The organism is Clostridium carnis (assembly GCF_054657435.1).
Genome location: NZ_BAAHYS010000001.1, coordinates 2,236,374 through 2,294,044 on the forward strand (window position 1 = coordinate 2,236,374; position 57,671 = coordinate 2,294,044).

The window sequence follows — 57,671 nt, forward strand, 5'->3', positions numbered from 1 at the left end:
ATATAGGATTCTAACTCATTAATATCATCATCTGTAAAAACATATCTTTTCTTTAGTTCATTTTTCCAATGATTAATATTGTCATCTAAGTTAAACATTCACTATTTTCCACTTGGCCTCTATTAGACCATTTTCACAAAGTTTTTTTAATACTGGATATAACATACCTTCCAAATTATTTTTTCACCTGAAAGTATTTGTATATTTTTTATAATTTCATAACCATAGCTTTCTTTGGTAGCAAGTAATGAAAGTATTAATAGTTTTGAAGAAGCAGCAACTAAATCCTTTGATAACATATTTATACCTCCTTACATAGAACTTCTATGTATGAATATTACAATAATTTCCTATGTTGTATCAATAATAAATTTAATTACTATAAAATGAATAAAAAGTAAATAATATTTTTTGTTGGATTATATTTATGTATAATGAATATATAACTATAAAGTAGAATTGGATATATATTTAAAATATTAATATAAAAAAATAATTAAGGAGCGTAGAAAAATTGAGAAAACAAATTTTTGTTCTAGCCTTACTTTTAATATCAGTTTTAATTAGTTGCTCAAAAGAAGATACATTTGAAAAGTTTTTTCAAAAAACAATGGATAAAATGCATAAAGGGGAAAAAGATTTTGGTATACAGTTAGTGATATAGAAGATGTACAGGTTAAGATAGTAAAAACTGATGGTACCAAAGAAATAATTAAGTGAGTTTAGATGATATTTTATGTAAATTTAGGAAAATTAATTAGTTTTAAATTTTATTATATAAATATTGTTTTAAAGTTGTATAAGTCATGAAATAAGGAGATTGATTATGAAACCAGCAGATTTAACAGGGATTTTTATGCTTGCTTTTTTAGCAGGAGGAATATTAACATTTTTGGGAGCTATAATAAAGTATTTTAATGCAGGAGATATTATTAACTTCTTTGATGATAAAAAACATGATAAAGATAAGACATCAAAAATTGTTGGAAGAAATCTTTTAATTATGGGATTAACAATAATATCAATTGCTATTATTAGTATATTTGTTGATGAAAAATATTATAATTTCATCATGGGAACTCAAGGGTTTATAGCTGTAATTGGAGTACCAATAACCTATTACGAATTTTTTAGGTATTGTAAAATAAAGGAGAAGGAATAATGAATATTCGCAAAGTAAAATTTGAAGATGAAAATAAATTTTTAAATATGTTATTATCTTTAGATAAAGAAACAGAGTATATGATGTTTGAACCAAATGAGAGGCCTAATAATATAGATAGAATACATGAAATGATAAGACAATGTATTGATGGAGATAATTTACTTTTAGTTGCAACAGAAGATAATGATATTATTGGATTTCTTTCTGCACAGAGAGGCGTAGCAAATAGAATTAAACATACAGCATATATAGTTGTGGGCATTAGAGCCGTTTTTCGTGGTATGGGAATTGGAAAAGCTCTATTTTCTAAGCTTGATTTATGGGCAAGAGAAAATGGTGTTACAAGATTAGAGCTAACAGTAATGTGTCCTAATACTACCGCAAAGTATTTATATGAACAAAGTGGATTTGAAGTAGAGGGGATTAAGAAAAATTCAATGCTTGTTGATGGAAAATATGTTGATGAGTATTATATGGCAAAATTGTATTAAATAGTATTAATTAGATAACATTTATACATTTTTATTAAGTATATATAATTAAGATACATTAAATTATATATACTTAATTTGGAAAACAGCTATGTTTAAAAATGATATATAAATAAATTAGCTATATTAAAACGAATTTTAATATAGCTAATTTATTTAGCCAGAGATATAATTTTTAACAGCTTCTAAAACTGAATCTTCTCCAACATAAACTAAAATATCACCTTTTAATATTTTAAAGTAGGGACCAGGAGATAAGAAGTGATCACCATTTCTTTTAATAGCTATTATAGTTGCTTTTGTATTATGCCAAAAGTTTAATTCACCAATGCTTTTATTTACAGCTATACTTCCTTCTTCTACAATACTTTCAAAGGGGATTATTGAACCAACATTTCTAAGTTGAGTAGCAAATTCTATAATAGAGTTTAAATTCTTTTCAAGTTGAGCATCTATTGCTCGTCTCTCTTTTATTAAATTGAAAGTTTCATTATTTAAATGAGTAAAATCTGTTTGAGTTTTAAATTTATTTAAAAATTCCTTTGCAAGATTTTTATCGTTTATAATTATTCCACTTTTTTCATGTACAACAACTACATTCATATCTTTTAAAAGTGCAAGAGACCTTCTAATTGTTTCAGGAGATACGTTATATAGGCTAACTAATGTAGTTCTACCTGTAATTTTACTTCCTTCAACAAATTCATTATTTACTATTCTATGAGCAATATCAACTGCTATTTTTATGTAATTTGGTGTTTTAGTTTGTTTTGACACACTATTACCTCCTTTTAATGTACGTAAAAATTCTATCACCATAAGATTAAAAAGTAAAATAGTTTCTTGAATATTTATATAAAATATGGAAAAAAAGAATAAAGAATTCAAAAAAAGGATAAACAATTTATAAATAGGGAATAATTGGGATAATATGATATAATGAATAATGGGAATATTAGTATATTAAAATAGTTTTAAATATGTAAGGATTGAATTTGATATTATGTTAACCTATAATTAAAGCATTAACTAAGTCAGGGGTAAGTATATGGATAATAGATTAGAAGAAGAAATAATTATTTTAAATGATAAAAGAAAACATATTAATGAAGAATTAGAAGAAAAGAAAAAAAATCAAGACAATATTGGAAGTAAGCTTAGGGTATTAACTAAAGAAGCAAAGGGAAGCTATAGTGAAGAAAAAGAAATAACGGAGAGAATATATACAGTATTAAAAAAAGAAATAGAAAATTATGAAGAAGCTCTAAAGTCACCTTATTTTGGTAGAGTAGATTTTAGGGAATTAAGAGGAAAAGATGAAAGTATATATATAGGAAAACAGGCTATAAGCTCTAGTTTAGATGGAGAAGAAATAGTAGTTGATTGGAGAGCTCCAGTATCAGATCTTTATTATAGTGGGACAGGTGGATATGCTTACTATAAAGCTCCAGTTGGAGTAATAGAAGGAAATTTATCTTTAAAAAGAAAATTTTTATTTAAGGATAATGATTTAAAAGAAATATTTGATGAGGGTATAAATGAAATTATAGTAAGTCAAGCAGAAGGAAAAGATTTAGTAGATGAATTTTTAAAAATAAACCTAGAAGAAAGCAGAGGGAAAAAGCTAAAAGAAGTAGTTGCAACTATTCAAAAGGAACAAAACGATATAATAAGATGGCCTAAAAACTTACCTATAATAGTACAGGGGTCAGCAGGTTCTGGTAAAACTACAATAGCATTACATAGACTAGCCTATTTACTTTATAGATATGCAGATACTATTAAAGGAAAAGATATTTTAGTTTTAGCTCCTAATAAGTTATTTTTAGACTATATATCAGAAATACTACCTAATCTTGGAGTAGATGAAGTAAATCAAACAACATTCCAAGAGTTAGTTTTAAAGAAGCTAAAAATTAAAGGTAAAATAAAGACAAAAGATGAAAAAATAAAGGAACTAATAGAATGTGAAGATAATTCAAAGAAAAAATTTATTACTAATTCATCTAAAATAAAGGGAACTTTAAATTTTAAAACAATAATAGATAGATACATTGCTTTATTAGAAAGTGAATCTATTGAAATAGATGATATTAAAATAAAAGGGTATGTTATGTTTACTAAACGTGAAATAATGAGACTTTATTTAAAAGATTTAAAAACATTCCCTATAAATAAAAGAAAAGATGAAATAAAAAGATATCTAGGACTTAAAGTAAAAGAAAAAATAGAAATATTATGTATGCAAATAGATATAGATTGGGATGCGGAAATTAAAAAAATTAAATTAGAAATGGAAGATGGAGAGGAAAGAAGAAAGAAACTTATAAAAGTATATGGAGAAAGAGATGAAATTAAAAAATATATAAGAAGTAATACTAAAAAGGAAATTAATGAATACTTTAAGGCATGGAGAGGTATAACTTCAAAGGATATTTATTTAGATTTATTTAGAAATAGGGAACTATTTGAGATTGCAACATTAAACAAAATTCCAGAAAGCTTATCAGAGTTTATGAAAGAAGAAGTTCTTGAAAATTCTAAAAATGGAATTATTGATGAAGATGATTTAGGACCACTTATATATATAAACCTCCTATTAGAAGGTGTTGAAGAAAAAGAAAAATTTAAACATATAGTTGTTGATGAAGCTCAAGATTATAATCCACTTCAAATATATTTAATAAATAGCTTAGCAAAAGGAAATTCTCTTACATTAGTTGGTGATTTAGCACAAGGAATTTATTACTATAAAGGAGTAAAAACCTGGGAAGATATAACTGAGGGAGTTTTTGATGGTAAGGCTACATATATTCAACTAACTCAAAGCTATAGATCTACAGTAGAAATTATAGATTTTGCAAATGGAGCATTAGAAGCTCAAAATTTAGGATTAAAATCTGCTAAGCCAGTATTAAGGCATGGTGAAAAACCTCAAATTATAACTTGTAATAGTGTTAAAGAAAGTATAGAGGTTATAAATAATATTATTTTAGAAATAAAAAATAAAAATAAAAGTAGTGTTGCAATTATTACTAAAAGCTTAGAAGAAGCTAAAAATTTAGAAAAATTATTTAAAAAGAATAGCAAATATAAAATATCTTTAATAAAGGGAACAGAAAAAGAGTCACCTGGTGATATTTTTATTATTCCGTCATATTTAACAAAAGGTCTAGAATTTGATGGAACAATAATATATAACCCAAGTAATGATAATTATGGAGAAAATTTATTAGATCAACGATTGTTATATGTTTCATTAACAAGAGCGTTGCATTATGAGTATATTGTAGAAATTGAAGAAAAATCATATATGTTAAAATAGCAAAATAATGCAAAAGATTAGAGTAAATTAGGGTTTAATAAGGAATTTAACTAATAAATGAATAAATATAGATTTTGTGATAAAGGTTTATATATGTTAAAATATTACTTATTCAATAAATATGAATGTTAGATTATAGGAGGTACTGGTCTGTGAAGTCAGAAGTTTTAAAAGAAGATATTTTTTGGGTGGGAGTAAAAGATCCAGAACTTAGAGTTTTTGATATTATAATGGAAACTAAAAAAGGAACAACTTATAATTCTTATTTAATAAATGATGAAAAAGTTGCAGTTTTAGATACTGTTAAAGATGGATATTATGAAGAGTTTAAAAAGAATTTAGTAGAGGTTATTGGAGATAGAAAAGTAGACTATGTAGTAGTTCATCACACAGAGCTAGACCATAGTGGTTCTTTAATAAAGCTTATAGAAGATTATCCAGAGATAAAGGTTATAGGATCAAAGGCAACACTTAATTATCTTAAAAATATATTAAATAGAGAGTTTAATGCTTTAGAAGCAAAGGAAGAAATTTGTTTAGGAAAAAATACACTTAAGTTTATAATAGCTCCAAATTTACATTGGCCAGACACTATGTTTACATATGTAAAAGAGAAAAAAGTTCTATTTACATGTGATTTTACAGGATGTCACTATTGTCCAGAAGGTAAAATAACAGAAAGCTTATGTGATGAGTATTTTGTAGAAATGAAATACTATTTTGATTGTATTATGGGACCTTTTAAAAGATTTGTAAAAATGGGACTATGCAAAATTCAAGATTTAGAAATAGACCTTATAGCACCAAGCCATGGACCAGTGCATACATGCAATATAAAAAATATTTTAGATTTATATGATACTTGGGCAGAAGAAGTTAAGGTTGATAACAATAAGGTAGAAATATTTTATATTTCAGCTTATGGAAATACAGAAGCTATGGCAGAATTTATGAAGGAAAGATTAATCAGCAAAGGATATAGTGCTGATGTAACAGAAATAACTTCTATACCTCTAGAAGAAAGTATAGAAAAAATAGAAAAGGCAAAAGGATTAATGATAGGATCACCAACAATAAATCAAGATGCAGTAAAACCAGCTTGGGACTTATTATCACTTGTTAATCCAATTATAAATAGAGGAAAGGCAGCATTAGCCTTTGGATCATATGGATGGAGTGGAGAAGGTGTTAAGATGCTTACTTCAAGACTAAAGGATCTAAAACTTAAAGCTGTTGATCCAGGATTATCTTTCTGCTTCGTACCATCAGAAGAAGAGTATAAAAAAGCAGAAGAAGCTATAGATAACTTTATTGAATTAATGAAGTAATTTATTAAAATTAAAAATAGATAATTTAATTAGCCTCCGTAAATATAGGTTTATATAGCCTTATTTACGGAGGTATTTTATTTATACAAATAATATTATAAATTTATTTACAAATTAAAAGAAAAAACATTCCCTAAAAACAATAGTTAAGAATACTTATATATTAACTAACTAAAAAAGGGGGGAACTGCTTCTAATAAATTACAACAATTGTAATTTGAAAGTGGGATGAGTATGAAAAAAGAGTTAACTCCACAGGAAATTAAGTTTGAACTTAAAATAAAAGAGAAAGATTTTGAGGATAAAATTAAAGGGATTCCAGAAATAGAGGACGCATATAAAAAAGTTGGGAGAGCCTTAAACATAAATAAAGAAGGTTACAATCTCTATTTAATAGATTCATTTTCAAAAGATAAATTAAAAATATTAATAAACTATATTAAGGAGCAGTATAGTAAATTAAGTCCTCCTAAAGATATTTGTTATGTAACTTTAGAAGATGAAAAAAAACCAGAGGCTCTTTTTGTAGAAAATGGAACAGGAAAAAAATTAAAAGAAATTGTGGAAAATATAAGAAATTATTATATAGAAATTATAGAAGATTTTTATAATAATTCAACAAACGATGAAAAGGATGATATCATAGATGAAATTCAAAGTAAAAGAAATAATTATATAGGGGAACTTATGGAGCTAGCAAAAAATGAAGGCTTTGAAGTAAAAGTAACTAATAAGGGGTTTGCATTTATTCCATTAAGAGATGGTAAGATAATGACAGAAAAAGAGTATGATAACCTTGAAAGAGATACAAAAGAAATGATTGTAGGAAAAGCATCGTTACTAAAAAGAAAAGCGGAGGTTGTATTAGGTAAGCTAAAAGATATAGAAACAAAATCAATGAAAAAGCTTAAAGATATATATACAGATTTCCTAAATACAGAAATGGAAGAGTATAAAGATGATGCATTACTAGAGTTTATTAATGATGACGATGTATATGAATATTTAGAAAGACTTTTTATATCAATAGAAAAAGAAATAGTTAATTGTTATACAATGGAAATGGAAGATGATGAAGAAGAACTTTATCAAATAATTAATAAATATGAAGTCCAAGTACTTGTAGATAACAGCATGAACCAACATCCAAATGTTATTTATGAAGAAGATCCAAGTGTAAATAATTTAATGGGATTTATAGAATATGAAAACCATAATGGAGTTTATACAACAGATATATCTTTAATAAATTCAGGTTCTATATTAAAGGCTAACGGAGGATGTTTAATAATTAGAGTAAGCTCATTAGCTAGTAATGCATATAGCTATTACTATTTAAAAAAGACCCTTATTTCAAATAAGATAATTTATGATTCCTCTAAAGGATATGCAGAATTTATGTCTATAAATGGATTGAAACCAGAAGCAATACCTGTAAATTTAAAGGTTATTTTAATAGGTGATTATGAAACCTACGATACATTATATAATTTTGATGAAGATTTTAAGAAGCTATTTCCACTAAGGGCTGAGTTTGATACAATTGTTAATTCAAATGAAAATGTTAATTTTTATATTAAAAATTATATAATTGAAAAAGTAGAAGAAAATAAATTGATGAGTATAGAAGAGGATGGAATAAAAGAAATATTAAAATATCTTTCAAGAAAAGCTAGTAGTAAAAATAAAATAAATTTAGATGATTTTGATATAGATAAATTAATAACTTTATCAAATGATTATGCTATAAATAGAGGTGCTAGATCAATATCTAAAGAAGATATATTGGCAGTAGCATATGAAAGTGAAAGAGTAGAAGAAGAGTTTATTAAAATGTATAAAGAAAATAAGATATTAATATCTGTAAAAGGAGAAAAAATAGGTGTAATTAATGCCTTAGCAGTTTTAGATACTGGATATCATTCTTTTGGAAAACCTATGAGGGTTACTTGTGTTGCATATAAGGGCTCAGGAAGAATAATTGATATTCATAAAGAAAGTAGAATGAGTGGAAAAATCCATGAAAAATCAATAAATATATTAAAAGGATTAATTAACAACCTATTAAATCCATATGAAGATATTCCAGTTGATTTTCATTTAAGCTTTGAACAAATATATGGATTAATAGATGGTGATAGCGCTTCAGTTGCAGAAACTATATGTATGCTTTCAGCATTAAGTAAAAGACCTGTAAAACAAAATATAGCTATAACTGGATCTATAAATCAATTTGGAGAAGTTCAGCCTATAGGTGGTGTAAATGAAAAAATTGAAGGGTTCTTTAAAGTTTGCAATTTAATAGATACAACAAAAAATAAAGGAGTATTAATACCAGAAAGTAATAAGGATGAGGTTATTTTAGTCAAAGAAGTTGAAGAAGCAATAGATAATGGAGATTTTCATATTTATACAATGAATAGTTTAGAAGATGCTATAGAAACTATGATATTAAATGAAAATGAAACTGTAGAGGATTTCTTTAAAATTATTAATGATGAAATAAAAAAATATAAAAATAAAGAAGAAAAAAATGAAGAAGAAAAAAATGAAAAAGAATAGGTGAATCTTTAAAGGAGGCAAATTATTGCCTCCTTTAAAGATGTATAAATTGTAAAAAATAGAAATAAAAGAATAATTATATTTGACTAGGAATAAACTAATATGTTAAAATTATGGAAAAAGAAGGAAAAACTTTTTAATAACTTATAAGGAGGTGGATTGCTCTAAGGTAAAGAGACTTTGGAGTGATTATATGTATCTAAAATTCGACAAAAATGAAGAAAAGTTAATTATAAGCCTAATGGGAGAGTTAGATCATCATAGCGCAGAAGAGGTGCGAGTAAAGATAGATGATAGAATAGATAGAGATAACATAAGAAAAGTTATATTAAATTTTAATGGTGTAACATTTATGGATAGTTCAGGAATTGGAGTAGTTATAGGTAGATATAAAAAAATGAAAAATAGAGACGGAAAAATTTGTGTAGCTGAAATAAATAGAACCGTAAATAAAGTATTTGAAATTTCAGGTATGTATAAAATAATAACTATATATGACACTGTAGATGAAGCAGTAAGATGCATTTAATGGAGGGGTTTAAAGATGATGGATGTAGATAATAAAGTAAGTATAGAGTTAATGAGCAAATCCCAAAATGAAGGATTTGCAAGGGTTGCAGTGGCTGCATTTGTATCACAATTAGACCCTACAATAGAAGAAATTACAGATGTAAAGACAGCAGTATCAGAAGCTGTAACAAATTCTATAATTCATGGTTACGATAATAAAAAAGAGGGAATAATAAGAATAGAAGCAAGCATATTTGAAAGTGAAATAACAATTACAATTCAAGACTTTGGAAAAGGAATAAGAGATATTGAAATGGCAAGGGAACCTTTATACACTTCTAAACCAGAGCTTGAAAGATCAGGTATGGGTTTTACAGTTATGGAAACATTTATGGATAGCTTAGAAGTAGAAAGTAAAGAAGGACAGGGAACAAAGATTATAATGAAGAAGAAATTCAATGCAGTAAGTTAGGTGGAGTATATGGAAAATGGAAGTATAAGAAAAGAGGAGTATAATTATGATGATAACTCACAATTAATATCTCTAGCTAAAGCTGGTAGTCAAGAAGCTATGAATAGACTTATTGAAATGAACTTACCTCTTGTATCATCCATTAGTAAAAAGTTTTTAAATAGAGGATACGATTATGAGGATATATTTCAAATAGGGTCTATTGGACTAGTTAAAGCTATAAATAATTTTGATGAAAAATTTAACGTGAAATTTTCTACTTATGCAGTTCCTATGATAATTGGAGAAATAAAAAGATTTATTAGAGATGATGGAATAATTAAAGTAAGTAGAAATGTAAAAAGTTTAGCAAGAAAAATACATTTTGATAAAGAAGCGTTAACTAAAAAATTAGATAGAGATCCAACCATAGAAGAGCTATCAGAATTTTCAGGAGTAGATAAAGAAGAAATATTATTTGCAATAGAATCTTCAGTAGGTTTACAATATCTATATGATACTATTCATCAAGATGATGGAGCACCTGTTTTACTTATAGATAAATTAAGCGAAAAAGGCGAAGATGATAGTAGTATGATAGATAGAATAGCTTTAAAGGAAGCTTTAAGAAGCCTTGATAATAAAGCAAGGCAAATAATAATGCTTAGATACTTTAAAGATAAAACTCAAGTTCAAGTAGCAAAATTACTTGGGATAAGCCAGGTTCAAGTATCGAGAATAGAAAAGAAAGTGCTTGTACAAATGCGGCAAAAACTTGAAGAATAACATACAAAGGATAATTAGAAGGATTGATAAAAATGAATATAAAGATTTAAAAAAAATCTTTTGATTGTAAAGGTCAAAGGATTTTTTTATTTATAAATTTATATAAATATCCAAATAATAGCTAAATAAGTTATAATTCTTTTGGTATTTAACAATATATCCCAGTGTTTTATCTGGTTTTTTTGGGATAATAAATTATATCGAAAGGAGAGATTATTGTGTCTAAAAAAAGAATGCCAAAAGAACAACAAATAGTTAATAAGTTTCAAACGATTACTAAAGAAGCAGAACCAAAGCCTAAAATCGTAAAAAATTGTGCAAGAGCTTTCTTAGTTGGTGGAGCTATTTGTACAATTGGACAAATAATCCAAGTGCTTTTAGTTAAAAATGGTTTTCCAGAAGAAGAAGTTAAAACTTGGCTACCTATAATAATGGTATTTCTAGGAGCATTATTAACTGGAATAGGAATTTATGATAAAATTGCAAACTTTGCAGGAGCAGGAACTGTTGTACCAATTACAGGATTTGCAAATGCCATTGTTGCACCAGCAATAGAATTTAAAAAAGAAGGCTTTGTTTTTGGTGTAGCAGCGAAGATGTTTACAATAGCTGGACCGGTTCTTGTTTATGGTGTTGGTAGTTCTGTTATTATAGGAATTATTTATTATCTTATTCAAATGTTTATGTAAGTAGAAAAAAAAGGATTACTATACAAGAAAGGTTAGGATAAATATGAATAATACAAACAATATAAAAAAGATAGGAAAACATACTGTAAAATTAGAAAATCCACCTAAAATAATTGCAACATATTCTATTGTTGGTCCAAAGGAAGGTGAAGGACCTTTAAAAGAATATTTTGATGAAATATTAAATGATGATACTTGTGGTAAAGATAGTTATGAAAAAGCAGAAAGTGAAATGATGTACACAGCAATAACGGGAGCTATAAGTAGAGCGAGCTTAAAAGAAACAGATATAGATTACCTATTTGCAGGAGACCTTTTAAATCAAATAACATCATCCTCTTTTGCAGCAAGACAACTTAACATTCCATTCTTTGGACTATATGGAGCTTGTTCTACTATGTCTGAATCATTAAGTGTAGCATCTATGATGATGGATGGAAATTTTGCAAAGTATGTTGTAGCATCAACATCATCACACTTTAGTGCAGCTGAAAGACAATTTAGATTTCCTCTAGAATATGGCTCACAAAGAAGTGCTACAGCTCAATGGACAGTTACAGGATCAGGTGCTATGGTTTTAGGTCATGAAGGAAACTTCCCAGAAGTTACTTATGTAACTACAGGTGTAGTAAAAGATTATGGAATTAAAGATTCAAACAATATGGGAGCAGCTATGGCGCCAGCAGCTGTAGATACTATTGCACAACATTTTAAAGATACTGGAAGACAACCAAATTTTTATGATGTTATTGCAACAGGTGATTTAGGTAAGGTAGGTAAAGAAATAACTAATAAACTTTTATTAGAATATGGATACGATATAAGAGAAAATTATGTTGATTGCGGTGATATGATATTTGATGATGCTATACAAAATACTGATGCCGGAGGAAGTGGCTGTGGTTGTTCTGCCGTAGTTGCAACTGGGTATTTTTATAAAAAATTAATGAGAAAAGAAATTAAAAATGTGCTTTTAATTTCAACAGGTGCATTAATGAGTACAACATCATCTTTACAAGGAGAAACAATTCCAGGTATAGCTCATGCTGTAGCTATTGAATATAAAGGAAAATAAAAGAGGTGTTTAAATTGGATTATGTTTATGCTTTTATAATTGGAGGACTTATTTGTGTAGTAGGTCAAATATTAATGGATACAACGAAATTAACTCCTGCTAGAATTTTGGTAATATTTGTAACTTTAGGTGCAATTTTAGGTGCCTTTGGATTATATGATAAGATAATAGATATAGGAGGTGCTGGAGCCTCCATTCCTCTTCCTGGATTTGGCAACTCATTAGCTAAGGGTGCTATTAAAGCTGTTAATGAACAAGGACTTTTAGGAGCTTTTGTTGGAGGTATAACTTCCACAGCAGGTGGAGTAACAGCAGCTATATTCTTTGGATATATTATGGCAGTTATTTTTAATCCTAAAACAAAATCTTAAAAAAAATTTAATTAATGTTTTGATATTTTAAGCCTGACAATTTATACTATAAAATGTCAGGTTTTTTAGTTATAATAAAAGATATATTATAATTTAAATTAAATTATAAAATCGTGGGAGAAGGTGAACCAATGAGGGACTATTATAGTAACACTTGGGTTAAAGTAGTAGATTTACTTGGTAGTAGTATTAACAAAGGATTATATGAATATGATTGTGAAATAAGGAGAACACAATACGGGGATAACAGAATTTGTCTACCTTATAGTGGAGGAAAGCTTAATATTTTAAAGGGACTATTAAAGCAAAAGTATATTTATTTTATTTTAACTATAATTATTTTATTTGCTATAAGGGGTTTTAATTCATTAGCAATTATTACAGGGTTATTATTAATTTTAAGTGTAAGCTTTAAAATATATTTTGAAATAGTTAAAGAAAAAGAGGTTGAAATATTACAAAATCTAAATACTTCACAAGTTTTAGTTCTTAGAGAAGGTATTGAAAGACTTATAGAAGCTGAGGAATTGGTAAAAGGAGATATTGTTTATTTTAGAAAGAATTCTTTTATATCAGCAGATATAAGAATAATAGAAAGTAAAGATCTTAAAGTAGATGAAAGAAGTATAACAGGAGATAGTTTTTTAAAGGATAAATATGAGACTAAAGTTAGTGGATATGTAGGTTCTATAGGAGATATAAATAATATGCTCTTTAGAGGATCCATAATTAAAGATGGACAAGGTAAAGGGATTGTAGTTGAAACAGGAAATAACACTCAATTAGGTAAATTGCTTAGAGTTATAAATACTGTAAATGTAAAAAAACATACTATGATTCAAAGGGTAGAAAATATAGCGTCAAAGGTTGGAATTTGTTTAATACTAACTCAAGTTATTTTAGGTTTAATATTACCTGAAAAGCTAATAAGTAAAGAAGCTATATTTGCATATGGAATATTTTCTATTTTATCCATTTGTACTCCTATAATAATTTTAGAATATGTTAAGATTATAAAGGGCAGATTTAAAGATGAAAATATAGAAATAATAAACTTTTCAACTATAGATTTAGTAAAGGATGTTAAAGTAATGTTCTTAGATAAGGTAGGAACATTAACAAAAAATGAACTTTATGTAGAAAAGGTATATACTAATGAAGAAATTATAGGGGCTAATAAGCTTGATGTTAATGATATAAATGTTAAAAGATTACTTGATATATCTATATTGTGTAATAATGCAAAATATAATAATGATAGTAAATGGTCTAAAGGCGATATGTTTGAAATTGCATATGTTAAATTTGGACTAGAAAAATCATTATTTAAAGGAACTATAGAAAGTAAAAATAAAAGAAAATTTGAAATGCCACGAGATACAAATAGAAAATTAATAACTACAGTAAATAAAAATAGAAAAGGATATAGAGCAAATACAAGAGGAAACTTAGATAGCATTTTAGAAGTTTCAACTCATGTATTAGTAAATGGTATTGAACGTGAATTAACAAATGAGGATATATTAAAAATAAAAATGGCAGATATGAATTTCTCAAGAGAAGGTCTTGTTACAGAAGCCTTAGCCTATAGAAGCTTTAATTATGAACCATCAGAACAAGAAAACATAGAAAGTAATTTAGTATTTGTTGGTTTAATAGCATTAGAAAATCCATTTGTAGAAGGTATAACAGAAGAAATAGAAGAATTAATGGGAAATAAAGTATTACCTATAATATTTACAGATGATAATAAAATTACGGGAGAAGTTTTAGGTAGAAAGCTTAACCTAATATCTTCATCAGAAGAAGTTATTTCAGGAATAGAATTAAGTTATTTAAGTGAAGAGGAGTTTTGTAAAGTTATTTCAAAAACAAGAGTTTTTTGTAGACTAACACCAGAACTAAAAACTAAAATAGTATCACTATTTAATAAAGATGGTTTTAAAGTAGCCGTTGAGGGAGAAACTTTAGGAGATTTACCACTTGTAAGTTTGGCACAAGTAGGAATTGTAAAAGGAAAAGCATCATCTTTATTAAAAAGAAGTGGAGATATATACACAAACGAAAGTGCAGTAAAGGCTTTTATTAAATTATTAAAAGAAAATATTGAAATGGATAAAAGTATTGTACAAGGTATTACTATTTATGTATTAGTAATGTTATCACAAATATTTGCTCTTAATTTTCATTATTTATTTACAGAATCAATATTATTTAATGAATATACAACGATGGTTATGAACTTTTTATTACTAACACCAATAATATTATTAAATATGTGTTTTGGAAAAGAAGAATCTAGTAAAAAATCTATTATTAGAGGTGCTTTATTTATTTCAATTCCAATAATAGGTATATTCTTAGTTAAGGATCATTATGAATTTATAGCATGCGCATTAATTGGAGGTATATCATTACTTACAACTATTATAAATTGTAGAATATCTTATAGAAGCTTTAATAATGGTGTAAGACTTTTATTTATAGCAATTATAATATATGGGGTAGCGTTAGCTCTTATTGGTTTTATGACCTCAGTAGTTTATTCACAATTATTAGGAATACTAATAGGTGGACTTTTATTAAGTTTTATAGTAGGAGATATAATTATTAAAAAATGGCAAGAATCCTAAAGAGGTGATGCCATTGCTTAAAGAAAAAGAGCTAAATTTAATGTCCTATATTTTAGGAAGTGTTATTTTAGCAAGTATTAGTTTTAATATTATTTTTAAATATAAATGGCTAGCATTAATAATTGCTAGCTGTTTTTTTATATTTATTTATTATAAAAGTAGTTTATTTATAACTTTTATAACTATATTAATATTTTTAGTTTCAATTACAAATAATATTTTTTATTATAAATATATACCTAATAATATTGAAGAAATAAAGGTTACATCATTAAATTTTTATGGTGGAATTGGTGAAGTTCAAGGAAGAAAGGTATATTTAGCTGGAAAAATTAAAAATTTAAATATAGGAGAAAAAATATTAGTAACTGGAGAGTTTGAGAAAAATACTAAAATAACTAAAGGTATTATAGGAAATTATAAAATAAACACTATAGAAAAGAAATTTGAAGGTATAAGTAGAAAATTATATAAAATAAGAGAAGATATTTTTTATAAAATAAAAGAAAAATTAGGATGGCGTAGAGGTTCATTAGTTTCATCCATAGCTTTTGGATATACAGAATTTTTAGATATAGAAGATAAAAATGAAATGAAAAATTTAGGGGTTTTACATGCTATAGCAGTATCAGGAATGCATATGGCTTTAGTATATTTGGTTCTTAAAAAGATATTTGGATCAAAGTTGGCGCCTTTTATTGCGTTTTTTTACGTAATATTTACAGGTGCATCAGTATCAACTATTAGAGCATATATAATGCTATTATGCACTAGTATGGCAATGCCATTAAAAAGAAATTACAATCCAATTTCATCCTTATCTTTAGCGGGAACAATTTTAATATTTATGAAACCATACTGTATTTTTGAGGTTGGATTTCAATTAACATTTATGGCTACCTTAGGCATAATTTTATTTAATAAAGCTTTAAATAAAAAACTATATAAATTACCTAAGTATATAAGGGAATCTCTTTCTATATGTATTTCTGCACAAATTTTTACATTGCCAGTTCTTATAATTTATTTTAAGGAGTTTTCTTTAGGATTTATATTAGGAAACTTAGTTATATCACCTATTATAAGTTTAATTATAATACTTGGAAATTTATTAGTATTAACATTTAAAATACCATTTATATTTAATTATCTTTGTTTTATAGTCCACTATTGTACAGTACTAATAGATATATTTACAAATTGGATTATGAATATAATGCCAGAAATAATATATGTAAATGAGAGTTTAGCATTTTTATATTTATCAATAATTATGGCATATTATTTTTATAAAAAAGGTTATAAAAAATTTATCTATTTTCCATATATAATGCTTATATATGTGATAATTGTTATATATAGCCCTATTCCTAAAATTGAATACTATAAAGATGGAGGAATACTTTTATCCTATAGAGGAGACAGAGTTTTGGTAAAAACTAAAAGTAAAGCAAATTTAGAGAAACTTGAAAGAATATCCTTAGCTACAAATACTTATAAAGAGATAGAAAAAATTAAAATAAATAAGTATATAAATATAAAGAAAAGTGGAAAAGATTTTATACTAAATACAAATGGAAAGTTATATTCATTAAAGGTATCCTCTTTTGAGAAAAAAGAAGATGAATATGATATAATAGATTTTAATAACGGAAGTTTTGATAAAATATTAATACTTAAGAATAAAGTTTTAAGGCTAGACTAAGGAGGCTTTACTATTTTGATTAATTTCGATTTGTTGGAAAATCAAGTTAAAAAAAATGAAATAAAAAATTCGTATATTTTTTGTGGATTAGATGAAGAATTAATAAAAGAAGGTATAAATTTACTTGTAGATAAAGTTGTAGATAAAAGCTTTCAAGATCTTAATTATATTAAATTAGATGGAATGACTACAACCTTTGAAGACATATTAAATGCATGTGAAACTATGCCTTTTATGGGAGATAAAAAAGTTGTAGTTGTATATAGAGCAGATTTTCTAAAGGAAAAGACAGATAGCTCAGGTACAAAGATTTATACAGAAATTAATAAATATCTTAAAGATATGCCGCCATATACAATATTAATAATGTACTATCTTTTCAATGATAAAAGAGATACACCAAAGAAAAATAAAAAACTTAATAATTTAGATAAGATATCTACTGTAGTTCATTTCGATAAATTAAAAAGAGATAGATATGAGAAAAAAATAGAAGAATTATTTAAATTACAAGGTAAATCAATAGGAAAAATAGAAATTAAGTACTTTGTAGAAAAAGTTCAAAATAACTTTGATGTAATAAAAAGAGAAGTAGATAAGCTTATATCTTATACAAATGGAAGAGAAATAAAAAGAAGTGATATTGATAAATTAATTCCAAATTCAAGTGAAGATGATATATTCGACTTAATAGATTTAATATCTCAAAGAAAAGCAGAACGTGCTATAGATTTAATGGATCAATTGCTTTTTAAGGCAGACCAACATATGCTTATTATAACTAATATAGAAAATAACTTTAAAAGATTATATGAAATAAAAATATTAATGTCAAAAGGGAAAAGAGCAGATGATATTGCAAGTAAATTTAAATTACCTACGTTTATTTGTGAAAAGCTTATGAGACAATGTGATAAATTTACAATAAAACAATTACAAGAACTTTTAAAATTATGTTTAGAAACTGAAAGAAAAATAAAGTCATCAGGAGTAGATAAACAAACAGAAATGGAACTTATGCTTTTTAAGACATTTATGATTAAGTAAAATTATGTAAAATAATAGCCGGTCCAATTGGACCGGCTTCTTATTTGATTACGCCATAGCGTTTAATTTTGCAGCTAATCTTGATTTCTTTCTAGCTACCATGTTCTTGTGACATACTCCTTTTTGAGCAGCCATATCTAAAGACTTAACAGCCTTAGGGAAAAGAACCTTAGCTTCTTCTGCATTATTTGAAGCAACAGCAGCTTCAAACTTCTTTATAGCAGTCTTTAAAGCTGATTTGATCATTCTGTTTTGAGCAGTTTTAGCTTCTGTAACTTTAATTCTCTTTTTTGCTGATTTAATGTTTGCCATTTCTAATTCACCCCCTTAAAATTTTATAGGGCCTCTCTGCAGCTTTGGGGAAATCTGCGTTCGAGTTCGTTTTTAACATACTAGATTATAACACTGAAAGTTTGTAAGTTCAAGTATTAAATTAAAACATTAAGGAAAAATAAGAGGGATGGAAGAATTTTTGGAGGGATTTTTATGATAAATGTAAGAACAGACTTAGCAATTGAAGCTAAAGATATGTACACAAAAGAAAATAAAAGAGAATTAGATGGAGTTATTGTAGATGAAGAAGTAGAAGGTGAAATAAAAATTACAACAGTAACTATAGAAAGTGATGAAGCAGGAAAAGAACTTGGAAAGCCTAAGGGAAATTATATAACAATAGACTTTCCAGAGTTTACTCATTATGATGGAGAATCAATGGATAATGTAGCTAAGGTTATGGATAATGTATTAAAAAGATTAGTTGATATTTCAGAAGAAAAAACAGCTTTAGTAGTAGGACTTGGAAACTGGAAAGTAACACCAGATGCATTAGGACCAAAGGTTACAGAAAAAATAATGGTTACAAGACATCTAAAGACAGTAATGCCCGATGCTATTGATGATTCTGTTAGACCAGTTTGTTGTATTGCTCCAGGGGTTTTAGGAGTAACAGGAATAGAAACAGGAGAAATAGTAAAATCTTTAGTAGATAAAATAAAACCTGATTTAGTTATTTGCATAGATGCACTTGGATCTAGAAAATTAGAAAGAGTAAATAGAACAATACAAATAAGTGATACAGGAATATCACCAGGAGCAGGTGTTGGAAATCATAGGATGAAAATAAATGAGGAGTCCTTAGGTGTTAAAGTTATAGCTATAGGAGTTCCAACTGTTGTTCATGCATCAACAATTGCAAATGATACAATAGATTTATTATTAGATGAACTTATAGGAAAAGCTGAAACAGGAAAAGAATTTTATAATATGCTAAAGTCAGTAGATAAAGTTGAAAAAAGTAATTTAATTAATGAAATATTAAATCCATTTGTAGGAGATTTAATGGTTACACCAAAAGATGTTGATGCAGTAATAGAATCATTAGCTAAAATAATTGCAAATGGAATCAATATGGCAATTCAACCAAACCTAGATATGGAAGATATAAATAAATTTATGAATTAAATTAAAAATAGATTAATAATTATGTAACTTCTCTAATATACATAGATAGAGTAAGGGGGAATTATCGTGTATCAATTAAGAGAAGGAATTAATAGTAGACAACAAAGAAAAATAAGCAGAGGAAAATCCAAGGCAAACATACCTGGGGTTGGAGTTGGATATATAATGATTATAGCTTTAATAGTTGTGTTTTTTTCAAGAGCTATAGGAGTAATTAATAGGCATAGTGAACGAGGTGGATATGCATATGTTCAATTGTTAAACATCGGTATGCCAATAGTAAAAGAGCAAACATATAATGAGGAAAATTATATGGAAAATAAATTATCATTAAAAACTATAATATCAGAAGCTCTAGGTGTTGGAAATATAAATGCTTATGGAATTATAGGAAAGGAAATAAGTTTCTTTAGAGATGAATCTCTTAATAACTCTATAATTAGTAAACATATACCTAGTTTAAAACCATTTAATTTAAATGATAATAGTATTGCAAAGGTTACCCCAGAGGAATTAGCTGAATTAAATAAGGTAAGCGCTGCATATGACCCTTCATTAAAAAAGGCATTAGATAATTCCAAACCAGAAATATTACTTTATCATACACATACAACAGAAAACTACTCAGAATCTAAAAAAGATACAACAGATAGTAACTTTAATGTTGTTGGTGTTGGAGATGTGCTTACAAAGGAACTTGAAGAAGGGTATGGAATATCAGTTATACATGATAAAACTAACCATAGTGTTGTTTATAATAACAGTTACGCAAGGTCAAATGAAACAGTTAAAAGTTATTTAGATAAGTATGGAGACTTTAAGCTTATAATAGATTTGCATAGAGATGGTTCAGAAAATAAAAATGCAGTTACAGCTAATTTAAATGGGCAAGATTTAGCAAAGATGATGTTTGTTACAGCTGAAAATAGTCAAAAATATTCAGCAAATAAGGCTTTAGCAGATAAATTATATGGAATAGGGAAATCACTATTTCCAGACCTTATAAAGCCTACTTATATTTATGAGTATGGACAGTTATCAATTAATAGTGGCTTAAGTGATGGAGCGTTATTAATTGAAGTTGGAGCAAATATAAATACAGCACAAGAAGCGAAACTTACTGCAAAATATATAGCAAGAATATTAGCAGAGCATTTAAATAGACAGTAAAAATTAACTTAAGTGAATAAAATTTCATGAAGTGAGCATCCTTATAGGTAGAAAAAATACTAGGGGGTGCTCATTTGTTAAATAAAAAAATAATAATAGCAACAATAGGTTTTGCATTAATAATAGCAATAGGTCTTGTTCAAATTAATATAATAAATACTAAAGCTTTGTCACCAATAGGAACTGGAGAAGATAATTATGAGCTTGTAAAGGAAGAGTTTGGAGCAGATTTTGAAGAATTTATAAAAGATGATGCTTCAATTAAAATTTATAAATCAAATGATGAAAATAAAGATACAACTATAAGAATAAATGATAAAGAATTTAGAGTAGATAAGGAAAATCCAATAGTAGAAAAGGTTTTTGCAATAGGAAATAGTATATCTGGAGGATTTAATAGTATAAAGGATAAAATAGAAGGTAAACTAAAAGAGAAAAAAGATACTTCAAATAACGAGAATGAAAATTATGAAAATGAGACATCTAATGAAAATAATAACTCTCAAAATGAAAAGTCAAAAGAACAAGACTCAAAAAAGGAAAATCTAGAAAATAAAGAGCCACAAAGTGAAGCTTTAGAAAATAAAGAATTACAAAAAGAAGATTTCAAAAAAGATTCAAAGGATAAAACTAAAAGTAATGATTCTCAAAATAAAAAAGCAAATACAGAACTTGATAGTATAGTAGATGATTTTTTAAATAATAAAAATTCAAATACAGAAAAGAAAGAATGGGTTAACCCTGCAGAATAATAAAAGTTTCACTTTATATTGACATCTAATGTGGTTTCTGTGATATAATTTAGCTGATTTAATTATAATGGGGGTGAAGTGACTATTAATCAAATAAGATTAGTAGTTTATATATATGAAAAGTAATAGACAAGAATATATTAGAAATTTTTCAATAGTCGCACATATAGATCATGGTAAATCAACCCTAGCGGATAGATTATTAGAAGCTACAGGAACTCTTACTCAAAGAGAGATGGAAGAGCAAATTCTTGATAACATGGAAATTGAGAAAGAAAGAGGAATTACAATAAAGTCTCAAGCTGCAAGACTTATATATAGAAGAGCAGATGGAGAAGAGTACATATTAAATTTAATAGATACTCCAGGACACGTAGACTTTACTTATGAGGTTTCAAGAAGTTTAGCTGCCTGTGAAGGAGCTGTATTAGTAGTAGATGCAACTCAAGGAGTTCAAGCCCAAACTTTAGCAAACTGCTACTTAGCATTAAATAATGATTTAGAAATAGCACCAGTTATAAATAAAGTTGATTTACAATCAGCAAGACCGGATGAAGTAAAACAAGAAATAGAAGATATTATAGGAATTGAAGCACATGATGCACCTATGATTTCAGCTAAAACAGGTTTAAATATTGGAGATGTTTTAGAAACAATAGTTGAAAAGGTTCCAGCTCCAAAAGGAGATGAAGAAGGCCCACTTAAAGCTTTAATATTTGATTCATACTATGATAGTTATAAAGGTGTTGTTTCATATGTAAGAATTATAGATGGTGTTGTAAAACAAGGAACTAAAATTAAATTAATGGCTACAAATAAAGTTTATGAAGTTACAGAAGTAGGTGTATTTACTCCAAAACTTTTACCAATAGGAGAATTAAGAGCTGGAGATGTTGGATATATAGCAGCTTCCATTAAAAATGTAAGAGATGCAAGAGTTGGTGATACTATTACTGAAGCTGATAGACCAACAGAATGTGCACTTGAAGGATATAAGCCTGCTATACCAATGGTTTATTCAGGTATATATCCAGTTGATGGAGCTAAATACCAAGAATTAAAAGATGCATTAGAAAAACTACAAATAAATGATGCAGCGTTAAGCTTTGAACCAGAAACATCGATAGCTTTAGGATTTGGATTTAGATGTGGTTTCTTAGGGTTATTACATATGGAAATAATCCAAGAAAGAATTGAAAGAGAATTTAATTTAGATATTATAACAACTGCTCCATCTGTTATTTATAAAGTAATAAAAACTAATGGAGAAGTGATTGAACTTACAAATCCAACAAACCTTCCAGAACCTACAGAAATAGATTATATGGAAGAACCAGTAGTTAAAGGAAGTATAATTGCACCATCAGATTATGTAGGAGCTGTTATGGAACTTTGTCAAGAAAGAAGAGGTATCTTTATTGACATGCAATATTTAGAAGAAACTAGAGTTTCTATAAATTATGATATTCCTTTAAATGAAATAGTATATGATTTCTTTGATACTTTAAAATCAAGAACTAGAGGATATGCTTCATTAGATTATGAGTTTAAAGGATATACAAGAACAGAACTTGTTAAGCTTGATATTATGTTAAATGGAGATGTAGTTGATGCTTTATCAATGATAGTTCCAAGAGAAAGAGCATATGACAAGGGAAGAGGAATAGCGGAAAAGCTTAAGGAAATAATACCACGTCAAATGTTTGAAGTTCCAATTCAAGCAGCTGTAGGGTCAAAGATTATAGCTAGAGAAACAGTTAAGGCTATGAGAAAAGACGTTCTTGCAAAATGTTATGGTGGAGATATTTCAAGAAAGAAGAAACTTCTTGAAAAGCAAAAAGAAGGAAAGAAGAGAATGAGACAAGTGGGATCAGTAGAAATACCACAAGAAGCATTTATGGCAGTACTTAAGGTAGATTAATAAAAAAGGTTAAGCTAAGTAAATTGGCTTAACCTTTTTATATACCTAAAATGGAAATTTAATTAATAAATTTTTCTTCTATAAATTCATATAATAAATTCAAATCAACATTTTTTGCAATTTCTTTTAAATAAGGAACTAGTTTATAGTTATCCATTTCAATAAATTTAGAAACTTTAGGATTAATTCTAAAATAATTATCTTTTAAAAATTCACGGCAATACATATCTTCTAAATTACACATACCATCCATTACTAATGATAAAAATGGAGAACGCATTTTAGCAAAAGGATGAAATGACCATTGGGCAATTCCCCAGTTATCTGTTTTTCCAGTAATTTTATCTGGGGAATCTCCAGTTCCTATTGAAAGAAGTTTAATTTGAGATGAGTAATTAATATAACTTATTGAATTAATTGAAGAAAATACAGCAGAGGCAGTAGGAGAATTAGCTACTACACCACCATCTATAAAATTTTTATATGATGGAAAAAATGTAGGGGCAGCAGAACTAGCTAAAGCAATATCTACAACCTTAAAATCAATAGTTGGATTAGTGGTAAGATTATTAATAAATACCGGTTCCCAAGAATCTTTACTAAATCCATTTATAGAAAATGTAGGAATAAAAACATATTTATTTAAATCCTTCAAAGTTAACTCATCAGTAAAATTTTCGGTAAGGATATTGTGAAGATTTTTGTTTGAAAATTTAGGTCTAAATAAATTAAATCGTGATGGTGAGAAAATTTCTTTAGTAACTGTATAACTATAAAGGTTATCTAAATATTCTACAGACATATTATTAGCTAAGGCAAGAGCTATAATTGAACCTGTTGAAGTACCTGCAAATAAATCAACTTCATTTAGAAAATTAGGATATCTTCTGCAAATCCGTTTTAAAATTCCTACAGATAAGGCTCCTTTTACCCCACCACCATCAAAGGATAGTATTTTAAAAGTTTTCAAAAAAATAACACTCCTTAATATAGATATATAAGCATTTTATTCAAAAAAAAGATTATTGATATAAAAATTAACCTATATTTAAAAAAGTTCTTTACTTAATAAATATAATTGTAATTAAATGGAGCCTTACTAAATATATATTAAATGTAAAATTATTTTTGAAAAGGTGGGGAATTTTATGTTAGAAGCAAGATTAAGAGATGTAAAAACTAGAGGAAGATCTTTAAGAAATGCTGGATATACTACTGGAACTTTAAAAAGAAAAAATGGAGAAGTTCAATTAATATCAGTTTTAGGATATAAATTAGAAACTTATCTATTAAGAAATGGATTGAATTCAAATATGGAAATAAATTTTAATGGAGAAACTTTAAATACAAAAATATTTAGTGTTCAAAGAGATGTTATTAAGCATAATGTAATAAATTTAGATTTAATTGAAATTTAATATATTGCTAAGCTAAAGGGAATAATATTGTTTTATTCCCTTTAGTTATATAAAATTTTAGGTTATTATATATGGTAATAATCTTATAAAATATAAGATAAAGAAAGTGAGATAAAAAATGAAATTAAAAAAAGAAGTAGCACTTTATATACATATACCTTTTTGTAAACAAAAATGTTTTTACTGTGATTTTCCATCTTATGCATCCTTAGATTATCTTATGGATGATTATGTAGATGCATTATGCGATGAAATTGAAAATAAAGGTAAAGATTATTTAATTAGAAGCATATTTATTGGTGGTGGTACTCCATCATATTTAAACAAGCATCAAATAAAAAAAGTATTAACTTCATTATCTAAGCTTACTTTAGGAAAAGATATAGAATTTTCCATGGAATGTAATCCAGGAGCTTTAGAAGAAGATAAGCTAAAGATAATGCTTGAAAATGGTGTAAATAGAATAAGTATGGGACTTCAAGCTGTGCAAAATAATTTTTTAAAAGATATTGGAAGAATTCATACATTTAAAGATTTTGAAGAAAATTTTAAATTAGCAAGAAAAGTTGGATTTAAAAATATAAATGTTGATTTAATGTTTGGATTACCAAATCAAAAACTAGAACATTGGAAAGAATCATTAGAGAAAATTTCAAAATTAGGTCCAGAACATATATCAGCATATAGTTTAATAATAGAAGAGGGAACTTGCTTCTATAAAATGTGGGATGAAGATAAGCTAAACTTACCATTAGAAGATGATGAAAGAGAAATGTATTCAGTTACTAAAAGTATTTTAAAAAAATATGGATATAATCAATATGAAATATCGAATTATTCCAAGAGTGGATATGAATGTTTACATAATAAAATTTATTGGAAATGTGAAGAATATCTAGGTCTAGGATCAGCATCCAGTTCTTTTATAAATGGGTATAGATATAAAAATATTGACAACGTAAAAAACTATATAGATAAAATAAATAAAAAAGAAAGTGTTGAAGAAAATATAACATTAAATTCATTAGAGGATAATATGGAAGAATTTATGTTTATGGGCCTTAGATTAATAGAAGGAATAAATATTAAAGAATTTAAATCAAGATTTGGAATTGATATTACAAGTATATATGGTGAGATTATAGATAAAAATATAAAGTGTGGATTACTAGAGAAAAAAGAATATAATTTAAGACTAACAGAAAAGGGAATTGAAATATCTAATACTGTAATGAGTGAGTTTATATTAGATAAATAATAAAAATTAATATAAAAGAAAAAAAGAGTTATTGTAAGAAATTAAGAGAAAGTATAGGTTATTTTTTATTAATTGGCAAATATAAAAAAATTTAAATGCTAATGAAATTGACAAAAAAACCTAGAAGGAATATATTGATATTGTAGTCATTAGCACTCGACAATAATGAGTGCTAACAGATAGAGGTGATGTTATGGCTATTGATGAAAGAAAAATTAGAATATTGCAGGCTATCATTAATGACTATATCATGACAGGTGAGCCAGTAGGTTCTAGAACAATAGCAAAAAGATATGACTTAGGAGTTGGATCAGCCACAATAAGAAATGAAATGGCAGATCTAGAGGAGATGGGTTATTTAGAACAACCCCATACATCAGCAGGAAGAATACCTTCTAATAAAGGGTATAGATTATATGTAGATAAGTTAATGGAAACTGAAAAATTAAGTAAAGAAGAAGAACTTAAAATTAAAGAGTACATTATTAATTCTGCAATGTATGAAGTAGACAAAATAGTTAAACAGGCATGCTCGTTATTGTCAGAACTAACCAACTTAACATCTATAGTTCAAACTCCATCAGTAAAAAAAAGCTACATAAAATCAGTTCAGTTATTAGTAATTGATAATCATAATTTAGTATCAGTGATAGTAGCAGATAGTGGAGTTATTAAAAATCATAGAATTAGAGTAACTGAAATGCCAGGAATGGAGACTCTTCAAAGGATAAATCAAGTTTTAAATATGAGACTTAAGAATTTAACCATAGAAGAAATAAATCTAGAAGTAATTAGTAATTTAAAATCTGAATTAACTGGGTTTGATGAGTTGTTTAATGCAATTTTACCAGCATTATACGAAACATTAAAAGAAGCAAATCATTCAGATATACTAGTAGAAGGAACAACAAATATTTTCAATTACCCTGAGTACAATAATATCGAAAGGGCAAAAGAAATATTATCTTTAATAAATGATAAAGATTCCTTAATTGAACTTTTAGAGCCACAAGGAGATATTACTATTAGAATAGGGGAAGAAAATTATTTCCCTGAAGCTAAGGAATGCTCCATAATTTCAGCAGAATACTCTTTAGATGGAAGACCAATAGGAACTATAGGCTTAATTGGACCTAAAAGAATAAATTATTCAAAGGTAATAACAATAATGGGTCAGGTTATGAAAGAGTTAAATAAAAGCCTTAGAAATCAAAGCATAGAATAAAAAGAGATGAGGTGTTGTTATGGAAGATAACAAGGAGTTTAAAGAAGAAGTAGTAGACGATACAAAAAACTGTGAAGCTCCAGAAGAGGTTTTAGAAGAAGAAATTTCTGAAGAAACTAATGAAGACCAAATAGAGGGTGAAAAAGAAGAAGAAAATGAAGAGGAGGCGAATCCTCTGAAAATAATGAGAAAAATTAAAGACGAAAATAAAAAGTTAAGTAATGAAAATGAGGCTTTAAAGGATAGATTATTAAGACTTACAGCTGAATATGAAAATTACAGAAAAAGAACAGCTAAAGAAAAAGAAGGTATATATACAGATGCCTGTACAGATGTTTTAAAGGAAATGTTACCTGTTTTAGATAACCTAGAAAGAGCTCTTTTAGCAGATGGAAATATAGATGATGTTAAAAAGGGAATAGAAATGACAATAAAAGGCGTTTCAGGATCTTTTGAAAAGTTAGGTGTTGAAGAAATAGAAGCTTCTGGTGAATTTGATCCAAATCTTCATCAAGCAGTAATGCATATTGAAGATGAAAGTTTAGGTGCAAATGCTATTGCTGAAGTATTCCAAAAGGGATATAAAAGAGGCGATAAAGTTATAAGATATACAGTGGTTAAGGTAGCAAATTAATTGAGCTACAAATCAATAAAATTTATAAATAAATTAAAAATGATAGAGATTTAGGAGGAAATATATTATGGGAAAAATTATAGGAATTGATTTAGGAACAACAAATTCATGTGTTGCAGTTATGGAAGGTGGAGAACCAGTTGTAATTAGTAACTCAGAAGGAGCAAGAACTACTCCATCAGTAGTTTCATTCCAAGCTAATGGAGAAAGATTAGTAGGTCAAGTAGCTAAAAGACAAGCGATCACTAATCCAGATAAAACAATAATTTCAATAAAAAGACATATGGGAACTAACTACAAAGTTACAATAGATGGAAAAGATCACTCACCACAACAAATATCAGCTATGGTACTTCAAAAAATCAAAGCTGATGCTGAAAGCTACTTAGGTGAACCAGTAACTCAAGCAGTTATAACTGTTCCAGCTTATTTTAATGATTCAGAAAGACAAGCGACTAAAGATGCTGGTAGAATAGCAGGATTAGAAGTATTAAGAATAATAAATGAACCAACAGCTGCTGCTTTAGCTTATGGTTTAGATAAAATGGATACAAACCAAAAGATATTTGTATATGACTTAGGTGGTGGTACATTCGACGTATCTATCCTTGAACTTGGAGATGGAGTATTCGAAGTATTATCAACAAATGGAGATACAAAGCTTGGTGGAGATGACTTTGATGAAAAGATTATGCACTACATCGCTGATACATTTAAAGCAGAAAATGGAATAGACTTAAGAAATGATAAAATGGCACTTCAAAGATTAAAAGAAGCTGCTGAAAAGGCTAAGATAGAATTATCATCATCAACACAAACAAATATTAACTTACCATTTATTACTGCTGATGCAACAGGTCCAAAGCATATTGATATGAACTTAACTAGAGCTAAATTCAATGAAATAACTCATGACTTAGTTCAAAGATCAATTGAACCAATGAAAAAAGCTTTAGCAGATGCTAACCTTTCATTAAGTGATATTGATAAGGTAATATTAGTTGGTGGATCAACAAGAATTCCAGCTGTTCAAGAAGCTGTTAAAAACTTTACAGGAAAAGAACCATCAAAGGGAGTTAACCCAGATGAATGTGTTGCAGTAGGTGCTGCTATACAAGCAGGTGTATTAACAGGAGAAGTTAAAGACGTATTATTATTAGACGTTACTCCATTAACACTTGGAATTGAAACTTTAGGTGGAGTTGCTACACCTCTTATTGAAAGAAATACTACAATTCCTGCAAAGAAGAGCCAAACATTCTCAACTGCAGCAGATGGTCAAACATCAGTTGAAATACACATAGTACAAGGTGAAAGACAAATGGCTGCTGATAACAAGACTTTAGGTAGATTTACTTTATCAGGTATTGCTCCAGCACCAAGAGGAATTCCACAAATCGAAGTTACATTTGATATAGATGCTAATGGATTAGTTAAAGTATCAGCTGTTGATAAAGCTACAAATAAAGAAGCTAACATTACAATTACTGCATCAACAAATTTAAGTGAAAATGAAGTAGAAGCAGCAGTAAAAGAAGCAGAAAAATTTGCAGAAGAAGATAAAAAGAGAAAAGAAAAAATAGAAGTTAAAAATAATGCTGACCAAGTATCATACCAAACTAAGAAAGCTTTAGAAGAATTAGGAGATAAGGTATCAGCAGAAGATAAGGCTAAAGTAGAAGCTAAACTTGCAGAATTAGATAGCATTAAAGATGGTGAAGATACTGAAGCTATAAAGAAGACTATGGAAGAATTAACTCAAGAGTTCTATGCTATATCATCTAAAGTATATGCTGATGCTAATGCTAATGGAGCAGCAGGATTTGATCCAAACAATATGGGTGGAGCAAATCAAGGAGCAGCTCATGATGACAACGTAGTTGATGCTGACTTTGAAGTTAAGGAAGATAAATAGTTGTAACAGACTAGGTTAATAGTTATAATATATGAGGGAAGGCATAAGTCGTCTTCCCTTTTATTAAGTAGAAATAAATTTGGTGGTGAAAAATAGATGGCAAATAAAGACTATTATGCATCTCTAGGATTAGAGAAAGGTGCATCAGATGATGAAATAAAGAAAGCCTTTAGAAAGCTAGCTATAAAGTATCATCCTGATAAAAACCAAGGAAATAAAGAAGCAGAAGATAAGTTCAAGGAAATAAATGAAGCTTATCAAGTTCTTTCAGATCCTGAAAAGAAAGCAAGATATGATCAATTTGGTACTGCAGACTTTGATGGAAGCGGATTTGGTTCAGGAGGCTTTGGAGGCTTTGACTTCTCAGATATGGGAGGTTTTGGGGATATATTTGATAGTTTCTTCGGCGGCGGTGGCGGCAGAAGAAGAAACGGTCCTCAAAGAGGTGAAGATTTAGAATATACATTAAATCTTACATTTGAAGAAGCTATATTTGGAGTAGAAAAGGAAATCTCTATAAATAGAAGTGAAAAGTGTGAAACTTGTAGGGGTAATGGGGCAAAGGAAGGTACTTCACCTAAAACTTGTCCAACTTGTAATGGTCAAGGGCAAGTAAGAGTACAAAGACAAACACCTCTTGGAAGCTTTGTAAGTACATCAACTTGTAACACTTGTGGTGGAACAGGAAAAGTAATAGAACAACCTTGTTCAAAATGTAGTGGAAAAGGTCATGTTAGAAAAAACAGGAAAATTACTGTTAATATACCAGCAGGGGTTGATACAGGAAATGTAATGCCGCTTAGAGGTCAAGGTGAACATGGAACAAATGACGGCCCACCAGGAGATTTATATATAAGAATAAATGTAGCTCCATCAAAGAAGTTTACGAGAAAAGGCAATGATATTTATATAGATACTCATATATCAATGGGTAAGGCTGCATTAGGTACAGAAATAACTGTTCCAACTGTAGATGGAGATGTTAAATATACAATACCAGCAGGAACTCAATCAGGAGTATTATTTAGATTAAAAGGCAAAGGTGTTCCAAGAGTAAATTCCACAGGAAGAGGAGATCAATATGTTAAAGTAATAGTTGATATTCCTAAAAATTTAAACGAAAAGCAAAAAGATGCTCTTAAGGCATTTATGGATGCTTGTGGTGAAGGAACAGGGGAGACAATACCTCATAAAAAAGGCTTTAAAGACCTTTTTAAATAATAAATTATAGAATTAAAATTAAATTTATTTTTATATTAAATGTAAAAGTAGATTCTTTTAATATTCTCACTTTATAGTAAATAGTTAAAATAATAAAACTATTACTATAAGGCGAAATGTTATTTGGAATCTACTTTTTTGTTATTTAGACCAGTTATAAAGTTATAAAAGTGATAATATTAGTATCAACTTTTTATAATACGAACAAATTATTCATATGTATTAGCTTATAAGTATTATAAGAATATTCTATTAAGAATGTATTAATTTTAGTGATATAATAAAAACTATCTAGTGTGGATGAAAAAAATATTATTAGAGGTGAGCATATGACTGAATTAAAAAAGGTTTTATATGATGAAATTGAAGGGTTTAGAGCTAAAGGTCATGAATATTTAAATGGAGAAATAAATTTAATGCAATTTAAACATGCATCAGGTGGATTTGGGGTTTATGGTCAACGTGGTGGTAAAACTTTTATGATAAGGTTAAGGTTAAGTTCAGGTGTAGCAAGACTTGATCAAATAAAAAAAGTTTATGAATTAGCTAAAAAGTATGATGTTGAAAAAATACATTTTACAACACGCCAAGCTATTCAATTTCATGGACTATCTATAGATAATGTTTGTGATTTAATGAAAGAAGCTTTAGACAATGATATTTATACTAGGGGTTCAGGTGGTAATTATCCTAGAAATGTAGCAATTTCCCCACTATCAGGTGTTAATAAAGATGAAGCTTTTGATGTTACACCTTATGCATTAGAAGTAGAAAAATATTTCATGGAAAGAATTTATACTTATAAATTACCTAGAAAATTAAAGGTTTCTTTTTCAAGCAGTAATTCAGATGCAGCACATTGTACAGTTCAAGATTTAGGATTTATAGCAGTAAAAAAAGATGGAAAGAATTATTTTCAAGGATATTTAGGTGGAGGTCTTGGACAAAATCCTAAATTAGCTGTTGAATATCCGGAACTTATTAATCCAAATGAGATTCTTTATTATATAGAAGCTATGGTAAAATTCTTCATGGCTGAAGGAGATTATGAAAATAGAAATAGAGCACGTGTGAGATATATATTAGATAGAATGGGTGAAGAGGCTTTTATAGAATGTTATAAAAAATACGTTGAAGAAGCTAAAGCTAAAAAAAATATGGATATAGAGGTTAGCTTTAAAAACTACAATAAACCTGGAATAAAAATAGATATAAAATCAAAAAGATTATTTGAACAAAAACAAGAAGGTCTTTATAGTGTCTATTTACATCCTTTAGGTGGGCAGTTAAAAACAACTGATTTAAAGAGTTTGATAGATGCTATTGAGGATGTAGAAGATGTAGAATTAAGATTAGCTATGAGTGAGGGAATTTATATAAGAAATTTAAATGGAAATGAAGCTAAGGAAATATTAGATTTAACAGAACCAATGAGTGGAAAAACATTATTTGAACAAAGTGTATCTTGTATAGGAATTCCTATATGTCAAGTTGGTATATGTAATAGCCAAGGACTTTTAGAAAACATAATGAGCTACTTTAAAGAAAAGAAATTTGAAAAAGACATATTACCAAGAGTGCATATATCAGGATGTGGTAATTCATGTGGTGTTCATCAAATAGGTCATATAGGATTTACAGGAAAGAAAAAGAGAGTAAATGATAAAGTATCAGAATGTTTTTCACTTTATTTAGATGGATGTTTTGCTGTAGGAGAAACTAAACTTGGTAAATGTTATGGAGATATGCTTGCAGATACTATACCAGATTTTTTATATGATTTAGCAATTGATATAGATAATTCTGGACTTACTTATAAAGAATATATAGAAAAAAATAAAAATGAATTAGAAAATATAATAAATAAATATTTAGTTTAGTAGAAAAAATATTTATAAAATAAATTAATATTTTAATTAATAAGATTCATAATTATAAAGTTATTAGCTTTATGTAATTATGAATTTTATTTTTATATAAATATTTATATAAGATAATATTTGATAATATATATTTACAAATAATAATTATTTGTTATAATTAAGGTATAGTAATGAATGAAATTTGAGAAAATATATTTGAATAAATAAAAGTGAAAGGAAGTAAATATATATGAAAAAAGTTACATTTCAAGGAGCACCATTAACATTAGAAGGAAAAACAGTAAAGGTAGGAGAAAAATTAAGAGACTTTGTAGTTGTTGCAAATGATTTAAGTGAAGTTTCATTAAAAGATACAAATGGAGTAAGAGTATTTTTAAGTGTCCCATCAATAGATACTCCAGTTTGTGATATGGAAGTTAGAAAATTTAATGAAGAAGTTTCAAAAATTGAAGGAGTAACTTGTTATACTGTATCAATGGATTTACCATTTGCTCAAGGAAGATGGTGTGGAGCTGCTGGAGTAGAAAATGTAAAAACAGTTTCAGATTATAAAGAAAGAAGCTTTGGTGAAAATACAGGAACATATATTAAAGAGTTAGGATTATTAACTAGAGCATCATTTGTAGTAAATTCTGAAGGGATAGTAACATTTATAGAGTATTTAGAAGAAATAACTAACGAACCAAACTATGAAGAAATATTAAAGGCAGTAAAAGAAGCTAAATAAAGAATACTGTTTAAAAATAAAGAAATTCTATTTTTAAATATAACAATGGAAGTCTTTAGTTTAAAAAACAAAACTAACTCCTATAAACGTAAGTGAATAGGAGTTTTTTTATGCTTAAGCCTAGACAGAAACTTAACATAAGTGTAAAATAATAAATTAGTCAAAGTATGTTTGAAAGGACTGATTTAAATGCAAGGAACATGGATAGAGGTAAGAGTTATAACAAAATCAGAGGCTCTAGAACCTATTTCAGGAATATTTTATGGATTAGATTGTAAAGGGGTTGCTATTGAGGACCCAAATGATATATTAGGAAGAGAACAAGGACCATTAACTTGGGATTTTGCAGATATTAATGTTTTAGAACATAAGGGAGAAGTTGCTGTAGTTAAAGCATATTTCTCAGAAGAAGACAATATGGAAGAAATTCTTACATATATAAATGAAAAAGTACAAGAATTAAAAGATATGGGAATAGATGTTGGTTTAGGAAAAGTAGAAGATGAAAAGATGTTCGAAGAAGATTGGGCAAATAATTGGAAAAAATATTACAAGCCAACTAAAGTTGGAGAAAGAATAGTAGTTAAACCAACTTGGGAAAAATATGAAGAATCAGAAGAGGAATTAGTAATAGAATTAGATCCAGGTATGGCTTTTGGAACAGGAACACATGAAACAACAAGAATGTGTATTCAAGCTTTAGAAAAGTATGTTAAAGAAGATAGTACTGTATTTGATGTTGGATGTGGATCAGGAATATTAGCTATAGCAGCAGCTAAATTAGGTTCAAAACTTGCAGTTGGAGTGGATTTAGACCCAGTAGCAGTTGAATCTGCTAAGGAAAATGTAAGCTTTAATAATTTAGATAATATTGAAGTCTTATATGGAAATCTTGTTGAAGTTATAGATGGCAAAGCTGATATAGTTGTAGCTAATATAATTGCAGAAATAATTTGTATATTAACAGAAGATGTTAAAAGAGTTATTAAAGAGGGCGGATATTTCATTACTTCAGGAATAATTCATGATAGAGTAGAAATGGTTACAAATAAGTTAGAAGAAACAGGCTTTGAAGTTCTCGAAATCAATAAAGATGGAGAATGGAATTGCATAGTTGCTAAATTAAAATAATTAGTATTTTAAGGAGAGAATTAGATGCATAAATTTTTTGCTCCTAAAGAAAACTTTTCAGAATATGAAGGTAAAATATTAGGTGATGATGTAAAACATATATATAAAGTTTTAAGACTTACTGAAGGTGAAAAGGTAGTATTAAATAATTGTGAAGGATCTGAGTTTCTTGGAGAAATTAAGTCTGTAAGCAAACAAGAAGTTATAGTATCTATATTAGAAAACTTAGATATTAATAATGAAAGTACAGTTAAAATACACTTATTCCAAGGACTACCTAAATCTCAAAAGATGGATTTAATAGTTCAAAAAGGTACTGAACTTGGAATACATGAATTTATCCCAACATTAACCTCAAGAGTTGATGTTAAACTTAAGGGTGAGTTTAAAAAGCTTGATAGATTAAATAGAATTGTATTAGAAGCTGCAAAGCAAAGTAAAAGAAGTATTATACCTAAAGTGCTTGAGCCAGTAGAATTTAATGATGTTTTATTAAAAATTAATGATATGGATTTGATGCTTGTTCCATATGAAAATGCAGAAAATTTTGGAATAAAAACATTATTTAAAGAATTAAAAGAAAAGAATATAGATTTATCATGTATAAAGAATATTGGAATACTAGTTGGCCCTGAAGGTGGCTTTGAAATAGATGAAATAAATAACCTTAAAGAAAAAGGAGCTTATATAATTACATTAGGAAGTAGGATATTAAGAACTGAAACAGCTGGTTTTGTAGCTACTTCTTTATTGCAGTATGAGCTAGGTGATTTAGGAGGAAAAGTTTAATGAAAGTTGCATTTGCTACACTTGGATGTAGAGTTAACGTATATGAATCAGAAGCTATGACTGAAAAATTTATAAGAGAAGGCTATGAAGTTGTAGATTTTAGCGAAGTTGCTGACGTTTATGTAATAAACACTTGTACAGTAACAAATATGGGAGATAAAAAATCTAGACAAATTATAAGTAGAGCAAGAAGACTTAATGAAAATGCAATTATAGCTGCTGTTGGATGTTACTCTCAAATGGCTCCTAAAGAGGTTTCAGAAATTCCAGGTGTTGATGTTGTACTTGGAACTAGAAACAAAGGAGATGTAGTTTATTACGTTAATAAAGCTAAAGATGAAGGAAAAAGTCAAGTTCATGTTGAAGGCGTATTAAAAAATAAAAAGTTTGAAGACTTAAATATAGAAGACTATCAAGATAAAACAAGAGCATTTTTAAAAATTCAAGATGGATGTAATAGATTTTGTACTTATTGCCTAATTCCTTATGCAAGAGGGTCAGTTTGTTCAAAAGATCCTAAAAAGGTAATAGAAGAAGTTAATAAGCTTGCAGAGCATGGCTTTAAAGAAATAATACTATCAGGAATACATACAGCTTCATATGGATTGGATTTAGAAGGGAACATAACTCTTATAAATATAATAGAAGAAATTGAAAAGGTAGATGGAATAGAAAGAATAAGAATAGGTTCTATAGAGCCAGCATTCTTTACAGAAGAAGTAATAGAAAAAATAAAAGGTTTTAAGAAATTATGTCCTCACTTCCATTTATCACTTCAAAGTGGTTCTGATGGAACATTAAAAAGAATGAACAGAAGATATACAGCAAAAGAGTATGAAGATTCAGTAGAGTTACTAAGAAAGACTATGCCAGATGTTTCTATTACAACAGATGTTATAGTTGGCTTCCCTGGAGAAACAGAAGAAGAATTCAATGAAACATATGAATACTTAAAGAGAATTAAGCTTACAAAGACTCATGTATTTAAATATAGCCCAAGAAAAGGTACAAAAGCTGCTGAAATGGGAGATCAAATAGATGGAAATATAAAAGAACAAAGAAGTAAACTTCTAATAGAGTTAAGTAATAAAAATGAAAAAGAATTTAATGAAAAATTCTTAAATAAAAATATGGATGTTTTAATAGAAAAGGAAGTAAAAGATAAAGAAGGTATATTTGAAGGATATACTAGAAATTATATAAAAGTAGAAGTTCCTTGCAACTGCTTAGATATTACTGGTAAAATAGTAGATGTAAAAATAACTGAAGCAGAACAAGAGTTTGTTAAAGCAACACTTGTTTAATTAAAGTTTTATAGAAAATTTTAATATATTATAAACATTTAAGGGGGTGAATTTATGAGTTGTATTTTTTGTAGTATTATAAAAGGGGAAATTCCTTGCAATAAAATTTATGAAGATGATAAAGTTTTAGCTTTTCATGATATAAGTCCTGAAGCACCAGTACATTTTTTAGTAATTCCTAAAGAACATATACAAAGTGTAAATAATATAAATGAAGAAAATTCAGATATAATTTCACATATATTCATAGTTATTAATAAACTGGTAAGAGAGCTTAATATAAGTGAATCAGGCTATAGAATCATAAATAATTGTGGAGAGGATGGAGGTCAAACTGTAAATCATATACATTTTCATGTATTAGGTGCTAGAGAGTTAAAATGGCCACCAGGTTAATAGTTTTTTTATCTAGATGTTGACATTTTAGTTTAAGCTATTGTATAATATAGCGTGTGTTATTAAGCCCGTAGCTTAGTTAAATTAATTAATTTGAGCTAGCGGAGGGAGGGATAATAGATGTCAGAAATAAAAGTTGGAGAAAACGAAACACTTGAAAGTGCGTTAAGAAGATTTAAGAGAAAATGCGCTAGAGCTGGAGTTCTTTCAGAAGTTAGAAAGAGAGAACACTACGAAAAGCCAAGCGTGAAGAGAAAGAAGAAATCAGAAGCTGCTAGAAAGAGAAAATTCAAGTAAGAATTAGTTTCTTTTAAAAAGAGGGTATGAAAATGCCAACTATATAAAAATAGACTTCAAGATACTTGTAAAATATATTAAGACTAGATTTAGTTTTAATATAATTACTACAATAAAGTCTGCAATACTTTTGGGGTTATAACCAATTGTGTTACGCTTGAGGACGATAAAGTTATATAAATTTTAGCAAAAGAAGTCAAGCAGTAAAAAGAAGTAATGCTTGAATTTGAAAAGGGAAATAGAAAAGATTTTATCTATTTAGAGAAAATCTTGCTAAACTACCTTCCTCAGCAGTTAAATGAACAAACAATTTTAGAAATTATTAAGTAAGCAGCTACAGAAGTGGGCGCTAATAACATTAAAGACATGGAGAAAGTAATGTTTATAGTTAAACTTATTATTTAGGTATAACTATAGGCAAACTTATAAGTCAAATTGGAAAAAAGAATATTTAACTAATAAATAGCAAAAGAACTCATTAACGTGGGTTCTTTTTGTTTTATATATAAATTAAAACATATATTAAAAGTTAAACTATCTTTACTTTACACAATAATGTAATTTTCTTTTTCTTTTAATCATAAAGTACAGTGAGGAAGTTTTTTAGAGGAGAGAGAGGAATGCAAGAAAAATTTAATAGAAGTAAAGAAGTATTATCAGAAAAACTTGATTTACCAAAGGATGTATTATTGAATTTACCAAAAATTACAATTCTTGGAGATGGGGAAATAACAATTGAAAATCACAAAGGAATAATTGCTTTTGAGAGAAGTATGATAAAAGTTAATACAAAAAATATACCAATAACTATATTTGGAGAAAACTTTGAAATATTATATATTGGGGAATCAACTATAGCAATAAGTGGTAAGTTTAAATCTATAGCATATGAGGGGTAGTTAGCATGGGGACAGAAGTTTTTAAACCAGGTATTATAGTAGTTGAGATTAACATACTATCTCCAGAGAGAGTTTTAAACATATTATGGAATGAAAATGTAAAGATTCTTAATGTAAAAAGAGTTGATATAGCAACTATTAGAGTGAAAATATATTATGATGATTATTATAAAACTCGAGAGATAGTTAAGTCGCAAAGAGGGAAAATGAAAATAGTAGGAAGTGGAGGATTTTTATTTTTCCTTGGACGTTTAAAAAGAAGAGGGGCTCTTGTAATAGGTGGGATGCTTTTTTTAGCTATAATATTCTATTTATCAACATATGTATGGAGAATAGAAATAGAAACTAAAAAAAATGTATCTCCATATGAAGTAAGACAGCAACTTTATAAAATAGGCGTTAAGCCAGGAATGAAAAAGAAAGATATTGATGGTAAAACTATAGAAAAGAAAATAGAGGATATAAATTCAGATATTTTATGGCTTAGAGCTAGAGTAGAAGGATCTACGCTTAAGATATTTATAGAGGAAAAGGTAAATCCTCCAAAAGAAGTAACTAAAAAATTTGGGAATTTGGCTTCGAAAATGGAGGGGGAGATAAGTCGTATATATGCCTTTTCTGGAAGGGCTAAGGTCAAAGTTGGAGATATAGTTAAGCCAGGAGACATTGTTATAGAGGGGATCAATGGAAAAGAAGAAGAACCTTATGAAGAAGAACCAAGTGGTGTAGTTATGGCAAATACTTTTTATGAAAAGAGTATGAAGGTCAAAATACAGGGAACGGAGCTTCAAAGAAGTGGAAGAAAAGACAGTGATATATATATAAGTTTATTTGATAAGAAAATTTATCTAAAAAAGGCTATAAAAGACTTTAAAGAGTATGATAGAATAGAAGAGAGTGGAAAAGTATTTAATAAAGTATTATATTTTGAAAGAACGGAAATTCCAGTAAAGCTTACCGAAGAAGAAGGGGTAAAAAATGCTGTTAAGGAATTAACTGAGTCTTTAAGAAATGACCTTACACGAGAAGCGAAGGTTTTAGATAAGATAATAAAAACTAAAACTGACACTGATGGAGATATAATAGTAAATGTAGGTTTTGTAGTAGAACAAAATATAGTTAATAATGAACCTGTTGACTATTAATAACAATAGAGGTTAGAAGGTGATAGGCATGTTTTTAGATAAAAATATTGGAAAACTCAAAGATAAATCTAAAAGAGGTTTTATTTATACAGTTGTATTTGTAATAATATATTTTCTCTTAATTACTGCAATAGCTCCTAAAAAGCATAATTTAGAAGCTGGAGATATAGCGCCAGTTGATATTAAAGCACCAATTGATACTGTAGATGAAGTAGCAACAAAGGAGAAGGAAAAAGAAGCAGTAGAGAAAGTTGATAAGCAATATACATTAAAGGGTGAAGTAAAGCTTCAAGCAGAGGAAAGTATAACAAAGCTTTTTAATAAGCTTGGAAGTGAAATTTATGCTATACAAGAAGATAAAGAAAAAATATCTTTATTAAAGAAGATAGAAGGATTTAATTTTAGTGATGAAGAGTGTAAAACGTTAATTACATTAACTAAAGATCAAATATCTGAAGTTCAATGGTTTATAATTGAAATATTAGATAGCGTATATTCAGAAAATATTGCTGAAAATAATTTAGAACATATTCAAAGGGCTAGAAATATTGTAGATACTAAGCTTAGCAATAAAAACTATCCAAGAAATATTGAAGATGTAATACGTGATATTGCATATAGTAAAATAAAACCAAACTTTTTCTTTGATAAGGAAAAAACAGACGAAAAAATTAAAGAGGTTCAAAAAAGTATTCAAAAAGAAATTATAAAAAAGAATCAAACGATAGTTAAAGAGGGGGAACCTATTACAGTAAGACAAATAGAAATACTTACAGAACTTGGTTTACTTGATACTGGAGTTGCAAAGAATTATCTATTTACTTATATTGTATTAGGAATATTAGTTGCTCTTATTTTAGGACTTCAATATTCATATTTAGCAAGAGAAAGAAAAGATTTATATTATGATACTAAAATTATAGTAATGATAAGTATTACAAATTTAATCACATTATTATTTGCAAGGGGACTTACTGTAATTTCACCATTTTTAATTCCAATTGCATGTAGTGCAATTTTACTAACAATACTTATAGATTATAAAGTTTCTATAGTAATAAATTTATTAAATACTTTATTTATTGCAATAATTGTTGGCTTTAATTCAAACTTAATTTTAATTGCAATTATAAATATAATTCTTGGTTCAACTAGATTAAAGAAAATTCAACAAAGAAATGATGTGCTATATTCGACAGTATATATAGCTATGGTTTCGTGTAGTGTTGCATTTGCATCTGGACTACTTATGTCTAACAATATTAGAAAAATATTTTTAGAGACTGGATACACCGCTTTAGGAGCTTTCTTATCAGGTGTATTAGCTGTTGGGTTATTACCATTTTTTGAATCAGGTTTTGATGTTGTAACTAATATAAAACTTTTAGAATTATCTAATCCAAATCATCCACTTATGAAAAAATTACTTATGGAAGCACCAGGAACATATCATCATAGTATGATGGTTGCTAATATAGCTGAAGTTGCAGCAGAGGCTGTTGGGGGAAATCCAGTTGTAGCTAGAATAGGAGCCTATTATCATGATATAGGCAAGACAAAAAGACCATATTTCTTTGGTGAAAATCAGATGGGGAAAGAAAATCCACATAATAAAATAACACCAAATCTTAGTACGCTTATTATAATTTCACATACTAAAGATGGTGTGGAACTTGCAAAAGAGCATAATATACCAAAGGTTATACAAGATATTATAGAACAGCATCATGGAACAACCTTGGTTAAATATTTTTATTATACTTTAAAAAATTCAAGTGATAAGCCAGAGGAAATAAAGGAAGAAGACTTTAGATATCCAGGGCCAATACCATCAAGTAAAGAAGCTGGAATTATTATGCTTGCAGATAGTGTAGAAGCTGCTGTAAGATCTATAAGTGAACCTACAAAGGGGAAAATTGAAGAAATGGTCAATAATATAATTAAAGATAAATTATATTCAGATCAACTTAAAAATTGTGACTTAACTCTTAAGGATTTAGAGATAATTAGAACCTGTTTCTTAAAATCTTTAAATGGTATATATCATCAAAGGATAGAATACCCTACAGAAAAGAAAAGTAAAGAAAAATAATGTTTTAAAAGGACAGGGGAGGGTTTAAAACTCTTCCCTTTTATTTATAAATTATAAAAGATAAAGATAAAATTAACTCGAAGGGAGAAAAAAATGTTATATACAGATAATAGACAAGAAAAATTAGAAGTTAAAGAGGAGTTTATTAATAGCCTTACAGAGGTTTGTACATTTACTTTAAATGAAGAAAAAGTAAATTTGCCTTATCAAATTTCTCTTCTTTTTGTAGATAATGATGAAATAAAGGAAATAAATAAAGAAACAAGAGGAATAGATAAAGAAACAGATGTATTATCATTTCCTATGTTAGACTTTGAAGAAGGAAAAGTATTTAAAGATACATACTTAGGATATGAATTTGATGAAACATATATGGATGGAGATGAATTAGTTCTTGGTGATATGGTATTATCTCTTGAAAAAGCATTAGAGCAAAGTAAGGAATATAATCATTCATATGAAAGAGAAGTAAGTTATTTAGTTGTTCATTCAATTTTGCATTTATTAGGATATGACCACATGGAAGAAGACGAAAAGAAGATAATGAGAAAGAGAGAAGAAGAAATATTAAATAAATTAGATATTAGAAGAGAATAATAAGTAAAGGGTGATTAGATGAAACTTAAAAAGATGGTTGAAAGCTTTAATTATGCAATAACAGGTATAGTAGATACTGTAAGAACTCAAAGAAATATGAAAATACATCTAATAGTAGCATTATGTGTTTTACTAGCTTGCTTCTTTTTTAATATAACTAAAGTTGAATTTTTAGTTTTATCAATTACGATAACATTAGTTTTAGCGGCAGAAGTAGTAAATACAGCTATAGAGGCAGCTATAGATATGTCTACTAATTATTATCATCCTTTAGCAAAGGTAGCTAAAAATGCAGCAGCAGGAGCAGTTCTTATTACTGCTATTAATGCTATAATGGTTGGATATATAATTTTTTGGGAAAAAATATCGAATTTTTCTTATGATGTAATTCATAAAGTTAAAGAATCAGAGCCGTATATGATTTTTATAGCTTTAGCATTTGTAACTATTGCAACTCTTATAATAAAGGGGATATTTGGAGAAGGAACTCCTTTAAAAGGAGGAATGCCTAGTGGGCATAGTGCATTATCATTTTCTATAGCAACGGCAATTTCTTTAATAACAGAAGAGCCAACTTGCATATTATTAAGCTACTTAATGGCTTTTATTACTGCACAAAGTAGAGTAGACTCAGAGGTTCATTCTATATTTGAAGTAATAGTTGGTGCTTTATTTGGTACTTTACTAACCTTATTAATATTTGTATTTTTTAGGTTGTAGATATTAATTAAAAACAATGTTGATTTTCAATTTATAAAAGTAATGGTATAATGAAACGTAATACCAATTACATTTGGAGGTGCTAAAATGGAATATAAAGATCTTATAGAAAAAGCAATTGAAGCAAGGGAAAAAGCATATTGTCCATATTCAAATTTTAAAGTAGGAGCGGCTGCACTCTTTGAAGATGGAACAATATATACAGGATGCAATATCGAAAACGCATCATTTGGAGGAACTAATTGCGCAGAAAGAACAGCTATATTTAAAGGTGTATCCGAAGGTAACAAAACATTAAAAGCACTAGCTTTAATTGGTGATACAAAAACATACACATATCCTTGTGGTATATGTAGGCAAGTGATTTCAGAGTTTGTAGAAAATAAGGATACAGCTATAATACTTGTTAAAAATAAAGATGAATATATGATTAAAACCTTTGAAGAAATACTTCCAGGAGCATTTACTAAGAAGGATTTAGAAAACTAGGAGGAAAAATGTTTAAATCAGGATTCGTAACAATAGTAGGAAGACCTAATGTTGGAAAATCTACTTTATTAAATCAAATAATGGGTGAGAAACTTTCAATAGTTTCAAATAAGCCACAAACTACTAGAAATAATATACAAACAATTCTAACTGGAGATAACTATCAACTGGTGTTTGTAGATACACCAGGAATACATAAGCCTAAGCATAAACTAGGAGAGTACATGGTTAACTCTGCAAAAGATTCTATAAAAGAAGTAGACCTTGTGCTATTTTTAATAAATCCAGAAGAGGAAATAGGGAGAGGAGATAAATTTATAATAGAAACTTTAAAAAATCAAAAAGCTCCCGTATTTCTAGTTTTAAATAAAGTAGATGAATTTACTCAAGAAAGAGTAGCGAAAACATTACAAATGTATTCAGGTGAAATGAGCTTTAAAGAAATAATTCCTATTTCAGCATTAAAGGGTAAAAATGTTGATAAATTAGTAGAATTAATGGTTGAAACAATGCCAGAAGGTCCTAAATATTATCCAGATGACATGATTACAGATGTTCAAGAAAGATTTGTAGTATCAGAAATAATAAGGGAAAAAGCTTTAAGATGTTTAAGAGAAGAAATACCACATGGAATTGCAGTTGATATAATTCAAATGAAGCAAAGTCCAAATGGAACTTGGCATATAGAAGCCGATATGCTATGTGAAAAAGATTCACATAAAGGAATAATAATAGGTAAAAATGGGCAATCACTTAAGAGAATAGGTGAAACAGCAAGATATGAGCTAGAAAGATTCCTACATTCTAAGGTTAACCTAAAGGTTTGGGTTAAAGTAAGGAAGGAATGGAGAGATAATCAAAACCTATTAAAGGAATTAGGATATAAGAAAATGAAATAAGCCAAGGGGATGGTATATCTGTCACTACACAAGACAAATGCAGTAGTAATTAAAACAAAAGAGTTTAAAGAAAATGATAAATTAGTATGGTTATATACAGAGGATTTAGGAAAAGTAACAGCTATAGCTAGAGGAGCTAGAAAAAGTAAGAGTAAACATTTTTCTCTTACTCTTCCCCTTTGTTATGGTGAATATGTTTTATTTAAGGGAAAGAGTTTATTTAATATTCAAGAGGGAAGATTAAATAATTCTTTTCAAGGGCTTTTAAGCAACTTAGATAAGTTAACTTACTCTTCATATTTATGCGAGCTTATTGATATTTGCATGGAAGATGGAGAAGTTAACAAAGAAATATTTAAGGAATTTTTAACATGTATGTATTTGCTTAATACTGATGCTTTAGATTATGAACTTTTAATTAGATCTTTTGAGCTTAAGCTTTTAAAAGCAACAGGATATGGATTAAATTTAGATGCCTGCACAAGTTGTAGAAAAAAAATAGGAGTTTCAAACTATATATCATTATCTCATTTTGGTGGAGTGTGTGAAGAATGTAGTAGGGAGCACGGTTTGTATATTTCAAAACCAGCCTATAATGCATTAAGATTTTTAAACAACACACCAATGGATAAAATATATAGACTTCATGTAAATTCAGATGTTAAGAAGGATATAGGGAAAGTTACAACCTTTATTATTTCTTCAAACTATTCCAAAAAGCCAAAAAGCTTAGAAATGTTAAATTATATAAAGGAGTGATTAACTATGGGAATTACATTAGAGAAAGTTGATAAGGTCAAGGAAAGGACTGGAGTTAGCTATGCAGAAGCTAAACATGCATTGGAAATAAATAATGGTGATGTTTTAGAGGCAATAATATACATTGAAAAAATGCAAGGTATTAAACCTGAATTTGAATATTCTGGTGAAAGCAGTCAAAGCAATTACGAAACTATAGATGAATTAAAAAAATGGTTAAAAGAATTAATAAATAAGGGTAATGTAACTAGAATAAGAGTTAGTAAAGATGGTAAAGAATTAGTAGATGTTCCAGTTAATGCAGGAATCGCAGCTGGAGTAATAGCTATAATTATACCACCTATATTAGCATTTGGATTAATTGCAGCAGTTGTTACTCAAATTACAATAGAAATAACTAGAGCTGATGGATCAGTTGAAGTTGTAAATAAATATATATCAAAAGCAGTTGATGATATAAAAGATGCAGCATCAGATGTTGCTGAAATGGTAAAAGATAAGGCTAGTGAAGTTAAATTTGGCCAAAATAAAACTCCTAAATCAACTTATAAGCCAGGAAAATCAGATGAGACTGTATATAGTTATACAGTAAAATTTGATGAAGAGGAATAAATGGAAGAAAAAGAAAGAAAAACAGGCAATATAAAGCAATAAAATAAACAGAATAGGAATATTCAGCTAATTTAACTAATTTTTCAGAAAATTAAGTATAGTCAAACTTTTAGAAAATGTTATAATTAGATTGTAAATATCAAACTAATCTTAATTATCTGAATATTCCTTTAGTAATTAGAAAGAGGGATAAAAGTGAAATTATCAGAAAGACAAGAAGAAATTATCAGGATAGTAAAAGAAGGACAGCCTGTTACAAGTGAAGGGTTAGCTGAGAAGTTAGGAGTTACAAGAGCAGCTTTAAGAGCAGATTTAGCTATTTTAACTATGATAGGAGCATTAGATGCGAGACCTAAGGTTGGATATGTATACTTAGGTGAAGCTAATAACACGAGAATATTAGAAAATATATCTAAAGTTCTTGTAGGAGAAATAATGTCTAAACCAACTACAGTTAGCGAAGAAACTACAGTGTATGATGCAATCGTATTCTTGTTTTTAAATGATGTAGGAACTTTATTTGTTGAAAATAATGGAATGCTTGTAGGTGCAGTATCTAGAAAGGACTTCTTAAAAATTGCCATTGGTGGAACTGATATACATAAGGTTCCTGTTGGCGTAATAATGACTAGAATGCCTAATATAATTTGTGGAAATGCAGAAGATAGTGCATATAGTCTTGCTCAGAAGATAATAGAGCATGAAATAGACAGTATACCTATAGTAGAAAAGGTTAAAGCTGAAGGACATGAAAAAGATCAATTTAAGATAGTGGGTAAAATATCAAAGACTAACATAACAAAGCTATTTGTTAAGTTAGGAGAGGGAAATTAAAAAATTAATATGGTATAAACATGGTAACTACTGAACAATAGTTCAGTTAGTATATATATTACAATTTGATTGAACGGAGGAGTATTGAGATGGAGAAAAAGAAGTACGTTTACCCTTTTAGTGAAGGTAATGGGTCAATGAAAAACCTTCTAGGGGGTAAAGGAGCAAATTTATCAGAAATGATTTCACTAGGAATTCCAGTACCACAAGGATTTACAGTTACAACAGAGGCTTGTAACAAGTACTATGAAGATGGAAAAGTAATATCAGAAGAAATTATTGCAGAAATCCATGAAAGAATTAGTCAATTAGAAAAAATTACTGGAAAGGAATTTGGAAGCTTAACAAATCCTCTATTAGTTTCAGTAAGATCAGGAGCAAGAGTTTCAATGCCAGGAATGATGGATACTGTATTAAATCTTGGCTTAAATGACGAAGCAGTAGTAGCTATGGCTAATTTAACTAATAACCCAAGATTTGCATACGATTCATATAGAAGATTTATTCAAATGTTTTCAGATGTAGTTATGGGGATAGAAAAAAGACTATTTGAAAACTTAATTGATGAATTAAAAGAAGAAAAAGGCGTTAAAGTTGATACTGAATTAACAGCAGATGACTTAAAAGAATTAGTTTCAAGATACAAAGAGTTGTACAAGAAGGAAAGAGGAGAAGAATTCCCTCAAGATCCAAAAACTCAATTAATTGAATCTATAACAGCTGTATTTAGATCATGGGATAATCCAAGAGCTATCGTTTATAGAAGATTAAATGATATTCCAGGTGAATGGGGAACAGCAGTAAACGTACAAGAAATGGTATTTGGTAATAAGGGAGAAACTTCAGGAACAGGAGTTGTATTCTCAAGAGACCCTGCAAATGGAGATAATGTAATATATGGAGAATATCTAATGAATGCTCAAGGAGAAGATGTTGTTGCTGGTATAAGAACACCACTTCCAATAGCTAAATTAGAAGAACAAAATCCAGAAATCTATAAGCAATTTGTAGATATAGTAAATACATTAGAAAATCACTACAAAGATATGCAAGATATGGAAATTACTATTGAAGAAGGAAAATTATACTTCTTACAAACAAGAAATGGTAAGAGAACAGCTCAAGCAGCTTTAAAGATAGCTGTTGATTTAGTTGAAGAAGGAATGTTAACTAAGGAAGAAGCTATATTAAAGGTTGAACCAAACCAATTAGATACATTACTTCATCCAGCATTCCATACTGAGGAGTTAAAGAAAGCTACACCAATAGCTAAAGGACTTCCAGCATCACCAGGAGCTGCTTGTGGTAAAATTGCTTTCACTGCTGAAGAAGCTAAAGAAAGAAAAGAAAAAGGTGAAAACGTAGTTTTAGTAAGACTTGAAACTTCACCAGAAGATATTGAAGGTATGATTGCTGCTGAAGGTATCTTAACAGTAAGAGGTGGTATGACATCTCACGCAGCTGTTGTTGCAAGAGGAATGGGAACTTGTTGTGTAGCTGGTTGTGGAGATTTGAAGGTTAATGAAGATACTAAAACTTTAGAAGTTGGTGGAAAAGTATATACTGACAATGACTTTATTTCAATAGATGGAACAACAGGAAATATATATGGAGAAGCTGTAAAAACAGTAACACCAGAAATATCAGGACATTTTGCTACATTTATGGGATGGGCAGATGAAATTAGAAAATTAAAGGTTAGAACTAATGCTGACACTCCAAGAGATACTAAACAAGCAGTTGAGTTTGGAGCAGAAGGTATTGGATTATGTAGAACAGAGCATATGTTCTTTGCAGAAGATAGAATCATGGCTGTAAGAGAAATGATTGTTGCTAAAAACGAAGAACAAAGAAGAAAAGCTCTAGAAAAGTTATTACCAATGCAAAGAGAAGATTTTATAGGAATCTACGAAGCTTTAGAAGGAATGCCAGCTACAATAAGATTCTTAGATCCACCACTACATGAGTTCTTACCTCATAGTGAAGAGGATATAGAAGCTCTTGCAAAGGAAATGGGATTAACTTTTGAAGATCTTAAGGCTACAGTAGAAAGTTTACATGAATTTAATCCAATGATGGGTCACAGAGGCTGTAGATTAGCTGTTTCTTATCCAGAAATTGCTGAAATGCAAACTAGAGCTGTAATTGAAGCTGCTATAACTGTAAAGGAAAGCAAGGGCTTTGATGTAGTTCCAGAAATAATGATTCCATTAGTAGGAGAAATAAAAGAATTAAAATATGTTAAAGATATAGTTGTTAGAACTGCTGAAGAAGTTATGGCAGAAAAGGGAGTTAAGTTAGAGTACAAAGTTGGTACTATGATAGAAATTCCAAGAGCTGCATTAACAGCAGATGATATAGCTAAAGAAGCAGAGTTCTTCTCATTTGGTACAAATGATTTAACTCAAATGACATTTGGATTCTCAAGAGATGATGCTGCTAAATTCTTAGCTGATTACTATGAAAAGAAGATTTACGAACAAGATCCATTTGCTAAACTAGATCAAAATGGAGTAGGTCAATTAGTTAAGATAGCTGTAGAAAAGGGTAGATCAGTAAGACCTAATATTAAGCTTGGAATTTGTGGAGAGCACGGTGGAGATCCATCATCAGTTGAATTCTGCCATAAGATAGGATTAGACTATGTTTCATGTTCACCATTTAGAGTTCCTCTAGCAAGACTTGCAGCTGCACAAGCACAAGTAAGGAATAAAAGATAAAGATAATTTAAAGGAGGCAAAGCCTCCTTTTTTATTGTTCTCTTATTTAAAATGTTACATTATATTTACTTTCAAAGACTTTAATAAGTTCATATATAAATTCTAATTGATTACCAGTACGTTCAAGCCCTTTTTCAAGTAATAAAATAAAAGAATTCTTATTACAACGTCTAATATTTTTATAATAGTCTCTAGATAATTTCCAATATTTTTGAGGAAAAGCAATATAAGCTAAAATATACTTTAAATCAGATGAAGTTAAAGTATTATATTCCATATAGCTATCTAATACCTTTAAAGTTAAATTAACTTGCCAGTTAGTTTTTTCTCTTTTTAATAATCTTCTTAAGAAATATGCAATATCATGAGCAGAATAATCTGTCTTACATTTATCAAAATCTATAAGAGATATATTGTCTCCACATATTATAATATTTTTATTAACATAATCACCATGACATAATGAACATGAAAGTTCATTAGTATTTATTGAGGATGATATTTCAAGAGATAACTTTGCAAGTTCTAGGTTTTCATCTAGATTATCTAAAAATATCTTAGAAAATCTATCATTATACATATGAGCTTTGCTAATATTAGTTAATAACTGGTTAAAATGTTTATTAACTGAAGTGTTATAATCATCAAAGCCTTCACGTAGACAACTCCCATTAATAGGAGTGAAGTTTTTAGATATCTTATGTAATTTTCCAAGTGTTCTAGATGAAAGGAGTACATTATCTAAATTATCAAAATCACATTTTTCTCCATTTACCCAAGGTGTTAAAATAAATAACATATCATTATATTTTGTATATCTATGATTGTTGACTGTTGGCAATAATTTTGGTACATTTACACCATTTCTATAAACCCATTCCATTGCAGAATACACGTATAAAAGATTCTCTTCATCATAATATACCTTTTTTAAGCAATAGCTTGTATTATTTTTATCTATTCTATAAACAGCTCTTTGTTTATCTGTATCTTTAAATTTTACTGTTGTAACAGAAGAATCTGATAAGTCATATTGTGATAAAATATAAGATTTTATATCTTCTATAGGTAATAACTCATCTTTTAATTTTACTTTAATGTTTTCCATCCTACTCTCCTTAAATAATTATTCATTATTAAGATATTATTTAAATATATTAATTATACTAATACTTATAAAATATATTAGTTATAAATATGTTTAAATAAAGGATTTTTGAGAAAAATATAGAATATGTATTATAGAGGTGAGATATATGGAGATAAGGGAAAAAATAGAGGATTTCGAAAGGTTGACATTAATTAAAGAAGCTACACATAGTTTTAATGCTTTAGGAAGAGAAAGAAAAGAAGATGAAGATCCTATAAGAACATGCTTTATGGTTGATAGAGATAGGATAATACACTGTAAATCTTTTAGAAGGCTAAAACATAAAACACAAGTATATATAAAAACCTTTGGTGATCATTATAGAACAAGACTTACACATACCTTAGAAGTATCTCAAATAGCTAGAACAATAGGGACTGGAATAGGATTAAATGAAAGTTTAATTGAAGCTATTGCCTTAGGTCATGATTTAGGTCATGTAGCATTTGCGCATAATGGAGAAGAGGTTTTAAATGAGTTTTTAGAACAAGGATTTAGACATAATGAACAAAGCGTAAGAGTTGTAAAAAAATTAGAAAAAGATGGTAAGGGGTTAAATCTTACATATGAAGTTATAGATGGAATACTAAACCATAGTGGATTAGGAACCAAAGGAAATAAAGCAAAAACTTTAGAAGGAAGAGTAGTAAAAATAAGTGATAAAATAGCTTATTTAAATCATGATATAGATGATTCTATAAGGGCTGGTCTATTAGTAAATGAAGATTTGCCTAAAGATATTATAGAGGTTTTAGGGAAAAATCATTCTGAGAGAATAGAGACTTTAGTATTAGATATAATAAAAACTACTTCTAAAAATATTGAAAGTGGAATAGTAGATGTTGAGTTAAGTAAAGAGGTTTGGAAAGCTATGACAGAGCTTAGACAATTTATGTTTAAAAATGTATATTTAGGGGATATTTTAAAGGTAGAAAGAAATAAAGCTAAATTTATATTAGAAAACTTAATACAATACTATTATAAAAATATAGATAAATTACCAGATAAGTACAAAATAATAGCTAATGAAGAAGGTAAAAAAAGAGCAGTAGCTGATTATATTGCAGGAATGAGTGATGATTATTGTTTAAACATGTTCAATTCTATTTTTGTGCCAAAAGTTGTAATTTATTAAAGTTGAATTAAATATAAAAATTTTATGACGAAAAAAGGAATTTTAAAGTTGAACAAGAATATAAATAAAGAACACTTCTTAAAAAAAGAAAAAAATATTTTTTTTAAGAAGGAATTATATAAAAAATGTCGAAATCTTTATAAGTTGACGAAAATTATAAGTAAGGAGGGTGATCTCCTTGCAAATTTCTGAGGAAATTTTAGAGAAGGTTAAAGAACAGAATGATATAGTAGATGTTATATCAGATACAGTACGTTTAAAACGTTCTGGTAGAAATTTTTCAGGTTTATGTCCATTTCATAATGAAAAGAGTCCTTCTTTCTCTGTATCGCAAGATAAACAAATTTATAAATGTTTTGGATGTGGTGAAGCAGGAAATGTAATTACATTTGTTATGAAAAATAAAAATTTACCATTTGTAGATGCTGTAAAGTACTTAGCTGAAAGAGCAAATATCCCATTAGATAATGGTACTAAAAACCAAAGTCCTATCTCAAAGAAAAAAGAGCTTCTTTATAAAGTCAACGTAGAAGCTGCAAGGCACTTTTTTGCAAATCTAAAAAACACTCCACAAGCTAAAGAATATTTTTTAAATCGTGGAATAAAAGAAGAAACTATTAAAAGGTTTGGTTTAGGTTTTGCAAAAGATAGCTGGAATGAGTTACTTTTTTATTTGAGAAAGTTAGGTTTTAAAGAAGAGTTGCTACAAGAAGCAGGTTTAGTTTCAACATCAGAAAAAACAGGGAAAAAATATGATAGGTTCAGAAATAGAGTTATTTTTCCAGTTTTTGATTACAGAGGTAAAGTAATTGGATTTGGAGGAAGAGTATTAGATGATTCTAAGCCTAAGTATTTAAACTCACCTGAAACATTAGTTTTTCAAAAGGGAACAAATTTATATGGATTAAACTTTGCAATTAAAAATAATATAAAGGATAGATATTTTATAATTGTAGAAGGATATATGGACTTAATAACATTACATCAATATGGAATTACAAATGTTGTAGCGTCATTAGGAACAGCATTAACAAGTAATCAAGCAAGATTATTAAAAAGATATGCAGATAAGGTTATTATATCATATGATGCGGATATAGCCGGTCAAACTGCTACTTTAAGAGGACTTGAAATATTAAGAGATGCTGGTTTTGATGTTAGAGTTTTAAGTATTCCTCAAGGAAAAGATCCAGATGAATTTGTAAGAAGCAACGGTAAGGATGCTTTTATAAAGCTTATTAATGGTGCTGCACCCTTAATAGATTATAGGCTTAAAAGAGCAGAAGAAGGAATAAATTTTAAAGAAAGTGATTCCTTAATTAAATATGGAAAAAGAGTTACACAGATATTAGCAGATTTAAATCCTTTAGAAAAGGATGTATATGTAAGAAAAATATCTGAAAATACAGGTATTAGAGAACAGTCTTTATACGACTTACTTTCAAGAGAAATGACAAAAAATATAAAAGAAAATGAATTTATGAATAATAAGGAATATAATGGAACAAAATTATATGTAGAGCCTGGATTTTTAAAAGCTGAAAGATCCCTAATAAAACTTAGTTTAGAAGATGATTACTTTGATTATATAAATGAACTTTTAAACCAAGATGAGTTAGTTCTTCCAGAACATAAAGAGATTTTTAATGTCATTAAAGAAGCTAAAAAGGGAAGTATAAATAATATAATTACTTTTTTAGAATCAAGATGTACAAATGTTAAAACTCTTGAAGAATTAGTGAAGATAAAAGAACATAAAGTTTTAAAAGGATCAGATACCAAAAAGTTAATTAATGATTTTTTAAAGAAATTGAATAATTATAAATTAAACCAAAAGTTAGAAGACTTAAAAAGAAAACAAAAAAAATTAGAGTCACAAGGTAAAATTGAAGAATCAATACAAATAGCTATTGAACTTACGAAAGTAGCTGAACAACTAAAGAGAGGTGTGAAAGAATAATTGGTTATAACCAAAGGAGGTAACAAAATGGTAGATGAAAAAACAAAAGCTAAGCAAAGTAAAAATGAAAATGAAGAGAAAAATAGTAAAATGACTGTAGTTAAAAGTCTACTTGATAAAGGTAAAAAAAATGGAACTTTAACTTATAAAGAAATAATGGATGAAGTAGAACACATAGAGCTAGGACCAGAACAAATAGAAAAAATCTATGAAGTTTTAGAATCCATGGGTATAGAAGTAATTGGCAATGCTAATGAAGTAGATATAGTTGAGGAAGAAATAGATTTAACTATACCAGAAGGAATTGCAATAGATGACCCTGTAAGAATGTATTTAAAAGAAATTGGGAAAGTACCACTTTTATCCTCTGAAGAAGAAATAGAGCTAGCTAATAGAATAGAGCAAGGCGATCAAAAAGCTAAAAAGAAATTAGCAGAAGCAAACCTTAGATTAGTTGTAAGTATTGCTAAAAGATATGTTGGTAGAGGCATGCTTTTCTTAGATCTTATTCAAGAAGGAAATTTAGGGCTTATAAAAGCTGTAGAAAAGTTTGATTATAGAAAGGGCTTTAAGTTCTCTACATATGCTACATGGTGGATTAGACAGGCAATTACAAGAGCTATAGCAGACCAAGCTAGAACTATAAGAATTCCTGTTCACATGGTAGAAACTATAAATAAGCTTATAAGAGTGCAAAGACAACTACTTCAAGAACTAGGTAGAGACCCATTCCCAGAAGAAATCTCAAAAGTTATGGACTTACCAGTAGATAAAGTTAGAGAAATTCAAAAAATAGCTCAAGAACCAGTTTCTTTAGAAACACCTATAGGAGAAGAAGAAGATTCTCATTTAGGAGATTTTATTCCAGATGATGATGCTTTGGCACCAGCAGAAGCAGCAGCATTTACAATGCTTAAAGAGCAATTAATAAATGTTTTAGATACATTAACACCTAGAGAAGAAAAGGTATTAAGATTAAGATTTGGTTTAGATGATGGTAGAGCAAGAACTCTTGAAGAAGTAGGTAAGGAGTTTAATGTTACTAGAGAAAGAATTAGACAAATAGAAGCAAAGGCTCTTAGAAAGCTAAGACATCCATCAAGAAGTAAAAAGTTAAAAGATTATTTAGATTAGCACCAGGTGGTGCTAATTTTAATTTGTCTTATTGGGAAGTATAAATAATATAAACTTAATCTATAAGGCAAATTTTAAATATATAGTTAGTTTAAAAATTATAAAATAACTTAAAGAGTTATATAATAAACCCCTCTAAGATAACTTTATTATGTAAGGAGTAGAAAGATATGGATTTAAGCAAAAGATTAAAATTTATAATTAAAAATATGGATAAAGTAGTTGCAATGGCAGATATAGGTACTGATCATGGATATGTTCCCTTGTATGCTTTAAGAAATGACATTTGTACAAAAGCAATAGCATCTGATATTAACAAGGATCCATTAGATAAGGCAAGATTAAATGCTATATTAGAGGGAATGGGAGATGAACTAGAGTTTAGATTAGGTGGAGGCTTAAGTACTGTAAAAAATCAAGAAGTACAGGCAGTAGTAATTGCTGGAATGGGCGGAAATTTAATAAGAGATATTTTAGAAAAAGATATAGAAAAAGTAAATAATTTAGATTATTTAATACTACAACCAGCACAAAATCCAGAAGTACTAAGAGAATATTTATATACAAATGATTATGAAATATTAGAAGAGGATTTATGTTTAGATGAAGATAAGTATTATGAACTTTTTAAAGTTAAAAGAAAAGAAGGGGAGAATACTTCTTTAGATTCAATTTACTATGAAGTTAGTCCAAAGCTATTAATGAGTAGACATCCTCTTATGAAGGATTATTTAAATTATAAATTAGATCAATACAATAAAATTTTAAGCTTTTTAACTGATAGCACAGTAAGTGCTAATGAAAGAAGAAAAGAAATAAATGAGAAAATAACTGTTATTTCAAATATGATTAATTTTTTATAGGGTGATATAATGAAAAAAGTAAAAGAAATTATGAAAATAATTGAAGACTTTGCTCCTGTAAACTTAAAAGAAGACTTTGATAATGTAGGACTTATGGTAGGAGATAAAGAAAAGGAAGTAAAAAAAATACTTTTAGCTTTAGATTGTACTTTAGATGTAATAAATGAGGGGAAGGAAAAAAATGTAGATTTAATTATTACACATCATCCTCTTTTATTTAGAAAGCCTAGCAATATAACAACAGATACACTTTTAGGAAAAAAAATAATTGAACTTATAAAAAATGATATTAGTCTTTACTCTAGTCATACTAACTTAGATTCAGTAGAAGGTGGATTAAATGAAACTATAGTAGAAAAATTAGGATTCAACTCTACAGAAATTATAGAAATACATAAAAATTCAAAAGATAAAAAAGATGGACTTGGAAGAATAATAAGATTAAAAAATAACATTTCTCTTTTAGATTTAGTAAGAATTGTTAAAGAAAATTTAAATATCAATACACTTAAAATAGTTGAAGGTTTTAATAATATAAGAACTATAGCTATTATAAATGGAAGTGGAGAAGGCTTTATTTCAGAAGCAGTTAAAATGGGTGCTGATTGTATAATTACTGGGGATACAACATATCACTTTGCTTCAGATTATAAAGAAATGGGAATTTCAATAATAGATACAGGACACTTTTCTTCTGAATGGGTTGTATTCCTTTCAGTTATGGATAAAATAAAAAAAGATTTAGATGAAATAGAAGTTATTATATCAAATAAAGTAGAAGATCCTTACACTTTTGTGTAAGGTTTTTTTCTTTACTATTTGTAATTAATAATATAATGAAATCATAAAATAGTTAATAATAATATTTTTTGGAGATGAATAATGGGAGGGAAATCATATTATAGAAAGAAGAAAAAAAATAATAACTGGGGTCAAGTACTTCAAAATAGCTTTAAAGAGTTTTGTGATGCTATAACTAATAATATAAATAGGGGAATGAACTGTAGACCTAATTCTTGTTTTATTGCAGCAAGAATATGTATATATGTATTAATAATAATAACTTTATTATTTTCAGGAATAGGCTTTTATTCTTGGGTAATCCTTGCTATGCTTCTTTTAATTCTACAATTTGTATAGAATGTAAAAAATATCATTTGTTTTATTTTAAATTTTATGATATCATAGGTTTTACGAGTAAGACATGCAATCGCTGCTAGACTAGATCTAGGAGAGGAAAGTCGGAGCTCCATAGGGCAGGGTGCTGGATAACGTCCAGTCAAGGCGACTTGAAGGAAAGTGCAACAGAGATATACCGCCTAAGTTTTTAGGTAAGGGTGGAAAGGCGAGGTAAGAGCTCACCAGCACCATGGTGACATGGTGGCTATGTAAACCCCACTTGGAGCAAGGCCGAATAGGGAAACATTTTAGGGGTTGCCCGCCCCGTTTCCGGGTGTGCCGCTTGAGTCTATTGGCAACAATAGACCTAGATAGATGATTGCTTAATACAGAACTCCGCTTACGGCTTATCTCGTGCATTGAAAATACTAGGTTAGGGAACTTAGTAAGGGTATTTTCCCTTATTATTCCCTTGTAAATCTAGTTATTTAATAGAGAGGTTATCAAATTGGTAGCCTCTCTATTAATTTTTTCGGAAACATGAACATAAAGATCGGATGTTGTTTGCATTAGAGAGTGTCCAAGCCTTTCTTGAATAACTTTCATTTGAGCTCCTCCTTCTAAAAGTAATGTTGCATTAGTATGCCTAAGATCATGCCAACGGATGTTTTTATTAATTCCATTATATTTACATACTCTTTTTAATCTTTGTAAAAAGTTGCTAGGGATTATAAACCTCCCATTTTCCCAAGTTAAAACTAAATCATATTGCACTCCATTCCATAAATTTTTTATATAAAACTCTCCATATCTTAATTTCTGTTTATTTTGGAATGTTTTATATACTCTAATTTTTTCAATTAATGTATCACTTATAGGTAAAGTTCTATAAGAACTTTCAGTT

At 28.2% G+C, this 57,671-nt stretch carries 55 protein-coding genes and 1 other RNA gene (1 of these 56 only partly in view); 50 read left to right on the top strand and 6 right to left on the bottom strand.

Annotation, left to right across the window (positions count from 1 at the left end; translation table 11 throughout):
* Positions 1–146: 146 nt before the first annotated feature.
* Positions 147–299 carry a hypothetical protein gene (locus ACYQ1T_RS10795; protein ID WP_459834651.1) on the bottom strand — a complete coding sequence of 51 codons (153 nt, stop codon included), beginning with the start codon at positions 297–299 and terminating at the stop codon, positions 147–149.
* Between the two features lie 215 nt (positions 300–514).
* Between ACYQ1T_RS10795 and ACYQ1T_RS10800 the strand changes: the two genes are divergently transcribed.
* The 3 genes from ACYQ1T_RS10800 to ACYQ1T_RS10810 all read left to right on the top strand — a co-directional run bounded on the left by ACYQ1T_RS10800 (position 515) and on the right by ACYQ1T_RS10810 (position 1,656).
* Positions 515–664 (top strand): hypothetical protein, encoded by a 150-nt coding sequence (locus ACYQ1T_RS10800; protein WP_459834652.1) that lies wholly within the window; start codon positions 515–517, stop codon positions 662–664.
* A gap of 162 nt (positions 665–826) precedes the next feature.
* Positions 827–1,162 (top strand): DUF3784 domain-containing protein, encoded by a 336-nt coding sequence (locus ACYQ1T_RS10805; RefSeq protein WP_459834653.1) that lies wholly within the window; start codon positions 827–829, stop codon positions 1,160–1,162.
* Positions 1,162–1,656, top strand: a complete 495-nt coding sequence (locus ACYQ1T_RS10810; protein WP_459834654.1) for a GNAT family N-acetyltransferase — start codon at positions 1,162–1,164, stop codon at positions 1,654–1,656. Before ACYQ1T_RS10805 ends, ACYQ1T_RS10810 begins: the two co-directional genes overlap by 1 nt.
* 156 nt (positions 1,657–1,812) lie before the next feature.
* Here the strand turns inward: ACYQ1T_RS10810 and ACYQ1T_RS10815 are convergent, their stop codons facing one another.
* Positions 1,813–2,433: a GntR family transcriptional regulator gene (locus ACYQ1T_RS10815; RefSeq protein WP_459834655.1), complete on the bottom strand. Its 621-nt coding sequence runs from the start codon at positions 2,431–2,433 to the stop codon at positions 1,813–1,815.
* A 271-nt stretch (positions 2,434–2,704) separates the two neighbouring features.
* On the opposite strand from ACYQ1T_RS10815, the gene helD reads away from it, so the two are divergent.
* From helD to holA, 12 genes are all read left to right on the top strand, one after another.
* Positions 2,705–4,981: an RNA polymerase recycling motor HelD gene (gene helD / locus ACYQ1T_RS10820; RefSeq protein ID WP_459834656.1), complete on the top strand. Its 2,277-nt coding sequence runs from the start codon at positions 2,705–2,707 to the stop codon at positions 4,979–4,981.
* Positions 4,982–5,133: 152 nt separating this feature from the next.
* Entirely contained in the window at positions 5,134–6,309 is a 1,176-nt protein-coding gene (locus ACYQ1T_RS10825) for an FprA family A-type flavoprotein (protein ID WP_459834657.1), read from the top strand.
* 234 nt (positions 6,310–6,543) lie between these two features.
* Entirely contained in the window at positions 6,544–8,871 is a 2,328-nt protein-coding gene (locus ACYQ1T_RS10830; protein ID WP_459834658.1) for an AAA family ATPase, read from the top strand.
* A 193-nt stretch (positions 8,872–9,064) separates the two neighbouring features.
* Positions 9,065–9,400 (top strand): anti-sigma F factor antagonist, encoded by a 336-nt coding sequence (spoIIAA, locus tag ACYQ1T_RS10835; protein WP_459834659.1) that lies wholly within the window; start codon positions 9,065–9,067, stop codon positions 9,398–9,400.
* 18 nt (positions 9,401–9,418) lie between these two features.
* Complete coding sequence (gene spoIIAB / locus ACYQ1T_RS10840; RefSeq protein WP_459836520.1) at positions 9,419–9,853, top strand: anti-sigma F factor; 435 nt, start codon at positions 9,419–9,421, stop codon at positions 9,851–9,853.
* A 9-nt stretch (positions 9,854–9,862) separates the two neighbouring features.
* Positions 9,863–10,618 carry an RNA polymerase sporulation sigma factor SigF gene (sigF, locus tag ACYQ1T_RS10845; RefSeq protein WP_459834660.1) on the top strand — a complete coding sequence of 252 codons (756 nt, stop codon included), beginning with the start codon at positions 9,863–9,865 and terminating at the stop codon, positions 10,616–10,618.
* 218 nt (positions 10,619–10,836) lie between these two features.
* Complete coding sequence (gene spoVAC / locus ACYQ1T_RS10850) at positions 10,837–11,307, top strand: stage V sporulation protein AC (protein WP_459834661.1); 471 nt, start codon at positions 10,837–10,839, stop codon at positions 11,305–11,307.
* 43 nt (positions 11,308–11,350) lie between these two features.
* Complete coding sequence (spoVAD, locus tag ACYQ1T_RS10855; RefSeq protein WP_459834662.1) at positions 11,351–12,382, top strand: stage V sporulation protein AD; 1,032 nt, start codon at positions 11,351–11,353, stop codon at positions 12,380–12,382.
* 14 nt (positions 12,383–12,396) lie between these two features.
* Complete coding sequence (spoVAE, locus tag ACYQ1T_RS10860) at positions 12,397–12,753, top strand: stage V sporulation protein AE (RefSeq protein WP_459834663.1); 357 nt, start codon at positions 12,397–12,399, stop codon at positions 12,751–12,753.
* A gap of 131 nt (positions 12,754–12,884) precedes the next feature.
* On the top strand, positions 12,885–15,386 hold the full coding sequence (locus tag ACYQ1T_RS10865) for a P-type ATPase actuator domain-containing protein (protein WP_459834664.1): 2,502 nt from the start codon (positions 12,885–12,887) through the stop codon (positions 15,384–15,386).
* Between the two features lie 7 nt (positions 15,387–15,393).
* Positions 15,394–17,091, top strand: a complete 1,698-nt coding sequence (locus ACYQ1T_RS10870; RefSeq protein WP_459836522.1) for a ComEC/Rec2 family competence protein — start codon at positions 15,394–15,396, stop codon at positions 17,089–17,091.
* 15 nt (positions 17,092–17,106) lie between these two features.
* Positions 17,107–18,138 (top strand): DNA polymerase III subunit delta, encoded by a 1,032-nt coding sequence (gene holA / locus ACYQ1T_RS10875; protein ID WP_459834665.1) that lies wholly within the window; start codon positions 17,107–17,109, stop codon positions 18,136–18,138.
* A gap of 48 nt (positions 18,139–18,186) precedes the next feature.
* On the opposite strand, the gene rpsT is transcribed toward holA, so the two are convergent.
* Complete coding sequence (gene rpsT, locus ACYQ1T_RS10880) at positions 18,187–18,450, bottom strand: 30S ribosomal protein S20 (protein ID WP_459834666.1); 264 nt, start codon at positions 18,448–18,450, stop codon at positions 18,187–18,189.
* 174 nt (positions 18,451–18,624) lie between these two features.
* Between rpsT and gpr the strand changes: the two genes are divergently transcribed.
* From gpr to lepA, 4 genes are all read left to right on the top strand, one after another.
* On the top strand, positions 18,625–19,599 hold the full coding sequence (gene gpr / locus ACYQ1T_RS10885; protein WP_459834667.1) for a GPR endopeptidase: 975 nt from the start codon (positions 18,625–18,627) through the stop codon (positions 19,597–19,599).
* Positions 19,600–19,665: 66 nt separating this feature from the next.
* The gene (locus ACYQ1T_RS10890) at positions 19,666–20,769 is read left to right on the top strand and encodes a stage II sporulation protein P (protein WP_459834668.1); all 1,104 of its coding nucleotides are present in this window, start codon (positions 19,666–19,668) and stop codon (positions 20,767–20,769) included.
* Between the two features lie 74 nt (positions 20,770–20,843).
* On the top strand, positions 20,844–21,521 hold the full coding sequence (locus tag ACYQ1T_RS10895; RefSeq protein ID WP_459834669.1) for a hypothetical protein: 678 nt from the start codon (positions 20,844–20,846) through the stop codon (positions 21,519–21,521).
* A 115-nt stretch (positions 21,522–21,636) separates the two neighbouring features.
* On the top strand, positions 21,637–23,442 hold the full coding sequence (gene lepA / locus ACYQ1T_RS10900) for a translation elongation factor 4 (protein ID WP_459834670.1): 1,806 nt from the start codon (positions 21,637–21,639) through the stop codon (positions 23,440–23,442).
* A gap of 58 nt (positions 23,443–23,500) precedes the next feature.
* On the opposite strand, the gene ACYQ1T_RS10905 is transcribed toward lepA, so the two are convergent.
* Complete coding sequence (locus ACYQ1T_RS10905) at positions 23,501–24,412, bottom strand: patatin-like phospholipase family protein (protein WP_459834671.1); 912 nt, start codon at positions 24,410–24,412, stop codon at positions 23,501–23,503.
* Positions 24,413–24,590: 178 nt separating this feature from the next.
* Here ACYQ1T_RS10905 and ACYQ1T_RS10910 point away from each other — a divergent pair, with 178 nt between their 5' ends.
* The 24 genes from ACYQ1T_RS10910 to ppdK all read left to right on the top strand — a co-directional run bounded on the left by ACYQ1T_RS10910 (position 24,591) and on the right by ppdK (position 49,406).
* The gene (locus ACYQ1T_RS10910) at positions 24,591–24,860 is read left to right on the top strand and encodes a hypothetical protein (RefSeq protein WP_459834672.1); all 270 of its coding nucleotides are present in this window, start codon (positions 24,591–24,593) and stop codon (positions 24,858–24,860) included.
* A gap of 118 nt (positions 24,861–24,978) precedes the next feature.
* Positions 24,979–26,118: a radical SAM family heme chaperone HemW gene (gene hemW, locus ACYQ1T_RS10915; RefSeq protein WP_459834673.1), complete on the top strand. Its 1,140-nt coding sequence runs from the start codon at positions 24,979–24,981 to the stop codon at positions 26,116–26,118.
* 193 nt (positions 26,119–26,311) lie between these two features.
* Entirely contained in the window at positions 26,312–27,343 is a 1,032-nt protein-coding gene (hrcA, locus tag ACYQ1T_RS10920; RefSeq protein ID WP_459834674.1) for a heat-inducible transcriptional repressor HrcA, read from the top strand.
* 19 nt (positions 27,344–27,362) lie between these two features.
* Positions 27,363–27,977, top strand: a complete 615-nt coding sequence (gene grpE, locus ACYQ1T_RS10925; protein WP_459834675.1) for a nucleotide exchange factor GrpE — start codon at positions 27,363–27,365, stop codon at positions 27,975–27,977.
* A 67-nt stretch (positions 27,978–28,044) separates the two neighbouring features.
* Positions 28,045–29,892 carry a molecular chaperone DnaK gene (dnaK, locus tag ACYQ1T_RS10930; RefSeq protein WP_459834676.1) on the top strand — a complete coding sequence of 616 codons (1,848 nt, stop codon included), beginning with the start codon at positions 28,045–28,047 and terminating at the stop codon, positions 29,890–29,892.
* A gap of 96 nt (positions 29,893–29,988) precedes the next feature.
* On the top strand, positions 29,989–31,113 hold the full coding sequence (gene dnaJ, locus ACYQ1T_RS10935) for a molecular chaperone DnaJ (RefSeq protein WP_459834677.1): 1,125 nt from the start codon (positions 29,989–29,991) through the stop codon (positions 31,111–31,113).
* A gap of 329 nt (positions 31,114–31,442) precedes the next feature.
* Positions 31,443–32,993 (top strand): nitrite/sulfite reductase, encoded by a 1,551-nt coding sequence (locus ACYQ1T_RS10940; protein ID WP_459834678.1) that lies wholly within the window; start codon positions 31,443–31,445, stop codon positions 32,991–32,993.
* Positions 32,994–33,225: 232 nt separating this feature from the next.
* Complete coding sequence (gene tpx, locus ACYQ1T_RS10945; protein WP_459834679.1) at positions 33,226–33,723, top strand: thiol peroxidase; 498 nt, start codon at positions 33,226–33,228, stop codon at positions 33,721–33,723.
* Between the two features lie 189 nt (positions 33,724–33,912).
* Positions 33,913–34,854 carry a 50S ribosomal protein L11 methyltransferase gene (gene prmA, locus ACYQ1T_RS10950; RefSeq protein WP_459834680.1) on the top strand — a complete coding sequence of 314 codons (942 nt, stop codon included), beginning with the start codon at positions 33,913–33,915 and terminating at the stop codon, positions 34,852–34,854.
* Positions 34,855–34,878: 24 nt separating this feature from the next.
* Entirely contained in the window at positions 34,879–35,643 is a 765-nt protein-coding gene (locus ACYQ1T_RS10955; RefSeq protein ID WP_459834681.1) for an RsmE family RNA methyltransferase, read from the top strand.
* On the top strand, positions 35,643–36,947 hold the full coding sequence (gene mtaB, locus ACYQ1T_RS10960; protein ID WP_459834682.1) for a tRNA (N(6)-L-threonylcarbamoyladenosine(37)-C(2))-methylthiotransferase MtaB: 1,305 nt from the start codon (positions 35,643–35,645) through the stop codon (positions 36,945–36,947). Before ACYQ1T_RS10955 ends, mtaB begins: the two co-directional genes overlap by 1 nt.
* A 54-nt stretch (positions 36,948–37,001) precedes the next feature.
* Positions 37,002–37,343: a histidine triad nucleotide-binding protein gene (locus tag ACYQ1T_RS10965; protein ID WP_459834683.1), complete on the top strand. Its 342-nt coding sequence runs from the start codon at positions 37,002–37,004 to the stop codon at positions 37,341–37,343.
* A 120-nt stretch (positions 37,344–37,463) separates the two neighbouring features.
* Positions 37,464–37,640: a 30S ribosomal protein S21 gene (gene rpsU, locus ACYQ1T_RS10970; RefSeq protein ID WP_003441547.1), complete on the top strand. Its 177-nt coding sequence runs from the start codon at positions 37,464–37,466 to the stop codon at positions 37,638–37,640.
* A 620-nt stretch (positions 37,641–38,260) separates the two neighbouring features.
* Positions 38,261–38,539 carry a sporulation protein YqfC gene (gene yqfC, locus ACYQ1T_RS10975; RefSeq protein ID WP_459834684.1) on the top strand — a complete coding sequence of 93 codons (279 nt, stop codon included), beginning with the start codon at positions 38,261–38,263 and terminating at the stop codon, positions 38,537–38,539.
* A gap of 5 nt (positions 38,540–38,544) precedes the next feature.
* Complete coding sequence (gene yqfD, locus ACYQ1T_RS10980; RefSeq protein ID WP_459834685.1) at positions 38,545–39,684, top strand: sporulation protein YqfD; 1,140 nt, start codon at positions 38,545–38,547, stop codon at positions 39,682–39,684.
* 28 nt (positions 39,685–39,712) lie between these two features.
* Positions 39,713–41,776 carry an HD family phosphohydrolase gene (locus ACYQ1T_RS10985; protein ID WP_459834686.1) on the top strand — a complete coding sequence of 688 codons (2,064 nt, stop codon included), beginning with the start codon at positions 39,713–39,715 and terminating at the stop codon, positions 41,774–41,776.
* A 93-nt stretch (positions 41,777–41,869) separates the two neighbouring features.
* Complete coding sequence (ybeY, locus tag ACYQ1T_RS10990; protein ID WP_459834687.1) at positions 41,870–42,373, top strand: rRNA maturation RNase YbeY; 504 nt, start codon at positions 41,870–41,872, stop codon at positions 42,371–42,373.
* Positions 42,374–42,391: 18 nt separating this feature from the next.
* Entirely contained in the window at positions 42,392–43,093 is a 702-nt protein-coding gene (locus ACYQ1T_RS10995) for a diacylglycerol kinase (protein ID WP_459834688.1), read from the top strand.
* An 87-nt stretch (positions 43,094–43,180) separates the two neighbouring features.
* On the top strand, positions 43,181–43,582 hold the full coding sequence (locus ACYQ1T_RS11000; protein WP_459834689.1) for a cytidine deaminase: 402 nt from the start codon (positions 43,181–43,183) through the stop codon (positions 43,580–43,582).
* A gap of 8 nt (positions 43,583–43,590) precedes the next feature.
* The gene (gene era / locus ACYQ1T_RS11005) at positions 43,591–44,481 is read left to right on the top strand and encodes a GTPase Era (protein ID WP_459834690.1); all 891 of its coding nucleotides are present in this window, start codon (positions 43,591–43,593) and stop codon (positions 44,479–44,481) included.
* A 9-nt stretch (positions 44,482–44,490) separates the two neighbouring features.
* A complete protein-coding gene (gene recO / locus ACYQ1T_RS11010; protein WP_459834691.1) occupies positions 44,491–45,240 on the top strand; it encodes a DNA repair protein RecO in 750 nt (249 codons plus the stop codon).
* A 6-nt stretch (positions 45,241–45,246) separates the two neighbouring features.
* On the top strand, positions 45,247–45,852 hold the full coding sequence (locus tag ACYQ1T_RS11015; protein ID WP_459834692.1) for a DUF4342 domain-containing protein: 606 nt from the start codon (positions 45,247–45,249) through the stop codon (positions 45,850–45,852).
* Positions 45,853–46,047: 195 nt separating this feature from the next.
* Positions 46,048–46,686, top strand: coding sequence for a transcriptional regulator CcpN (gene ccpN / locus ACYQ1T_RS11020; RefSeq protein ID WP_459834693.1), 639 nt, complete (start codon positions 46,048–46,050; stop codon positions 46,684–46,686).
* An 89-nt stretch (positions 46,687–46,775) separates the two neighbouring features.
* The gene (gene ppdK, locus ACYQ1T_RS11025) at positions 46,776–49,406 is read left to right on the top strand and encodes a pyruvate, phosphate dikinase (protein ID WP_459834694.1); all 2,631 of its coding nucleotides are present in this window, start codon (positions 46,776–46,778) and stop codon (positions 49,404–49,406) included.
* A gap of 46 nt (positions 49,407–49,452) precedes the next feature.
* Here the strand turns inward: ppdK and ACYQ1T_RS11030 are convergent, their stop codons facing one another.
* Complete coding sequence (locus ACYQ1T_RS11030; protein ID WP_459834695.1) at positions 49,453–50,514, bottom strand: CotS family spore coat protein; 1,062 nt, start codon at positions 50,512–50,514, stop codon at positions 49,453–49,455.
* Positions 50,515–50,662: 148 nt separating this feature from the next.
* Between ACYQ1T_RS11030 and ACYQ1T_RS11035 the strand changes: the two genes are divergently transcribed.
* From ACYQ1T_RS11035 to rnpB, 7 genes are all read left to right on the top strand, one after another.
* Positions 50,663–51,691 (top strand): deoxyguanosinetriphosphate triphosphohydrolase, encoded by a 1,029-nt coding sequence (locus ACYQ1T_RS11035; protein ID WP_459834696.1) that lies wholly within the window; start codon positions 50,663–50,665, stop codon positions 51,689–51,691.
* A gap of 178 nt (positions 51,692–51,869) precedes the next feature.
* Positions 51,870–53,651 (top strand): DNA primase, encoded by a 1,782-nt coding sequence (gene dnaG, locus ACYQ1T_RS11040; RefSeq protein ID WP_459834697.1) that lies wholly within the window; start codon positions 51,870–51,872, stop codon positions 53,649–53,651.
* A gap of 27 nt (positions 53,652–53,678) precedes the next feature.
* Positions 53,679–54,785 carry an RNA polymerase sigma factor RpoD gene (rpoD, locus tag ACYQ1T_RS11045; RefSeq protein ID WP_459834698.1) on the top strand — a complete coding sequence of 369 codons (1,107 nt, stop codon included), beginning with the start codon at positions 53,679–53,681 and terminating at the stop codon, positions 54,783–54,785.
* A 170-nt stretch (positions 54,786–54,955) separates the two neighbouring features.
* Entirely contained in the window at positions 54,956–55,648 is a 693-nt protein-coding gene (locus ACYQ1T_RS11050) for a tRNA (adenine(22)-N(1))-methyltransferase (protein ID WP_459834699.1), read from the top strand.
* Between the two features lie 9 nt (positions 55,649–55,657).
* Entirely contained in the window at positions 55,658–56,449 is a 792-nt protein-coding gene (locus tag ACYQ1T_RS11055; RefSeq protein ID WP_459834700.1) for a Nif3-like dinuclear metal center hexameric protein, read from the top strand.
* 81 nt (positions 56,450–56,530) lie between these two features.
* Positions 56,531–56,788: a hypothetical protein gene (locus ACYQ1T_RS11060; RefSeq protein WP_459834701.1), complete on the top strand. Its 258-nt coding sequence runs from the start codon at positions 56,531–56,533 to the stop codon at positions 56,786–56,788.
* Positions 56,789–56,842: 54 nt separating this feature from the next.
* Positions 56,843–57,186, top strand: an RNA gene (gene rnpB / locus ACYQ1T_RS11065) — RNase P RNA component class A.
* 61 nt (positions 57,187–57,247) lie between these two features.
* Here the strand turns inward: rnpB and ACYQ1T_RS11070 are convergent.
* Positions 57,248–57,671, bottom strand: the end of a protein-coding gene (locus ACYQ1T_RS11070) for a tyrosine-type recombinase/integrase (protein ID WP_459834702.1). 728 nt of this gene lie beyond the right edge of the window; the window shows 424 of its 1,152 coding nt (coding positions 729–1,152); its start codon lies beyond the right edge, outside the window; its stop codon occupies positions 57,248–57,250.

Excerpts from the sequence above, each read along its gene's own strand:
- ACYQ1T_RS10795 (WP_459834651.1), bottom strand. The coding sequence starts at position 299 with ATGTTATCAAAGGATTTAGTTGCTGCTTCTTCAAAACTATTAATACTT.
- ACYQ1T_RS10805 (WP_459834653.1), top strand. The coding sequence starts at position 827 with ATGAAACCAGCAGATTTAACAGGGATTTTTATGCTTGCTTTTTTAGCA.
- ACYQ1T_RS10810 (WP_459834654.1), top strand. The coding sequence starts at position 1,162 with ATGAATATTCGCAAAGTAAAATTTGAAGATGAAAATAAATTTTTAAAT.
- helD (WP_459834656.1), top strand. The coding sequence starts at position 2,705 with ATGGATAATAGATTAGAAGAAGAAATAATTATTTTAAATGATAAAAGA.
- ACYQ1T_RS10830 (WP_459834658.1), top strand. The coding sequence starts at position 6,544 with ATGAAAAAAGAGTTAACTCCACAGGAAATTAAGTTTGAACTTAAAATA.
- spoIIAA (WP_459834659.1), top strand. The coding sequence starts at position 9,065 with ATGTATCTAAAATTCGACAAAAATGAAGAAAAGTTAATTATAAGCCTA.
- spoIIAB (WP_459836520.1), top strand. The coding sequence starts at position 9,419 with ATGGATGTAGATAATAAAGTAAGTATAGAGTTAATGAGCAAATCCCAA.
- sigF (WP_459834660.1), top strand. The coding sequence starts at position 9,863 with ATGGAAAATGGAAGTATAAGAAAAGAGGAGTATAATTATGATGATAAC.
- spoVAD (WP_459834662.1), top strand. The coding sequence starts at position 11,351 with ATGAATAATACAAACAATATAAAAAAGATAGGAAAACATACTGTAAAA.
- ACYQ1T_RS10865 (WP_459834664.1), top strand. The coding sequence starts at position 12,885 with ATGAGGGACTATTATAGTAACACTTGGGTTAAAGTAGTAGATTTACTT.
- ACYQ1T_RS10870 (WP_459836522.1), top strand. The coding sequence starts at position 15,394 with ATGCCATTGCTTAAAGAAAAAGAGCTAAATTTAATGTCCTATATTTTA.
- rpsT (WP_459834666.1), bottom strand. The coding sequence starts at position 18,450 with ATGGCAAACATTAAATCAGCAAAAAAGAGAATTAAAGTTACAGAAGCT.
- gpr (WP_459834667.1), top strand. The coding sequence starts at position 18,625 with ATGATAAATGTAAGAACAGACTTAGCAATTGAAGCTAAAGATATGTAC.
- lepA (WP_459834670.1), top strand. The coding sequence starts at position 21,637 with ATGAAAAGTAATAGACAAGAATATATTAGAAATTTTTCAATAGTCGCA.
- ACYQ1T_RS10910 (WP_459834672.1), top strand. The coding sequence starts at position 24,591 with ATGTTAGAAGCAAGATTAAGAGATGTAAAAACTAGAGGAAGATCTTTA.
- hemW (WP_459834673.1), top strand. The coding sequence starts at position 24,979 with ATGAAATTAAAAAAAGAAGTAGCACTTTATATACATATACCTTTTTGT.
- hrcA (WP_459834674.1), top strand. The coding sequence starts at position 26,312 with ATGGCTATTGATGAAAGAAAAATTAGAATATTGCAGGCTATCATTAAT.
- grpE (WP_459834675.1), top strand. The coding sequence starts at position 27,363 with ATGGAAGATAACAAGGAGTTTAAAGAAGAAGTAGTAGACGATACAAAA.
- dnaK (WP_459834676.1), top strand. The coding sequence starts at position 28,045 with ATGGGAAAAATTATAGGAATTGATTTAGGAACAACAAATTCATGTGTT.
- dnaJ (WP_459834677.1), top strand. The coding sequence starts at position 29,989 with ATGGCAAATAAAGACTATTATGCATCTCTAGGATTAGAGAAAGGTGCA.
- ACYQ1T_RS10940 (WP_459834678.1), top strand. The coding sequence starts at position 31,443 with ATGACTGAATTAAAAAAGGTTTTATATGATGAAATTGAAGGGTTTAGA.
- tpx (WP_459834679.1), top strand. The coding sequence starts at position 33,226 with ATGAAAAAAGTTACATTTCAAGGAGCACCATTAACATTAGAAGGAAAA.
- prmA (WP_459834680.1), top strand. The coding sequence starts at position 33,913 with ATGCAAGGAACATGGATAGAGGTAAGAGTTATAACAAAATCAGAGGCT.
- ACYQ1T_RS10955 (WP_459834681.1), top strand. The coding sequence starts at position 34,879 with ATGCATAAATTTTTTGCTCCTAAAGAAAACTTTTCAGAATATGAAGGT.
- mtaB (WP_459834682.1), top strand. The coding sequence starts at position 35,643 with ATGAAAGTTGCATTTGCTACACTTGGATGTAGAGTTAACGTATATGAA.
- ACYQ1T_RS10965 (WP_459834683.1), top strand. The coding sequence starts at position 37,002 with ATGAGTTGTATTTTTTGTAGTATTATAAAAGGGGAAATTCCTTGCAAT.
- rpsU (WP_003441547.1), top strand. The coding sequence starts at position 37,464 with ATGTCAGAAATAAAAGTTGGAGAAAACGAAACACTTGAAAGTGCGTTA.
- yqfC (WP_459834684.1), top strand. The coding sequence starts at position 38,261 with ATGCAAGAAAAATTTAATAGAAGTAAAGAAGTATTATCAGAAAAACTT.
- yqfD (WP_459834685.1), top strand. The coding sequence starts at position 38,545 with ATGGGGACAGAAGTTTTTAAACCAGGTATTATAGTAGTTGAGATTAAC.
- ACYQ1T_RS10985 (WP_459834686.1), top strand. The coding sequence starts at position 39,713 with ATGTTTTTAGATAAAAATATTGGAAAACTCAAAGATAAATCTAAAAGA.
- ybeY (WP_459834687.1), top strand. The coding sequence starts at position 41,870 with ATGTTATATACAGATAATAGACAAGAAAAATTAGAAGTTAAAGAGGAG.
- ACYQ1T_RS10995 (WP_459834688.1), top strand. The coding sequence starts at position 42,392 with ATGAAACTTAAAAAGATGGTTGAAAGCTTTAATTATGCAATAACAGGT.
- ACYQ1T_RS11000 (WP_459834689.1), top strand. The coding sequence starts at position 43,181 with ATGGAATATAAAGATCTTATAGAAAAAGCAATTGAAGCAAGGGAAAAA.
- era (WP_459834690.1), top strand. The coding sequence starts at position 43,591 with ATGTTTAAATCAGGATTCGTAACAATAGTAGGAAGACCTAATGTTGGA.
- recO (WP_459834691.1), top strand. The coding sequence starts at position 44,491 with ATGGTATATCTGTCACTACACAAGACAAATGCAGTAGTAATTAAAACA.
- ACYQ1T_RS11015 (WP_459834692.1), top strand. The coding sequence starts at position 45,247 with ATGGGAATTACATTAGAGAAAGTTGATAAGGTCAAGGAAAGGACTGGA.
- ppdK (WP_459834694.1), top strand. The coding sequence starts at position 46,776 with ATGGAGAAAAAGAAGTACGTTTACCCTTTTAGTGAAGGTAATGGGTCA.
- ACYQ1T_RS11030 (WP_459834695.1), bottom strand. The coding sequence starts at position 50,514 with ATGGAAAACATTAAAGTAAAATTAAAAGATGAGTTATTACCTATAGAA.
- ACYQ1T_RS11035 (WP_459834696.1), top strand. The coding sequence starts at position 50,663 with ATGGAGATAAGGGAAAAAATAGAGGATTTCGAAAGGTTGACATTAATT.
- rpoD (WP_459834698.1), top strand. The coding sequence starts at position 53,679 with ATGGTAGATGAAAAAACAAAAGCTAAGCAAAGTAAAAATGAAAATGAA.
- ACYQ1T_RS11050 (WP_459834699.1), top strand. The coding sequence starts at position 54,956 with ATGGATTTAAGCAAAAGATTAAAATTTATAATTAAAAATATGGATAAA.
- ACYQ1T_RS11055 (WP_459834700.1), top strand. The coding sequence starts at position 55,658 with ATGAAAAAAGTAAAAGAAATTATGAAAATAATTGAAGACTTTGCTCCT.
- ACYQ1T_RS11060 (WP_459834701.1), top strand. The coding sequence starts at position 56,531 with ATGGGAGGGAAATCATATTATAGAAAGAAGAAAAAAAATAATAACTGG.